Annotated in this window: 54 protein-coding genes, 2 tRNA genes and 3 pseudogenes (1 of these 59 only partly in view); 33 read left to right on the top strand and 26 right to left on the bottom strand. The window is 55.1% G+C overall.

The window, feature by feature from the left end; genetic code table 11:
- Positions 1-2,216, top strand: partial view of a molybdopterin cofactor-binding domain-containing protein gene (locus ACI7MX_RS14430; protein WP_314488368.1) — the 3' portion only. The gene continues 1,348 nt to the left of window position 1, outside the view; only the last 2,216 of its 3,564 coding nucleotides appear in the window; the start codon falls outside the window, past its left edge; it ends in the stop codon at positions 2,214-2,216.
- Here ACI7MX_RS14430 and ACI7MX_RS14425 read toward each other — a convergent pair.
- Positions 2,210-2,869 carry a TetR/AcrR family transcriptional regulator gene (locus ACI7MX_RS14425; protein WP_314488300.1) on the bottom strand — a complete coding sequence of 220 codons (660 nt, stop codon included), beginning with the start codon at positions 2,867-2,869 and terminating at the stop codon, positions 2,210-2,212. The genes ACI7MX_RS14430 and ACI7MX_RS14425 overlap by 7 nt on opposite strands.
- 156 nt (positions 2,870-3,025) lie before the next feature.
- On the opposite strand from ACI7MX_RS14425, the gene ACI7MX_RS14420 reads away from it, so the two are divergent.
- Positions 3,026-3,244 (top strand): XdhC family protein, encoded by a 219-nt coding sequence (locus tag ACI7MX_RS14420; protein WP_405589403.1) that lies wholly within the window; start codon positions 3,026-3,028, stop codon positions 3,242-3,244.
- Positions 3,241-3,750 (top strand): DUF1993 domain-containing protein, encoded by a 510-nt coding sequence (locus ACI7MX_RS14415; protein ID WP_314488297.1) that lies wholly within the window; start codon positions 3,241-3,243, stop codon positions 3,748-3,750. Before ACI7MX_RS14420 ends, ACI7MX_RS14415 begins: the two co-directional genes overlap by 4 nt.
- Before the next feature lie 53 nt (positions 3,751-3,803).
- Here the strand turns inward: ACI7MX_RS14415 and sstT are convergent, their stop codons facing one another.
- On the bottom strand, positions 3,804-5,024 hold the full coding sequence (gene sstT, locus ACI7MX_RS14410) for a serine/threonine transporter SstT (protein WP_314488293.1): 1,221 nt from the start codon (positions 5,022-5,024) through the stop codon (positions 3,804-3,806).
- A gap of 360 nt (positions 5,025-5,384) precedes the next feature.
- On the opposite strand from sstT, the gene ACI7MX_RS14405 reads away from it, so the two are divergent.
- On the top strand, positions 5,385-6,542 hold the full coding sequence (locus tag ACI7MX_RS14405; protein WP_405589406.1) for an MFS transporter: 1,158 nt from the start codon (positions 5,385-5,387) through the stop codon (positions 6,540-6,542).
- Here the strand turns inward: ACI7MX_RS14405 and nhaR are convergent.
- Entirely contained in the window at positions 6,539-7,435 is an 897-nt protein-coding gene (gene nhaR / locus ACI7MX_RS14400; protein ID WP_314488287.1) for a transcriptional activator NhaR, read from the bottom strand. The genes ACI7MX_RS14405 and nhaR overlap by 4 nt on opposite strands.
- Positions 7,436-7,569: 134 nt before the next feature.
- Here nhaR and ACI7MX_RS14395 point away from each other — a divergent pair, with 134 nt between their 5' ends.
- Together ACI7MX_RS14395 and ACI7MX_RS14390 are read left to right on the top strand one after the other, a co-directional pair.
- Positions 7,570-7,809 carry a hypothetical protein gene (locus ACI7MX_RS14395; RefSeq protein ID WP_314488284.1) on the top strand — a complete coding sequence of 80 codons (240 nt, stop codon included), beginning with the start codon at positions 7,570-7,572 and terminating at the stop codon, positions 7,807-7,809.
- 30 nt (positions 7,810-7,839) lie between these two features.
- Positions 7,840-8,601 carry a TerC family protein gene (locus ACI7MX_RS14390; RefSeq protein ID WP_314488282.1) on the top strand — a complete coding sequence of 254 codons (762 nt, stop codon included), beginning with the start codon at positions 7,840-7,842 and terminating at the stop codon, positions 8,599-8,601.
- A gap of 231 nt (positions 8,602-8,832) precedes the next feature.
- On the opposite strand, the gene ACI7MX_RS14385 is transcribed toward ACI7MX_RS14390, so the two are convergent.
- Entirely contained in the window at positions 8,833-9,000 is a 168-nt protein-coding gene (locus tag ACI7MX_RS14385) for a hypothetical protein (RefSeq protein WP_167654283.1), read from the bottom strand.
- Between the two features lie 221 nt (positions 9,001-9,221).
- On the opposite strand from ACI7MX_RS14385, the gene ACI7MX_RS14380 reads away from it, so the two are divergent.
- A complete protein-coding gene (locus tag ACI7MX_RS14380) occupies positions 9,222-9,902 on the top strand; it encodes a peptidase C39 family protein (RefSeq protein WP_314488278.1) in 681 nt (226 codons plus the stop codon).
- A gap of 39 nt (positions 9,903-9,941) precedes the next feature.
- On the opposite strand, the gene ACI7MX_RS14375 is transcribed toward ACI7MX_RS14380, so the two are convergent.
- Positions 9,942-11,225 (bottom strand): NAD(P)/FAD-dependent oxidoreductase, encoded by a 1,284-nt coding sequence (locus ACI7MX_RS14375; RefSeq protein ID WP_405589413.1) that lies wholly within the window; start codon positions 11,223-11,225, stop codon positions 9,942-9,944.
- A 184-nt stretch (positions 11,226-11,409) separates the two neighbouring features.
- On the opposite strand from ACI7MX_RS14375, the gene ACI7MX_RS14370 reads away from it, so the two are divergent.
- Positions 11,410-11,486: transfer RNA gene (locus ACI7MX_RS14370), tRNA-Val, on the top strand.
- A 350-nt stretch (positions 11,487-11,836) separates the two neighbouring features.
- Here the strand turns inward: ACI7MX_RS14370 and ACI7MX_RS14365 are convergent.
- Together ACI7MX_RS14365 and ACI7MX_RS14360 are read right to left on the bottom strand one after the other, a co-directional pair.
- A complete protein-coding gene (locus ACI7MX_RS14365; protein WP_405589416.1) occupies positions 11,837-12,673 on the bottom strand; it encodes a hypothetical protein in 837 nt (278 codons plus the stop codon).
- Positions 12,674-12,806: 133 nt separating this feature from the next.
- Positions 12,807-13,268 carry a hypothetical protein gene (locus tag ACI7MX_RS14360; RefSeq protein WP_405589419.1) on the bottom strand — a complete coding sequence of 154 codons (462 nt, stop codon included), beginning with the start codon at positions 13,266-13,268 and terminating at the stop codon, positions 12,807-12,809.
- Positions 13,269-13,540: 272 nt separating this feature from the next.
- Here ACI7MX_RS14360 and ACI7MX_RS14355 point away from each other — a divergent pair.
- The 6 genes and pseudogenes from ACI7MX_RS14355 to ACI7MX_RS14330 form a co-directional block, all read left to right on the top strand.
- A pseudogene (locus ACI7MX_RS14355) lies at positions 13,541-14,475 on the top strand (IS3 family transposase); the annotation flags it as partial.
- A gap of 148 nt (positions 14,476-14,623) precedes the next feature.
- A complete protein-coding gene (locus ACI7MX_RS14350) occupies positions 14,624-15,910 on the top strand; it encodes an S-type pyocin domain-containing protein (RefSeq protein ID WP_405589422.1) in 1,287 nt (428 codons plus the stop codon).
- A 2-nt stretch (positions 15,911-15,912) separates the two neighbouring features.
- The gene (locus ACI7MX_RS14345; protein WP_314488265.1) at positions 15,913-16,173 is read left to right on the top strand and encodes a bacteriocin immunity protein; all 261 of its coding nucleotides are present in this window, start codon (positions 15,913-15,915) and stop codon (positions 16,171-16,173) included.
- A gap of 41 nt (positions 16,174-16,214) precedes the next feature.
- A complete protein-coding gene (locus ACI7MX_RS14340; RefSeq protein ID WP_405589425.1) occupies positions 16,215-16,475 on the top strand; it encodes a bacteriocin immunity protein in 261 nt (86 codons plus the stop codon).
- Positions 16,476-16,625: 150 nt separating this feature from the next.
- Positions 16,626-16,769, top strand: a complete 144-nt coding sequence (locus tag ACI7MX_RS14335) for a hypothetical protein (RefSeq protein WP_405589428.1) — start codon at positions 16,626-16,628, stop codon at positions 16,767-16,769.
- 249 nt (positions 16,770-17,018) lie between these two features.
- Entirely contained in the window at positions 17,019-17,447 is a 429-nt protein-coding gene (locus ACI7MX_RS14330) for a LexA family protein (RefSeq protein WP_405589431.1), read from the top strand.
- Between the two features lie 286 nt (positions 17,448-17,733).
- Here the strand turns inward: ACI7MX_RS14330 and ACI7MX_RS14325 are convergent, their stop codons facing one another.
- Positions 17,734-18,429, bottom strand: coding sequence for an alpha/beta fold hydrolase (locus tag ACI7MX_RS14325; RefSeq protein ID WP_314488254.1), 696 nt, complete (start codon positions 18,427-18,429; stop codon positions 17,734-17,736).
- A gap of 102 nt (positions 18,430-18,531) precedes the next feature.
- Here ACI7MX_RS14325 and ACI7MX_RS14320 point away from each other — a divergent pair, with 102 nt between their 5' ends.
- The 5 genes and pseudogenes from ACI7MX_RS14320 to ACI7MX_RS14300 all read left to right on the top strand — a co-directional run bounded on the left by ACI7MX_RS14320 (position 18,532) and on the right by ACI7MX_RS14300 (position 21,576).
- A complete protein-coding gene (locus tag ACI7MX_RS14320; RefSeq protein ID WP_405589434.1) occupies positions 18,532-19,239 on the top strand; it encodes a DsbA family oxidoreductase in 708 nt (235 codons plus the stop codon).
- An 871-nt stretch (positions 19,240-20,110) separates the two neighbouring features.
- Positions 20,111-20,317, top strand: a complete 207-nt coding sequence (locus ACI7MX_RS14315) for a hypothetical protein (RefSeq protein ID WP_405589508.1) — start codon at positions 20,111-20,113, stop codon at positions 20,315-20,317.
- Between the two features lie 98 nt (positions 20,318-20,415).
- A pseudogene (locus ACI7MX_RS14310) lies at positions 20,416-20,508 on the top strand (glycoside hydrolase family 19 protein); the annotation flags it as partial.
- Between the two features lie 337 nt (positions 20,509-20,845).
- Positions 20,846-21,169: a hypothetical protein gene (locus ACI7MX_RS14305; RefSeq protein WP_405589437.1), complete on the top strand. Its 324-nt coding sequence runs from the start codon at positions 20,846-20,848 to the stop codon at positions 21,167-21,169.
- A 35-nt stretch (positions 21,170-21,204) separates the two neighbouring features.
- Complete coding sequence (locus ACI7MX_RS14300; protein ID WP_405589440.1) at positions 21,205-21,576, top strand: hypothetical protein; 372 nt, start codon at positions 21,205-21,207, stop codon at positions 21,574-21,576.
- A gap of 405 nt (positions 21,577-21,981) precedes the next feature.
- On the opposite strand, the gene ACI7MX_RS14295 is transcribed toward ACI7MX_RS14300, so the two are convergent.
- Entirely contained in the window at positions 21,982-22,674 is a 693-nt protein-coding gene (locus ACI7MX_RS14295; RefSeq protein ID WP_405589503.1) for an SOS response-associated peptidase family protein, read from the bottom strand.
- A 416-nt stretch (positions 22,675-23,090) separates the two neighbouring features.
- Here ACI7MX_RS14295 and ACI7MX_RS14290 point away from each other — a divergent pair.
- Positions 23,091-23,253 (top strand): annotated as a pseudogene (locus ACI7MX_RS14290) (peptidase S24); the annotation flags it as partial.
- A gap of 153 nt (positions 23,254-23,406) precedes the next feature.
- Positions 23,407-24,294 (top strand): serine hydrolase domain-containing protein, encoded by an 888-nt coding sequence (locus ACI7MX_RS14285; RefSeq protein WP_405589442.1) that lies wholly within the window; start codon positions 23,407-23,409, stop codon positions 24,292-24,294.
- A gap of 333 nt (positions 24,295-24,627) precedes the next feature.
- On the opposite strand, the gene ACI7MX_RS14280 is transcribed toward ACI7MX_RS14285, so the two are convergent.
- Together ACI7MX_RS14280 and ACI7MX_RS14275 are read right to left on the bottom strand one after the other, a co-directional pair.
- Positions 24,628-26,268 (bottom strand): GMC family oxidoreductase, encoded by a 1,641-nt coding sequence (locus ACI7MX_RS14280; RefSeq protein WP_405589445.1) that lies wholly within the window; start codon positions 26,266-26,268, stop codon positions 24,628-24,630.
- 226 nt (positions 26,269-26,494) lie between these two features.
- Positions 26,495-26,569 (bottom strand) — tRNA-Gln (locus ACI7MX_RS14275).
- A gap of 304 nt (positions 26,570-26,873) precedes the next feature.
- Between ACI7MX_RS14275 and ACI7MX_RS14270 the strand changes: the two genes are divergently transcribed.
- From ACI7MX_RS14270 to ACI7MX_RS14260, 3 genes are all read left to right on the top strand, one after another.
- On the top strand, positions 26,874-27,428 hold the full coding sequence (locus ACI7MX_RS14270) for a cupin domain-containing protein (RefSeq protein WP_314483785.1): 555 nt from the start codon (positions 26,874-26,876) through the stop codon (positions 27,426-27,428).
- 19 nt (positions 27,429-27,447) lie between these two features.
- The gene (locus ACI7MX_RS14265; protein ID WP_405589506.1) at positions 27,448-28,794 is read left to right on the top strand and encodes a glutamine synthetase family protein; all 1,347 of its coding nucleotides are present in this window, start codon (positions 27,448-27,450) and stop codon (positions 28,792-28,794) included.
- 119 nt (positions 28,795-28,913) lie between these two features.
- Positions 28,914-29,924 carry a DUF4434 domain-containing protein gene (locus tag ACI7MX_RS14260; RefSeq protein ID WP_314483787.1) on the top strand — a complete coding sequence of 337 codons (1,011 nt, stop codon included), beginning with the start codon at positions 28,914-28,916 and terminating at the stop codon, positions 29,922-29,924.
- 42 nt (positions 29,925-29,966) lie between these two features.
- Here ACI7MX_RS14260 and ACI7MX_RS14255 read toward each other — a convergent pair whose 3' ends face one another.
- Genes ACI7MX_RS14255 through ACI7MX_RS14230 form a run of 6 tightly spaced genes read right to left on the bottom strand, consistent with a single transcriptional unit; the run spans position 29,967 to position 35,559 of the window.
- Positions 29,967-31,094 carry an acyl-CoA dehydrogenase family protein gene (locus tag ACI7MX_RS14255; RefSeq protein WP_314483789.1) on the bottom strand — a complete coding sequence of 376 codons (1,128 nt, stop codon included), beginning with the start codon at positions 31,092-31,094 and terminating at the stop codon, positions 29,967-29,969.
- 8 nt (positions 31,095-31,102) lie between these two features.
- On the bottom strand, positions 31,103-31,762 hold the full coding sequence (locus ACI7MX_RS14250; RefSeq protein WP_405589449.1) for an alginate O-acetyltransferase AlgF: 660 nt from the start codon (positions 31,760-31,762) through the stop codon (positions 31,103-31,105).
- Positions 31,759-33,231, bottom strand: a complete 1,473-nt coding sequence (locus ACI7MX_RS14245; RefSeq protein ID WP_405589452.1) for an AMP-binding protein — start codon at positions 33,229-33,231, stop codon at positions 31,759-31,761. Before ACI7MX_RS14245 ends, ACI7MX_RS14250 begins: the two co-directional genes overlap by 4 nt.
- Before the next feature lie 37 nt (positions 33,232-33,268).
- The gene (locus ACI7MX_RS14240) at positions 33,269-33,517 is read right to left on the bottom strand and encodes an acyl carrier protein (RefSeq protein WP_314483796.1); all 249 of its coding nucleotides are present in this window, start codon (positions 33,515-33,517) and stop codon (positions 33,269-33,271) included.
- 25 nt (positions 33,518-33,542) lie between these two features.
- Positions 33,543-35,123: an MBOAT family O-acyltransferase gene (locus tag ACI7MX_RS14235; RefSeq protein ID WP_405589456.1), complete on the bottom strand. Its 1,581-nt coding sequence runs from the start codon at positions 35,121-35,123 to the stop codon at positions 33,543-33,545.
- A complete protein-coding gene (locus ACI7MX_RS14230; RefSeq protein ID WP_405589459.1) occupies positions 35,113-35,559 on the bottom strand; it encodes a hypothetical protein in 447 nt (148 codons plus the stop codon). Before ACI7MX_RS14230 ends, ACI7MX_RS14235 begins: the two co-directional genes overlap by 11 nt.
- Before the next feature lie 24 nt (positions 35,560-35,583).
- On the opposite strand from ACI7MX_RS14230, the gene ACI7MX_RS14225 reads away from it, so the two are divergent.
- Positions 35,584-36,312: a hypothetical protein gene (locus ACI7MX_RS14225; RefSeq protein WP_405589462.1), complete on the top strand. Its 729-nt coding sequence runs from the start codon at positions 35,584-35,586 to the stop codon at positions 36,310-36,312.
- Between the two features lie 267 nt (positions 36,313-36,579).
- The gene (locus ACI7MX_RS14220) at positions 36,580-38,682 is read left to right on the top strand and encodes a TonB-dependent receptor family protein (protein WP_405589465.1); all 2,103 of its coding nucleotides are present in this window, start codon (positions 36,580-36,582) and stop codon (positions 38,680-38,682) included.
- Positions 38,683-38,708: 26 nt separating this feature from the next.
- Here the strand turns inward: ACI7MX_RS14220 and ACI7MX_RS14215 are convergent, their stop codons facing one another.
- Positions 38,709-39,659 (bottom strand): DUF979 domain-containing protein, encoded by a 951-nt coding sequence (locus ACI7MX_RS14215; RefSeq protein WP_405589468.1) that lies wholly within the window; start codon positions 39,657-39,659, stop codon positions 38,709-38,711.
- The gene (locus tag ACI7MX_RS14210; protein WP_314483891.1) at positions 39,656-40,381 is read right to left on the bottom strand and encodes a DUF969 domain-containing protein; all 726 of its coding nucleotides are present in this window, start codon (positions 40,379-40,381) and stop codon (positions 39,656-39,658) included. Before ACI7MX_RS14210 ends, ACI7MX_RS14215 begins: the two co-directional genes overlap by 4 nt.
- A 304-nt stretch (positions 40,382-40,685) precedes the next feature.
- Between ACI7MX_RS14210 and ACI7MX_RS14205 the strand changes: the two genes are divergently transcribed.
- Together ACI7MX_RS14205 and ACI7MX_RS14200 are read left to right on the top strand one after the other, a co-directional pair.
- Positions 40,686-41,606, top strand: coding sequence for a LysR family transcriptional regulator (locus tag ACI7MX_RS14205; protein ID WP_405589472.1), 921 nt, complete (start codon positions 40,686-40,688; stop codon positions 41,604-41,606).
- Between the two features lie 390 nt (positions 41,607-41,996).
- A complete protein-coding gene (locus tag ACI7MX_RS14200; RefSeq protein WP_405589475.1) occupies positions 41,997-42,692 on the top strand; it encodes a glycoside hydrolase family 19 protein in 696 nt (231 codons plus the stop codon).
- 65 nt (positions 42,693-42,757) lie between these two features.
- Here ACI7MX_RS14200 and ppnN read toward each other — a convergent pair whose 3' ends face one another.
- Positions 42,758-44,131 (bottom strand): nucleotide 5'-monophosphate nucleosidase PpnN, encoded by a 1,374-nt coding sequence (gene ppnN / locus ACI7MX_RS14195; RefSeq protein ID WP_314483898.1) that lies wholly within the window; start codon positions 44,129-44,131, stop codon positions 42,758-42,760.
- A gap of 283 nt (positions 44,132-44,414) precedes the next feature.
- Between ppnN and ACI7MX_RS14190 the strand changes: the two genes are divergently transcribed.
- Positions 44,415-44,735: a YbjQ family protein gene (locus ACI7MX_RS14190; protein WP_314483900.1), complete on the top strand. Its 321-nt coding sequence runs from the start codon at positions 44,415-44,417 to the stop codon at positions 44,733-44,735.
- On the opposite strand, the gene ACI7MX_RS14185 is transcribed toward ACI7MX_RS14190, so the two are convergent.
- The 3 genes from ACI7MX_RS14185 to csrA all read right to left on the bottom strand — a co-directional run bounded on the left by ACI7MX_RS14185 (position 44,736) and on the right by csrA (position 46,537).
- On the bottom strand, positions 44,736-45,287 hold the full coding sequence (locus ACI7MX_RS14185) for a hypothetical protein (RefSeq protein WP_405589483.1): 552 nt from the start codon (positions 45,285-45,287) through the stop codon (positions 44,736-44,738).
- 247 nt (positions 45,288-45,534) lie between these two features.
- The gene (locus ACI7MX_RS14180; RefSeq protein WP_314483904.1) at positions 45,535-46,089 is read right to left on the bottom strand and encodes a DUF1269 domain-containing protein; all 555 of its coding nucleotides are present in this window, start codon (positions 46,087-46,089) and stop codon (positions 45,535-45,537) included.
- A 253-nt stretch (positions 46,090-46,342) separates the two neighbouring features.
- Complete coding sequence (csrA, locus tag ACI7MX_RS14175) at positions 46,343-46,537, bottom strand: carbon storage regulator CsrA (RefSeq protein ID WP_122782212.1); 195 nt, start codon at positions 46,535-46,537, stop codon at positions 46,343-46,345.
- Positions 46,538-46,787: 250 nt separating this feature from the next.
- Between csrA and ACI7MX_RS14170 the strand changes: the two genes are divergently transcribed.
- Positions 46,788-47,147 carry a hypothetical protein gene (locus tag ACI7MX_RS14170; RefSeq protein ID WP_405589487.1) on the top strand — a complete coding sequence of 120 codons (360 nt, stop codon included), beginning with the start codon at positions 46,788-46,790 and terminating at the stop codon, positions 47,145-47,147.
- Between the two features lie 118 nt (positions 47,148-47,265).
- Complete coding sequence (locus ACI7MX_RS14165; protein WP_314492459.1) at positions 47,266-47,886, top strand: TetR family transcriptional regulator C-terminal domain-containing protein; 621 nt, start codon at positions 47,266-47,268, stop codon at positions 47,884-47,886.
- Positions 47,887-48,051: 165 nt separating this feature from the next.
- Here the strand turns inward: ACI7MX_RS14165 and preA are convergent, their stop codons facing one another.
- Genes preA through hydA form a run of 3 tightly spaced genes read right to left on the bottom strand, consistent with a single transcriptional unit; the run spans position 48,052 to position 52,194 of the window.
- Positions 48,052-49,326, bottom strand: a complete 1,275-nt coding sequence (preA, locus tag ACI7MX_RS14160) for an NAD-dependent dihydropyrimidine dehydrogenase subunit PreA (RefSeq protein WP_314492462.1) — start codon at positions 49,324-49,326, stop codon at positions 48,052-48,054.
- Entirely contained in the window at positions 49,327-50,694 is a 1,368-nt protein-coding gene (locus ACI7MX_RS14155) for an NAD(P)-dependent oxidoreductase (protein ID WP_405589491.1), read from the bottom strand.
- 60 nt (positions 50,695-50,754) lie between these two features.
- Positions 50,755-52,194 carry a dihydropyrimidinase gene (hydA, locus tag ACI7MX_RS14150; RefSeq protein WP_314492468.1) on the bottom strand — a complete coding sequence of 480 codons (1,440 nt, stop codon included), beginning with the start codon at positions 52,192-52,194 and terminating at the stop codon, positions 50,755-50,757.
- A gap of 594 nt (positions 52,195-52,788) precedes the next feature.
- Here hydA and ACI7MX_RS14145 point away from each other — a divergent pair.
- The gene (locus ACI7MX_RS14145) at positions 52,789-54,276 is read left to right on the top strand and encodes an NCS1 family nucleobase:cation symporter-1 (protein ID WP_405589494.1); all 1,488 of its coding nucleotides are present in this window, start codon (positions 52,789-52,791) and stop codon (positions 54,274-54,276) included.
- A 40-nt stretch (positions 54,277-54,316) separates the two neighbouring features.
- Positions 54,317-55,594, top strand: coding sequence for a Zn-dependent hydrolase (locus ACI7MX_RS14140; RefSeq protein WP_314492474.1), 1,278 nt, complete (start codon positions 54,317-54,319; stop codon positions 55,592-55,594).
- Positions 55,595-55,734: the final 140 nt, after the last annotated feature.

The following is a 55,734-nucleotide window of genomic DNA, read 5'->3' as shown; positions in this document are numbered from 1 at the left end:
TTGCGGGCTATGACTTCCAGACCAGTTATCCCTCCAATGGCGCGCCGACCCTGGCCTTGCTGCTGACCGGGCGGGTCGAGCCGGTGGCGGCGATGTTTGAAATGGGCGATCGGACGTCGATTCCGCCCTATGACTTTGAACACATGCGCGTCACCATCAACGACATGGCGCCCATGGTACGGGCGTCGTGGATGCGCGGTGTGTCGGCGTTGCCCAACACCTTTGCCCACGAATCCTATATCGATGAGCTGGCATTTGCCGCCAAGGTCGATCCGGTCGAATACCGCTTGCGCTATTTACACGATGAGCGCGCCTCGGAACTGGTCAAGGCCACGGCTGCGCGTGCCGGTTGGCAAGCACGCACTGAACCGAAGCAAACACCCGGCCAAGACACTATCTTGCGCGGTCGGGGCTTCGCGTATGCGCGCTATATCCACAGTAAATTCCCCGGCTTTGGCGCGGCGTGGGCAGCGTGGGTGGCGGATGTGGCGGTCGACCGGGTCAGCGGCGAAGTCTCGGTGACCCGGGTGGTGATCGGCCATGACGCCGGCATGATGGTGAATCCGGCGGGGGTGCAGCATCAGATCCATGGCAATGTCATTCAGGCCACCAGTCGTGTGTTGAAAGAGCGCGTGACGTTTGAAGAGTCGACGGTCAGCAGCAAGGAGTGGGGCGCTTATCCCATTTTGACCTTCAAGCAAGTGCCGAAGATCGATGTGATGATGATGCCGCGTCAGCAGGAGCCGCCGATGGGCGCCGGGGAATCAGCCGGTGTGCCCAGTGCGGCAGCCATTGCCAACGCCATTTTCGACGCAACCGGCATTCGTTTTCGCGAGTTGCCGATTACCCCCGAGCGGGTATTAGCGGCGCTTAAACAATCGGAAGGTGAAGCCGCTCCAGCGCCTGATGCGGTCAAGCCCAAGCGTTCAAAATGGTGGTTTGCACCTGTGGTGGCGGGGTTCGGTGCGTTGATCGGGATGGCGGCTACGGCGTTGCCGTGGCGGGCGGAAATCGCCCCCATTGCGCCACCGGCGCTCGGCACCTGGTCGGCCGCAACGCTGGAGCGCGGGCGTTTGCTGGCGGCGGTGGGGGACTGCGCGGTGTGCCACACCACGCCGGGCGGCGTCACCAATGCGGGCGGGCTGGCGATGCAAACGCCTTTCGGCACGCTGTACAGCACCAACATCACACCCGATCCGGAAACAGGCATTGGCAAGTGGTCATACACGGCGTTCGAGCGGGCCATGCGCGAGGGCATCAGTCGGGACGGAAAACATCTCTATCCGGCTTTTCCATACACGTCGTTCAGAAATATCGACGATGCCGACATGCAGGCCCTGTATGCCTACTTGATGTCACAAGACCCGGTGAGTCAGCCAGCCAAGGCTAACGACATGCAATTCCCGTTCAACCTGCGGCCGCTGATGGCGGGTTGGAATGCGATTTTTCTGCGCTCTGGGGAGGTCAAGGCGCAACCGCAGCGCAGCGCGCAATGGAATCGCGGATCGTATCTGGTCAACGGGTTGGGCCACTGCGCGGCCTGCCATTCGCCGCGCAATTTCATGGGCGCGGCAAAGGGCGGTCAGGCATTTTTGGCTGGCGGTACGGTGGATGGTTGGGAGGCGCCAGCGCTGAACGGGTTGTCCAAAGCGCCAACGCCCTGGACCGAGGATCAACTGTTTACCTACCTGAGCACAGGTTATTCCGATGCTCACGGTGTGGCCGCTGGACCGATGGGGCCGGTGGTCACTGAGCTGGCCAAGCTGCCCGATACCGATCGCCGGGCGATGGCGGTTTACCTGGCGTCGCTTACTGATCAGGCTCAGGCCGAGCCGGTCGAGACCCCGCAAGCAGCGCAGGCGAGTGCGCAAGCCGTGTCGCTAAGCAACGGCCAGCGAGTGTTCGAGGGGGCGTGTCAGGCCTGTCACGCCGACGGGGCCGGGCCAACGCTGTTTGGGGTCAGCCCGTCTCTGGCCAATAACAGCAATGTGCACAGCGCGCTGCCTGACAACCTGCTCAACGTCATCATGCAAGGCATCCCGGTTCCGGCAACGGCGGACCTGGGATATATGCCCGCCTTCAAGGACAGTCTGTCGAATCGCCAGCTCAGTGAGCTGGCAGCTTATCTGCGTCAGCGATTCGCCTCGACCGAACCCGCGTGGCAAGGGTTGGAACAACGGGTTGCGCACCTGCGGGCCAACCCCGGCACTCACTGATCTGCGGTGTCAATTGGCAGCGCCATGACCCCGCGTATCACCAGATCGCTGATAAAGGCCAGCCAGTCCTGCTGCTGGCCCGGCTCGGCGAGGTTCTGACCCAGAAATGAGGAGAGCGTGTGCTGGTTGGAGTTATAGAAGTAGCACAGCGAGGCGATCATCAAGTAGACGTGATTGATGTCGATGTCCTGACGAAAAAGGCCTTGCTGCTGACCTGCCTCGATAATGGGCTGGATCACCCCGACGGTGGTCGCCGACAACCGGCTCAGCTCGCGTGATTGCTTGGCGTGCTTGCCTTTGTGCAGGTTTTCGATGGTTAGAATGGCCACGAACTCGGGGTGAGTCACGTAGTAATCCCAAAAGAATCCCACCTGTTGGCGCAAGGCTTCCACCGGTTTGCTCAGGTCTGGGCGGCGCACGCTTTCGGCTTGATTGAAGGCTTCATAAGTGTGTTCCAGCACGTGAACAAACAGATTTTCCTTGCTGGCGAAATAGTAATAAATCATCCGGTCGTTGGACTCGGCTTCTTTGGAAATTTGCTCGATGCGCCCACCGGCGTAGCCGTCTCGGGCGAACACGGTGATGGCGGCTTTGAGAATGCGCGCCTTGGTCTGATCGGCCTGATGAGCCCGTACACCGGTTTTTTTGTTCACGCTGTTGTCCTTCACGATTACGCGTAGCGCGGTGGATGGCGGAAAAAACTGCCGTCGATGGTACGGCAATTCACTGTAAACGTTGGGAGCCGCGCGATGAGGGACCTATAGGGCGTACTCGATGCACTGGACGAGGCCGACAGTAACAAGGTCAAGATGGTACTGGCTACCGAGGTTAAAGTTGAAGGCTCAGCTTATCGCCGGCCCGGCGCACGGTGGGTGATACCGCGTTTGGGGCGAGGGCAGACGTCAGGCGAGCGGGGGATTAATGAAAGAAGAGAGGATGAGAGGAGGGCGGCGCCCCAGAAGTCCGAATGCATGTCTATAATCGCCGCACATTCCATTCCTGCCCACAGACTGTCGAGACCTTTATGACTATCTCTCTGTACGCTGCTTCTGTTCCTGTGTTCAAGCAAATGCTCAACGCCCTGAGCGGTGTGCTGACCAAGGCCGAAGCGCATGCGACGGCCAAAAACATCGAGCCGAGCGTGTTTCTGCAAGCGCGTTTGGCGCCGGACATGTTCCCGTTGGTGCGTCAGGTGCAAATCGCGGTTGATTTCGCCAAGGGTGTTTCGGGCCGTCTGGCTGAAATCGAACTGCCGAAGTACGACGACAGTGAAGTGACCTTTGCCGACCTGCAAGCGTTGATCAGCAAGGTGCTGACCTTTGTCGATGCAATCAAGCCCGAGCAAATCGACGGCAAGGAAGGCATCGAAATCATCACGCGTCAGGGCACACCAAAAGAAAAACGCTTCACGGGCCAGTCGTACTTGTTGACCTACGGCCTGCCGCAGTTCTTCTTCCACGTAACAACGGCCTACGCGATTCTGCGCCACAACGGCGTCGAAATCGGCAAGCGTGACTACATGGGTGCGTTCTGATTTAGTGCGCAATGGCGGGCGAAGTACGGCGTACCTCGCCCGCCGCTACACCCTTAGTTGCTTTCTTCTTTGGCCAGACAGGCCGCGGCCGTAAACAGAACGTCGGTGGACGAGTTGAGCGCAGTCTCGGCCGAGTCCTGCAAAATACCGATAATGAAACCCACCGCGACCACTTGCATGGCAATCTCGCTTGGGATGCCAAACAGGCTGCACGCCAGCGGGATCAACAGCAACGAACCTCCCGCTACACCCGATGCGCCACAGGCGCAAATAGCCGCCACCAGACTGAGCAAAATGGCGGTTGGAATATCGACTGGAATCCCTAATGTATGCACGGCCGCCAGGCTCAACACTGTAATGGTGATGGCTGCGCCGGCCATGTTGATGGTGGCACCCAACGGGATCGATACCGAGTAGGTGTCTTCATGCAGGCCCAAACGTTCGCTTAACGCCATGTTGACGGGAATGTTGGCGGCTGAACTGCGGGTAAAGAAGGCAGTAATCCCGCTTTCGCGCAGGCACAGAAACACCAGCGGGAAGGGGTTGCGACGCAACTTCCAGAACACGATGAGCGGGTTGACCACCAGCGCCACGAACAGCATGCAGCCAATCAGAACCATCAGCAGGTGCAGGTAACCGAGCAGGGCGCCGAAGCCTGAGCTGGCGAGGGTCGATGCGACCAGACCAAAAATGCCCACGGGTGCGAAGCGGATGATCACGCGCACGATCAAGGTGATGCCGTTGGACAGGTCATTGAGCACGGTGCGTGTGGTATCACCTGCATGACGAATGGCAATGCCGATACCGATCGCCCAGGCCAGAATGCCGATAAAGTTGGCGTTCATCAGTGCGCTGACCGGGTTGTCGACCACACTCAACAGCAGGCTCTGCAGCACTTCACCAATCCCGCCGGGGGCGGAAATAGTCACGTTTTCAGTGGCCAGCACCAGATGCGACGGGAACATCATGCTGGCGATCACTGCCACAACGGCAGCGGCAAAGGTGCCAAACAGGTAGAGCACCAGAATTGGCCTGATATGGGTTTCTTGGCCGTGTTTGTGGTTGGCAATTGAGGCCATGACCAGCACAAACACCAGAATGGGGGCCACGGCCTTCAGGGCGCTGACGAACAGTTTGCCGATAAAAGCCACCGACAGTGCTGCCGCCGGTGCCAGCCAGGCCAGAACAATGCCGGCGATCAAGCCGATCACGATCTGGGTAACCAGACTCATGCGTGTCAGCTTTTGCAGCAGGGTAGGGGCAACATCACTCATATGGGCATCTCTAGTTGTTTTGGATAGCGCATGGCAATACCTCAGGTGATCAGCAAAATGGGCAGGCTGATGCACGCAGATCCTAGGAAAAAACGTTTTGAGTAAAGCAGAGTCAGCGGCCGAGCATAGTCGTGTGCGCTGAGCGAGTCTGTGGGGCAACGTTCGTGTTTGGGTGCAGACTTTAACATAGTGGCGTAGGGGCATTCCTACGAGCGGTCAATCTGTCACACCTGCCTTAATCTTATCTGTAGCGCATGTTCTTGCGCTGAATCATTCTGTTACTATTGCACTTATCCATTCTTACATTCGTCAGCGAGCCCATTTTGGCACTCGCTGGCAGCGCCGTTTCTGGAGTTATTCATGCTGTTGCCCATCCTGCTGCTGTCTGCGGCCGGTTTTACCGTGCTCACCACAGAGTTCATCATCGTCGGCCTGCTGCCCGCGATTGCCCGCGACCTGGAGGTCAGCGTGCCCCAAGCGGGTTTGCTGGTTACATTGTTTGCCTTCACGGTGGCGGCATTGGGGCCGTTTCTGACGGCCTACTTCGCCCGCTTCCCGCGTAAGCGTCTGTTTATCGCGATTTTGCTGATGTTTGCGTTCGCCAATACGGTGGCCGCACTGGCCCCGAATATTTGGGTCATGGCCTTCGCGCGGTTGCTGCCGGCACTGGGTTTGCCGGTGTTCTGGGCTTTGGCCAGCGAAACGGCAGTCGACATCGTAGGCCCGGAGTATGCGGGACGGGCGATTGCCAAAATCGGTTTCGGTATTGTCTGCGCGACAGTCTTTGGTATTCCAGTGGGCACCTTGATTTCTGATGCGTGGGGCTGGCGCAGTGCGTTCGGTATTCTGGCCGTGGTCGCGCTGGCCAAGGCGCTGCTGTTGTGGGTGTATTTACCCGCCACTCAGGTGGTCAAAGAGCACGTGACCTTGCGCTCACAGTTCGGCCTGCTGCGCAGTCCGCTGATGATTGGCCATATCGTGCTGTCAGTGTTGGTGTTCAGTGGCATGTTTACGGCGTACACCTATCTGGCGGACATTCTTGAGCGGCTGGCGGGTTTCGACGGCAATGTGGTGGGGTGGTGCTTGATGGGCTTTGGTGCGGTTGGCCTGATCGGCAACTCGCTGGGCGGGCGCATGGTCGACCGTCACCCGCTCATCGCTTCGATGGTGTTTTGCGCTTTCCTGATTGGCGGGATGGTCGCGCTGGTGCCGAGCATTCATTCAACACTTGGGCTGGCGGCCGCGATGGCCGTATGGGGAATCACCCAGTCGGCCCTGTTTCTGGTTAGCCATGTTCGCCTGATGAAAGTCGCACCGCATGCGCCTGCTTTTGCGGCGTCGCTGAACATTGCCGGGGCCAACTTTGGCATTGGCCTGGGCGCGATGGTCGGCGGGCGCGTGATCGACAGCTACGGTTTGGGCAATCTGGGCTTCGCCGCTGCGGGCTTCATACTGGTGTCGATTGTGCTCGCGTTGTGGCTGATGGCGGCAAAACCTCACGCCGCCGCCTGCGCTTAATCCGTAAACAGCTCGCGTCGGGCACCTTCGGTAATCGCAATGATGCCGGGGTGCCTGATTTTACGCTCTACGGTGATGGCATAAAACGACTCGGTCACCGCTTCGGTCTGACCGATCAGTTCGACATTGAACTGGCGCATGACCTCTTCAGCAATCACGCTGGGGGCAATAAACACCCCGATCCCTGAATGCCCAAACGCCTGCATCAAGGCGCTGTCATCGAATTCGCCGACAATACGCGGCTGGATCTTTTGTTCAGCCAGCCAGCGCAGAAGGCGGCTGCGCAGTACGGTTTCCGGGCCAGGAATCAGCAGGGGAGCGCCTTGCAGGCTGAAAGGGAAATTCCGGGTATACAAGGCGGCCAACGCGCCTGTGGCAAAAAAGCTGATGCCGCATTCACCGAGCTTTTGGCTCAGGCCTTTTATATCGAGGTGAGAGGGCATCGGACTGTCGGAAATAACCAGGTCCAAACGTTGAATCGCCAAGTCTCCCAGTAGCCTGTCGAGCTTGTCTTCGCGGCAGGTGATACGAATGGGCTCATCCAGCGCCATCGTCGGCGCAATCAAGCGATAGACAATCGATTTGGGCACCACGTCAGCCACGCCGACCCGAAACAGGATCTGCTGCTCCTTGGGGGCCATGCGCAGCATGGTTTGCAGTTCGCTGCCGAGCTGGAAGATCTGCTCGGCGTATGGCAGCACCTGACGCCCGGTTTCCGTCAGTTCGAGCTGACGTCCAACACGACGAAACAGCGGCAGACCGTAGGTCTCTTCCAGCAAGCTGATTTGCCCGCTGATGGTTTGCGGCGTGAGGTTCAATTGTTCGCAGGCGCGGACAATGCTGCCGGTCTTGGCAACGACCCAAAAATAATGAAGTTGACGGTAATTGAGCATCGGGCGGACAACACTTCGTAAAAAACGAAGTATAGCCCCTGAAAATACGAATTTTCCTGAACTGTTTGCCTCTCTAGAATCGCGCGTTATTAGCGAGCCACCCTAAAGGCCGCCGTTTTGAAGAGGAAAGCCCCATGAACATTAAAAATACAGGTGTCGCGGCCCTGCTGGTCGCTGGTTTATTGCTGATCAGTGGTTGTGATCAGGCTGAAAAAGCGGCGCAACAGATGCTGAGCAAAACCGCAGAAACGGCCAAACAGGCCATTGATGATACCCACAAGGCTGCGGAACAGGCGTTGAGCGACGCAACGGGCGGGCTGATCGAAAAAAAACAGCCTGACCCAGAAAGCCAAGAAACCTCGAACGCTATTTAACCTGTTGTACGCCAGAGTCAGAACTTACCTATGGACTATCTTTTACAGCTGGCGGCGAACCCCGCCGCTTGGGTTGCGCTGGCCACGTTGATCGTGATGGAAATCGTGCTGGGCATCGATAACCTGATCTTTATCTCGATCCTGACCAACAAGTTGCCAGAGCAATACCGCACTAAAGCTCGCCGAATCGGTATTGGCATGGCGCTGATTCTGCGTTTGGGCCTGCTGGGCACCATTGCCTACATCGTGCAGCTTACTGCGCCGGTCTTTGAGGTATTGGGCAAAGCCTTCTCATGGAAGGATATGATTTTGATCGCCGGTGGTTTGTTCCTGGTATGGAAAGCCACCAGTGAAATTCATCACAGCATGACGCCGCCCTCAGAAGAAAAAACCGACAGTGTGTCGTCAAAAGTGACACTGGGTTTTGCGGCGGCGATTGGTCAGATTCTGATGCTGGATTTGGTGTTTTCCATTGACAGTATTATTACCGCAGTGGGTATGACCGAGCACTTGCCTATCATGGTGATTGCAGTGGTCGTGGCGGTGTTGGTGATGTTGCTGGCCTCCGAGCCCTTGGCCAAGTTCATCAATGACAACCCGACCGTGGTGATGCTGGCCCTGGCTTTCTTGATCATGATTGGCATGACGCTGATCGCTGAAGGTTTTGGTGCCCACGTCCCGAAAGGGTATGTTTACGCGGCGATGGCCTTCTCTGCGACGGTCGAGACGCTGAACATTCTGGCCCGCCGGGTGCGTGAAAAACGTCAGGCTGGTGCGACGAAACGCCTGTAGCCGCTGACGAGGTACGAAGGCTGCGATCGGTTTGGTGCCCTCCACAGGCCAGCGTGGTTTAAGGGGGGCTCCTGGATCAAAAGCCAGATCAAAATCAGGCGGTCGCGATAAAGATCCGTAGCCGTTGACGAGCTTCGCGAGGCTGCGTCCGGCTGCAGAGCAGTCGTTAATCCAGCTGTTGGATCTAGCGTAATGTAGTGACCTGTGCACTGCTCTGTGAAGACGGCATTTTTAATGCGCGTTGATCGGGCTGGCGGGCGCTTTTTCAAGGCTGACTTTCGGTTTTGGCTGCACCTGCGGGTGATGATGGCGGCTGATGCGCATTAAACCCCACAGCATCGCGCCGGCAACGCTTAACCAGCCGCAGATCAGCAAAAAAATGGTTAATGTCGGGCTCATAAGTGCCTCCTTTGCCCCCGATGGGCACACACACATTAAGCAAGAGACAGTCTAGCTTGAGCAGTGTTGCAGTCTATTGACCAAAGGTCGTGCTGCACCAACTGATTTGCTCTATCGCGTCATAATCTCTGCCCTATAAGGCTATACCTCACCCGTTGGCCGTCCTATGATCTGCAGCCATGCCGGATCGCAGGTCTGGCGCTTATTCAAAGCGAGGGAACATGCAGGCAGTGACGGGATTAAGATCGGTGCGACTTTGGCTGGCGTCATTGATTGCGTGGGTGATGGTGGGATGCGCCAGTGTTGAGCCGCCAGGCATCCGCCATTTGCCTGAAAGGGTAGAGCTCAACGGCGTGCCCTTTTACCGTGGCAATGCCCATCAGAGTGGCCCGCACGTGTTAGCCAGCATGCTCGGCGAGCAGCGGATCAGCGTCACCCCGGGCCTGCTGGTCAAGCCTTTGAAATTGCCGGGCGCAGAGGGTTCTTTGCAAGGCAACATGGAGCAACTTGCCGCCGGTTATGGGCTGGTGGTGTATCCCCTGGACACCTCACTCGAAGCGCTGTTAACCCAAGTGGCTGCCGGCTATCCGGTCATGCTGCGTTTTAGCGACGGTACTGTGTGGTCCGAGCCGCGTTACGCGATGCTGGTGGGCTACAACCGTGCCAAGCACACCGTGCTGCTGCGTGCAGGCATGGAGCGCCGGCGGTTGATGGACTTCAACACATTCGAGTCAGCGTGGAAGGATGCCGGGGGGTGGGCGGTGCTGATCCTGTCGCCGGATCAGTTACCGGCCCATGTAGACAAGGCGCGTTGGCTGAAAGCAGCCAACGATTTGTCGCGCTCGGGTCAGGAGCAGGCCGGTGCAAAAGCTATTAAAACGCTGTCCAGCACAACACAATAACTAACGAGGGCTGGCGCAACGTGCGCCAGCCCTTATTGCTTAGAATCCGTACTTGTCCCTCAGACTGTAATACCAAGCCCCCAGTGCCGTAAGCGGCGTGCGCAACAGTTGTCCGCCGGGGAAGGGGTAGTGCGGCAGGTCTGCAAAAGCATCAAAACGCTCAGCTTGACCGCGCAAGGCTTCAGCCAACACCTTGCCGGCCAAATGGGTGTAAGTCACCCCGTGGCCGCTGCACCCTTGCGAGTAATAGATGTTGTCACCGATGCGGCCGACCTGAGGTAGCCGTGACAACGTCAGCAGAAAATTACCTGTCCACGCGTAATCAATTTTCACATCCTTGAGCTGCGGGAAGGCCTTAAGCATTTTCGGCCGGATAATTGCCTCGATATTGGCCGGGTCTCGTGCGCCATAGACCACGCCGCCACCGAAAATCAGGCGCTTGTCACCCGAGAGGCGGTAGTAATCGAGCAAATAATTACAGTCCTCGACACAGTAATCTTGCGGTAACAAGCTGTTGGCCAGCGACTCGCTCAGTGGCTCGGTCGTGATCACTTGAGTACCGCACGGCATGGATTTGGCGGCCAACTCCGGTACTAGATTGCCCAGATAAGCATTGCCCGCAACGATAATAAACTTGGCGCGCACTTTGCCTTGTGGCGTATGCACCACCGGGCTGGCACCGCGATCAATACGCACTGCGGGCGACTGTTCATAGATCGTCCCGCCCAATGACTCGACGGCAGCGGCTTCACCCAGCGCCAGATTCAGCGGATGAATATGGCCGCCGCTCATGTCCAGCAGACCCCCTTGATACTGATCGCAGGCCACCACTTCACGGATACGGCGCTGATCCAGCAGTTCCAGCTGCGTATTGCCGTAACGCTCCCACAGTTTTTTCTGCGCTTCGAGATGGCCCATCTGCTTGCTGGTGATCGCCGCGAAGACCCCGCCGTCCTTCAGATCACACTGAATAGAGTAGGTGGCCACACGCTCGCGAATAATCCTGGCGCCTTCAAACGCCATCTGCCCAAGCAAGTGCGCCTGCTGAGCCCCTACCGTACGTTCAATCACATCAATATCGCGGCTGTAACTGTTAACGATCTGACCGCCATTGCGACCCGAAGCGCCAAAGCCCACCTTGGCGGCTTCCAGCACCGTGACCTTGAATCCGCTCTCTAGCAAGAACAGCGCACTAGAGAGGCCGGTATAGCCTGCACCGATAACACACACATCCGTTTCGATTTCGTCCTGCAAAGCAGGGCGTTCTGGAGCCACATTAGCCGAGGCCGCGTAGTAAGACTGAGGGTAGGGGGTGTTCGACATTCTGCAGCCTCTGTTTTATATTTTTTACGAGTGAAGTCGATGCTACCTGAGAAGAAAACCAGCGGCTAGCCACTGTCCATTGAGGTTTTTTGCGCTTCAAACAAATAATTCGACTATTCATAGAGTTAGCTGCAAAAAAGGTGTTGACACCCCTCCGCAAATCTATAGAATGCGACCCCACAGCAGGCACGTAGCTCAGTTGGTTAGAGCACCACCTTGACATGGTGGGGGTCGTTGGTTCGAGTCCAATCGCGCCTACCAAACAAAATCCGCTCTGCTGGGCGGTCTAGAAGGGCCCACCGAAAGGTGGGCCCTTTTTTGTTGTCTTGGATTTCCCCAGAACGCTCACAAAATATCGGGTTCGTTCACACTGAGCAATGTGAATGCCGATATGAGCTTGGTTTTATGAGGTTTTTCTGTATGCCGTTGAGGTGTAGGTGTAGGTGTTGGCGAGCGTATGTGGAGGTGCAGTTGACGAGGATTATGCGCCAGTGCGAATAGTGAGATAACTGGTATGGCTGCTTTATATTTTGATGGAATTGTTGAAAGTGATATTGAGGAAAGCCATCAAAAGCGAAGCGTTAATAGATGGCTTAACTATTGTTGAATACCTACTGACGTTTGCTAGCTGATGCTTTTCTATTGCCATCGACTAGATATATTTTAGAAAATTTCTGGCCAGCTTCAGATGCTTCTCGTTGCAGTTTTTGTATGTTGTTATATTTTTTCCCAATGCTGCCTACATCAATTACTAGGTAAATGCCTTCTTGAGTGTCCTCTGATTTTTTGTATATTTCTAGCTGTTTTGTATATCCGTGCACAAGATCGTTTGTTGATAGCTTTATCTCTACAACTATTCTTGTATTAAATCCAAAAGAAAATTTGAAATCTACGGGGCCGTTTCCAGTATCGGCTTCTGGGGTTACGTCAAGATTGTTTGACTTGCAATATGCATATGCAATTACAAAGAATAGTCGTTGAGCTGCTTTCTCTCGCCGAGGTTTTTTCTCATCAGACCAATGCTCTTTACAGATCCCTTTGTTTTCTACGAGATCCTGAAATTGTGTGATTATTGTATCAACTAATAATAGGGTGCCAGCGATGTCATCAATTTTTTGAGTTGTTTTAGATGTATTAAGTGGGTACTCAGATGCTATGTCCTTGAGTCTTGTCCAGAACGCCTCCCCGTTGCGGTCGGCATCAAAGTTGTAAGGAGCTTTAGGGACTTCCTTGAGTAGTTCTAGTATTTGTTCAAAAAATTCTTTGCTTTGAAGGGCAGCATCTCTAAGTATCTGCTTATGCCGTTTTGTCATTTTGGCCCAGACTTTTCCTACTCCTGAGCTGACTTTCTCACGGTACTCTTCGTTCTCTTTTGATATTTTCGCAATATCACTCCAGTCAGTGGCTATCGGAAGATCCCTTACAATATCTCTAGGTACAAGTATCAAAGGATCCTTGGTTTGAGGATTTTCGGGTAGCTCAAAAACTTCCCCATTTATTGTAAATTTTTTGTGGGTATCTGGAGTGTTTTGTTCTGTTTTAATGTGAATTCGATGAGATTCAGTAGGATTATATTGGTTGTCATGTCACTAATTCTATCCGGTCCGATGCCTTCCTCAAATAGGGATAGTCCCCTAAAAAGTCGATATCGGTAATGCCTAATGCAACTATTTGTGCCGCGGTTTCAAGTGTGCGTGATGTAAGTTCAGGGCCAAATCCTGCGCCCCTAACAGAAGAACTGTAGCCGAGGCAGGTCCAACTAACTTCGGAGAAGTTGAGTAGTTTCTCTGCCTTCCTCCAGGTTATGTCACCTTTGCATTTAGATGCTGATAATAGTTTTATAATGAATTCGAAACGTTGTTCGTAAGCGGTAGCTGCGCCGGTATTTATTTCCGGATGCTTGCTTTCTGGTAGGAGTAAAGGGTCGATAAATAAGTTTGTATCGACGGTTAATTGCGTATCAATGATGTCAAGTTTCTTAAGAACTTCAGGATCAATATTGAATTGGCTTGATATAGTTTCTAAGCTAGTAATTTTACCCACGTTACTCTCCAGTCTTTTACTAAATACCGATTTTGGCTTGATGCCATAATGATGGCAATTTTGGCTTCAGTGCAAGGCGTAAGTTTTAGGGCGGGGGGGATGTTAATTTGGAATATTTAGATACATAGATTATTTTTTGTGCTTGACAGTAGGTTTTTTATATTTTTTTTAATCTGGCTTGCGAACAATTCCAGCTTCGCATGCACTGATTGTTAAGAGTGTCCCGTTCTGAATAAGGTTTACACCTTCTGATCTATTTTCAGGAGGGCGTAATGGAGACAAGTAAAAGGCGTAGTCAGCGAGACTACACGCTGACCTTTAAATTGTCGGTCGTCGACCAAGTCGAAAAAGGTGAGCTGAGCTATAAAGAGGCTCAGGAGCGCTACGGGATTCAAAGCAAAACGATCGTTCTGACGTGGTTACGCAAGCATGGTCGGCAAGATTGGCGCCCCGGCACATACATTGGCTCGCCGAGGATGGGGTCTATGCCCGACAAAAACCGATCACTAACCCCAGAGCAACGCATTAAAGAGCTTGAACAACAGTTGGCGCTGTCCAATCAGAAAGCCCAGTTTTTCGAGGCGGTCGTGGATGTCTTGAAAAATGACTACGGTCTCTCTGTGGTAAAAAAGCGTCCCGGCAAGTCCTCGCGCAAAAACGAATCCAAAACCTGAGCATCAGCAGGGCTTGCCAGTTCATGGGGATAAGCCGACAGGCATACTACAAACGCAATCTCGCCGATGCAACTCGCCTGGTTCTGGATCAGAAAGTTGCCGACTTCGTTCAGCAAAAACGTCAGCGTCAGCCGCGTCTGGGTACCCGAAAGCTGCACCACTTGTTGCATTGCCAGCCTCAACTTGAGCTGCAAGTGGGGCGAGATCGGCTGTTTTCGATCCTGCGCGAAAGGCGTTTACTGGTGGCCCGCAAGCGGGCGTATCATAAAACCGACAGCCATCATCGCTTTCGTCGCCATCTGAACCTACTCAAACCGGGTCCGGTACAGGTTGTTCCAACCGGCCAGGAACAAGTCTGGGTTGCTGACATCTCCTATCTGCCCACTCGGGAGGGTTTGGCCTATCTGAACCTTGTGACGGATGCTTTTTCGCGAAAAATCGTGGGTTACCACGTCCATGAAAGTCTACACACCGAGTCGGTAGTGCAAGCGTTGCGTCGAGCCGTGAGTCAGCGTCAAACCACGCAGCCCCTATTTAGGACTAGACACCTCAGCGCCCGCATAGCAGAAAAGGCGTAATAGTTTTGGTTTAACTTCGCACAGTCGAATAGGAAAGCGCTGGCATCAATTCTCCAATCTCTCTCCATAGAATCGCCCGGTCATTCATCAGGTTGATAACCGTATGGCTAAAGAGCCTTGGAGCGATTACTGCTGTCCTGCCTGTTACGCCCGGGTATTGAAAGCCAGAGCCTGGGAGAAAGAGCTTAAAAGCAGAGAAGTGCCTTACACCACCGAGCCGCCACTACCACCACCCAAACCTGCGCCTCCTCCAAAACTTGAACCGCCGACCAATGGCTGTGTGTTTGCGAAGTCATGCACGCTGCCCAATGGGGTAATCGACCATAAAATTCCGAATGGTTTTGTACCCGTTGAAACGTTGGAAGAGTACGGGGCGTATGCGGTATTGGGCGCAGTGGGGGCGATCACCACTGAAGGCACCGCGCTGGACTGGATCGGCGGCTCTGGAACTGCTGTTTCACTGGCCAGGCGTTTTGGTGGCAGCCTGGCGCTAAGCACGACTGGTTCAGGAGTCGGTGTAGCCGCGCCGTTTTTGGTAGGCGGTGTAGCGCTATTGATGCCCAACACCACTTCGGCAGACAGCGCCTTTTACAAATCAGAGCAATACGCCCAGCTCACCAAAGGCAATACGCAGGTTCGTATCAACCTTAAATATCTGGACGATGGAGCGGTCAGTGTTTACGGGTTCTACACAGGCAATCAACCGGACTGGAGACAAGTCCCGGTTGTAGCTGCGACCCCCCGCGGTGAGCAACTGGTTGTCGATGTCGGCAACGGTCTGGAAATTATTTGGACTCCAGCCGTCTACACAAATGAAGTACTGGGTATTCCTGCGTTAGAGGCGGCGTCACTAAAGCCTGGTGCATGGGTATTTCCGGCGACCGAGCAAGCTGACAGGATTCTGGAGAATCCAGAGCATCCACCGGAGTACCAGGATTTCATCATCTGGTTTCCCTCTCAGCCGCAGACTGCGCCGATCTATCTGTCGCTCAGTGTGCGCTATGCGCCAGGCGTAGTATCGGGAGCAGGGGAGGATGTGGCGGGTATATGGCTTGATCATGCCAGCAGCGGCATGGGGGCGCCCATTCCGACAGCAGTGGTCGATGTGCTTCGGGGGAGGACGTACAACAGCTTTGACTCATTCAGGCGTGCGTTTTGGAGAGAGGTTTCGAGGGTGCCGGAGCTGGCTGATCAGTTAACAGTGATCAACCTCAAGAACTCACAGAAAGGCCGCTCCCCGCTGGTCAGTGATATCGAGGTGTCTGGGAAAAGAATACGGTTTGAGCTACATCACATAGTTCGAATAGTCGATGGTGGAGGAGTCTACGATGTAGATAATCTCCGGTTAAATACTCCAAAGAATCACATAAAATTGCACGATGGAGGTTAGTTATGAAATTTAAAAACACGCTATCTGAATATACAGAATATGAATTCAGGATATTGATAGAAGAAATACTGCAAGTTAATGGTACTGAAAAATATCAAGATGAGTTGATAATCCATTTCAGATTTTTAGTTAAAGATGTTGGGGGGGCGGATTTGATTTTCTATCCTGAGCCCGGCGCAGATATTTCAGCAGAAGGCATAATTAACACCGTTAAAGCAAGGTGCGAAGCCAAAGGCTTGCGTAGCTTTAAACCACGGTTATAAGATTTCTGAAATCACGTGGAACTTAATGATGGAGAGTGAAAGTGGAATTAAAAAAAGCATTGAGTGATTGCACTGAGCGTCAGTTTGAACGGTTCGTTAAGGAAATGATTGACGATATTGGTAGCGATAACTATCAAGATGAATTCATGTCTCACTTTGATTTTCTTGTAGGTGATATAGGTGGGACAGATTTGATTTTTTATTCTAAGCCCGGTGCGGATGACTCAGCACAAGGCATCACAAAAACTATAAAAAACTGGTGCGAAGCCAACGGTTTACCCGGTTTTAAACCACAATTTTAAGAATCTACCTACCCAATATTTCCCCCGCAAATCCTACAGTGCTGCTCGTTCAACTTGATTTTAGACTTGGACAAGTAACGCTGTGGCCAATAGAAAAGCTAATCATATGATCAATGCAATTAGTTTTCTGCCTGTACCTGAGGAGGGTTAATGCCAGTTCGAACAGTATTCATCGGCCGCCAGCCTTTAGTCGTTCAGATCATTCTGTACGGAGCCCTGGGCGCTCGTTTTGGCCGTGAAAACCGGCTGGCGGTGCATTCCTGCGCCGAGGCTATACTGAGCGCGACGTTGTAGCGGGCGATGGGTTGATTGTCATAACCGCTGACGACCAATCTGTCGGTGCCCAGCACCTTCAAATAATCCGCAACGCCCTGATAATGTACAAATCGTCCGCACATCGTGATGACCTCTTGGCGACAGAGCATTGCTCGAAGCTTAGCCCGTATCAGTATCCCTTCGTCGAAATCTCTGACAGAAGAATTGACCGAAAATCTCCGACGCAGTTAACAGTACGTTCATACATTTAAACGAAAGGCGTGCGTCATGAGCTTTACTTCTCTGGGTCCAATAGCCGAAGGCGGCGTGCGCCTGTCCCTGTGTACTTTCAAAGTGCCCGCAGGCTTCCCGTCCCCGGCAGCGGATCACATTGAGAAGCAAATTTCTCTGGATGAGCTTCTGAGTATTCGAGCGTCGAGCGTGTACCTGGTCAAGTTTGATGGCGACAGCATGCAGGGTGCCGGCATATTTGCAGGCGATCTGGCTGTGGTGGATCGTGCGATTGAACCCGTTCATGGCCATGTCGTTGTAGAAATATTGAATAACGACCCACTGTGCAAGCGGCTGGTTATCCGTAATAAGTCCATAATCCTGAGGTCAGAGAATTCCAAGTTTCCCGACAGGCACATTTTGGAAGGGGATGAATTCTCAGTTTGGGGTGTGATCACGTATACGGTGCGAAGCCATTTACGATAAAAGTTTGGGGATATGTTCGTTCGGCAGAACGCCGGAGGAGGTTGAAAAGCCACAGTGACTTTTCGAGTGACATCGTTACTCATTGTCCAGCAGGGTTGGGCATCGTTGCAGCGAGCGCCTGTTACTGAAGTCCCAGTATTTACTGGCGCTTAGTAAGTCCAGCTTGAATGGGGTGCAAGTCGGCTTTACGTATCATTCTTTTCAATAATTGGGGGGGGGCGATTTAGCGTTCCAGTTATATTTCGCTGATATAGCACAAAGTCCCGTCGAATTTTCCTGACGAATACTATGACGCCCTAACCAATCCAGGGTTCAGAATCTGTTTTAACCAATTACTCAAGTCGTCCAGTTCGGCAGCGCAAATCGTATGCCCCATAACATAGCTATGCCATGACACCTCATGACCTTGTTTTTGCAACAGGTTACCTGCGGCAATCGCCAGTCCTGGCAAAATAATAGTGTCTTCTTGGCCGTGAGCTAAAAAAATAGGGGTTTGTCGATTAGCCTCGCTCTGCTCACGTTTAGTAGTGGGCGCTAGCGGTAAGTACCCAGACAAAACGAAAACTCCCCCCAAGCGTTCCTTGAACCGTATACCTGTCATTAACGATAACGCGCCGCCCTGAGAAAAGCCTCCAATCACTATCCGATGCGGGCTGATTCCACGATCTATTTCTCTGCGTATCAGGCTTTCGTAGTAGCGCAGTCCAGCTCTCAGACCTGTTTCATCTTCCTGCTCAACAAAGTTTGCGCTGCGCAAGTCATACCAAGCCGGTAAACGTTCGCCGCCGGCCCAGAGTACGGGCTGTATTGGAGCACTGGGCAAAACCACTCGGACAGCACCCAAATTCTGCAGGTCGAGGTGACGGATGATTGGCTCAAATACACGTCCACTGCCGCCCATACCGTGCAACAGAATAATCGCAGCTTCAGGACGCAGCCCCGTCACAAATTCAAGCGGCGCACGAACATTCTCGTAATACATCCAGTCACCTCACTTGAAAAAGTACCCATTGACAAAATATCGATGCTAGGAGTAATTCTTGATAAGTCAAGGATGTCTGGCTACTCACATTTGGAGGCAATTATGAGAATCGAAATTTGGTCTGATTACGCCTGCCCTTACTGCTACATAGGCAAGCGTTACCTTGAGCAGGCCTTAAAAGAGTTCGAGCACGCTGATAGCCTGGAAGTCGTTTACAAAGCTTTCGAATTAGACCCCAGCGCCGCCAAAGAGGCTACAACGACTACGTTAGGTCGAATCGAGCATAAGTATGGAAAGAGCAGGGGCCAAGCGCAGGAAATGATCGACCATATCGTTGCAATGGCAGCGCGTGTCGATTTGGATATGCGTTATGACAGTGTTCGATATACCAATACGTTTGATGCTCACCGACTGACCAAATTCGCGTTCCGGCATGGTAAGGGTTTGGAGATGAGCGAAAGGCTGTTTAACGCCTACTTTACCCAGAATCTTCCCCTTGCGGACCATGATGTATTGATTGAGATTGCCGCTGAAATGGGACTGGATCGTGTCGAGACGCAAGCAATGCTGGCGTCGGATATGTTTGCAGAGGATGTCCGAGCAGATGAGCATCGCGCCCACGAGATGGGAATTAGATCTGTACCACACATGGTAATTGATGGTCAGCACAATTTTGTGGGTGCACAGCCAAAGAGCCATCTACTCACAGCTATTAGAGAGATCTGGGCTGAACAGCAAGCCCGCGAACAGGTGTCTTCAGTAGACGGGATCGCGTGCGACATTGACGGTTGCCGACTCCCCTCATCCTGATACTGCTGGGGTGGCCCGTCCACTGATCGTTTTTCTAAAAATAAAGGGCGAGTTGTTAGATCATCAGACCGGAAGAAGGGTAAGCCACGGCCTCCTTAGATTTCCCGGGGTGAGTGCAAATCTGCTTCTGGCTGGCAGCTGTGATACCTCAAAGTTAAGCCTGACTACTGTATGAAAATACAACGCCAAGTTATTGATTTATATAGGCTGATTCAGCGATTTTTGGCTGTGATCGAACTGAATAAAACCTATATAAATCATACGTTTAGTGCCCGTATCTGATCACCTTGACATGGTGGGGGTCGTTGTTTCGAGTCCAATCGCGCCTACCCAACAAAATCCGCTCTGCTGGGCGGTCTAGAAGGACTCACCGAAAGGTGGGCCCTTTTTTGTTGTCTGCGATTTGCAAAACCCCCACCTCAGAACGCCAAATCAGCTCCCACCTCTAGGTACTCGATACCTTTCTCTGAGTGCCCATCTTGATAGTGTTTGGTCATCTTCACGTCTGCATGGCCCATCAGCGCCTGGATGTATTCTTGCGGGAAATTCTGCTGCTCATATAGCCAAGGCCCAAAGCGCGGATCTCGTGAAAGGTGGGTCGTTTGGTGGCCGGAATATGGTCATACGCATGCGCCGCGTCCCGGGCCTTGCTGAAAGGGGCGAGTTGCTGGCGTACAGCGAAGGCAGAGGGCGTACAACGTTTCATGGAGTCCCAGCTGAATCGGGAAATGTGCTCGATGAAGTTCTGAGTTACTTATCGATGATGAGCAGACAACATCAGCCATGTAGAACATGTGCATCTTATAATGGTGATGATGGCATAAAGCCTGCTACAGTCCGCGCCGAAATTAATTAGGCAAGGAAATCTACTGTGAACCGCCTCCATTTTTTATCTTTAGTAGGCGCAGCATTGTTGATGAATGGGTGTGTCGTACAGAGCACTTACAGCAAAACCATTGCTGTAACCAAGGATGCTAATGGCAAGATCATCCAAACGGTTGAAAGTGAGACAGTGATTCAGCCAGCGAATGGCTATCCAATGCGTCTTGAGAAAATCAGAGGTATACAGCCTCAATAATTACCTGAGCTGATTCCATGAAGCCCGCCGAGCGCGGGTTTTTATTATCTAAAGAAAGCTATGCCCAACACCTTGCGGCAAATGCTGTAGATCCTCCCGAACACCGTGCCGATCTGGGCAACTCCAAACCGGGTGACGGCTCCAAATATCTCGGCCGCGGTCTGATCCAAACCGTAGGCCGGGCCACCTACTACTCGACGTCACCGCCGCAACTGGTTGTGACGGAGTGCAAGCCACCCCCGCGCCGGCGGCGTGGTTCATGCGTCCTGTAGAGCCCAACTTGACTCAGCGCATGCATAAGCACCCGCTATCACCCGATAAATACTAAAAAGTCTTCTGTGGCCAATGCGTTTCGTTGTCGATAAAGAGCTTTGGTGTGAGTGTATGGGTGATATTTGATAGTTGTAAATATTCTGCGCGATAAGGTGTGATGATATCACGGGTGATACTCGGTTTTTTTTGAAGCAGGCCTGGTGCCTTTTGGTTGAGGTGCGTCAGTAGGTGTGTCTTTATATGAGGGGGTTAGGAGTGAACTTTAAATTTTTATCTAGCAGAGTGCCACGTTCTATTGAAGCGATATGTTACGAATTTTGTTATCAAACAATGCTGGAAAGAAAAGTTGAGAGGGGCAATTTAAAAAAATTTGTCGTGAGTGTAAAGAATACGCCGGATAAAACAATAAGTGCTGGGGATTGCGACCATCTTAGAAAGTGTTTTGATAAGGTTGGCGAAATACTTGCGCAACAGGTTGGCGATCAAAAAACTTCTATAGTCAAGAAGCTCACAAAAACATTGTTGCTTATTCGAGAGCCAAGCAAAGAGCCTTTTCGGCTGAGAGTAAGTTTATGTTAAATCAGTGCATCAATTTTAAGGTGGCGTGAAAAATAATGCGGATTAAAGTATTAGTAGGCACTTCGCTTGTTACTGTCTTGTTGAGTGGCTGTTCATTTATAGACGCAGTCGGCTCATTAAGATCCTTTGGTGCTGACCCTCTCGTTGTTGCAGCCACTGAAGATCCTATGGCTACGAGAAATTCAGTTATGGCAGTTGGGAAAAAACCTAGGGCGATCCAACCGACAAAAAATATTCAAGGCACATGCTACGATTTTGAACTGAATAGCGGGAGTAAGAGCGCGCCGTTTTACGTAGCTTTTAATAAGAAAGATCAGGTCGTAGGTGCTTCCTTTCTCACGTGTGCTAATGCTGAATCACGAGGTTTGATCAACAATGAACTGCCTTTTATAGAGCGTAAAAAATAACCTCAAATAGGCCGGGTCATGCATAGCGCCGTGCTCCTGAAAATCTGAGTGAGACATGCATGACGTAAAACTGAATCGGGGAGCCCACGGCTCCCCGTTCCCTATTGCATCGAAACAGTTTACTTACTATTCGAGGATTTTGGATTTATCTGTTTTCTCAGAGGTTTATGAACTTTACGAGCGGGGATGGGGGCGGCTAGGTAATTCCTGAAACGCACTGAACCCTTCCCCTTTTTTTTCAGCTTTATACAACTCAATGTTCGTAAAAAGTATAAGTATTCCAAGGCGCCGAAAGGTGGGCCATTTTTGTTGTCTGCGCTTTACGAAACCCCCTAGAGTGCCGGATCACAGATGGATCTCAGGCGCCGCATTGGATCTGCGCAGTGCCACTGCAAATCTTCGTGTTTATGACTTCAGCGGCATGACCAGTTCGGGCCCTTGATTTTTTACATTCCCCACAGCGTTGCCAACCGGGTACCACTCAAAGTCTTTAGTTGGCTGGCAACAGTTCAACGCCAACTCTTCAGCTTTTGTTTGGTCGAGGTCGTTCTCCATCCACTCTCGCGCATGCTCGGGAGAGAACACCACGGGTCGTCGATCATGAATGTCGACCATCCCCTGATCACTGGCAGCAGTGATAATCACAAACCCATCCCTTTCATGAGGCTCCAGCCCAGTGTGAACCTCGGCCAACGCCGCGAAAAACATCGGCGCCTGAGTTTTCAGGCGAATGAAGTATGGCTGTTTCTTTTTCGGGTAGTCAGGGTCTTTGACCCACTCATACCATCCGTCAGCCATGACTAAAGCGCGGCTGTCTGGCCAAAGCTGTTTAAAAAACTTGCCGTTCGTTACGGTCTCGACTCGTGCATTGATCGGATCAGGTCTTTTGCCTTTGGCCCACAAGGGCGCCCAGCCCCAGCGAACAGAATCGATTCTCAGGTTGTTCTGTTGATTGTGGAGAATGTTTACCCGGGTGCTGGGTGCGATGTTGTAGCGGCCAATGGGATGATTGTCATAACCGCTGACGATCAATCTATCCGCTGCCAACACCTTCAAATAATCCGCAACGCCCTGGTACTGTACAAATCGCCCGCACATTTTAATGATCCCCAGAAAGTGAACGGATGCACAGATAGTAGTCTCTAACCGTCTACTCAATCGGAGGGCCGCATTATGGGAAGTTCTCACCCGGATCATTTTGGAATGTTGACGGACCAGATAGAGGCCTTGCGCAAAAGTATTGAAGCGCTTGAACAGGAAAGCGGTGCAGGTAGGCATCTGAGAGGCCAGCAGACTGTGGATGATCAGCAATCTATTCATCAGGCCTTTGATGAGTTGGACGAGGCTGTAACCCATGTGACAGACGTTTTACTGGCTTTGGCTGAAGCCCTGAATCAGGTTCCGAAGCTGTAAATGTAGATGTCCGCCTGTCCAAATATTTGTAGGAAAAATTGAACAGCAACCTACCGAACAGTTAATTGTGTGTTCTTACAGCTAAATAAATAGCGTGGGTCATGAGCCTCACTTCTCTGTGTCCATTAGCCGAAGGCGGTGTTCGCTTACCCCTGTGCTCTTTCAAGTTTTCCGTCTCCGGCGGCGGATCATATCGAGGAGCAGATCTCGCTTGACGAGCTCCTGACCCTTCGAGCGCCTGGCGTTTACCGGGTCAAGATTGATGAGTCGACGAATTAGAGGGATTTTTGCCTGGCAGTTATCCGCCAAGAGCAGCCATTCAGGACAGTACAAGCTGCTGACTTTTCACTCTTCCGAAGATGAGTGAATGAGATATCTTGTCGAACTGTCGATTCGCTCAACACTCCAAGGACGCCAATGCTCAGTTCGCTCGTATCCAATGGTCAGCAACGAACGCCTGACCGATTAGAACCGATGGTCCCCTGGTGGAGTTTTACGAAAACAGTCTTGGCTGCGACAACCCTAACCTTGGTACGTGATGGGCTGATCGAACTGGACGCTCCAATTTTTGATCAGCCTTTCACGTTACGCCAGCTACTGCAGCATGAGGCCGGTCTGGCTGATTACAGTGAACTCGCTGAGTATCATGCCGCCGTTACGAACAATGAGCCGGCCTGGTCGGTAAATGAAATGATGCAACGCCTTGACGCTACTCGACTTCGATACGGTCCCGGAACTGGTTGGCGTTACTCGAATGTAGGCTACTTGCTCATCGGCAAACTCATTGAACGGCTAACCGATCTGACTCTTGATGAAGCTTTGATACAACGGGTACTTGCCCCTCTGGGTCTGTCGAACATTCGCTTTGCTAAAACGCGAGCAGACTTACAGGCGACCCATCTTGGAAGCACCTCAAATTATGACCCCGCCTGGGTTTATCACGGCCTTTTGATCGGCCCAATCTCACAAGCAGCGTTATTTCTGGATCGACTCCTCTGCGCTGATCTGCTCTCCTCGGGCTTGCTCCAGGACATGCAGACAGCACGAATATTGGGCGGCCCGATTCCCGGGCGCCCATGGATCACGCCGGGCTATGGCTTGGGCGTGATGCGCGGGGCGATTGACGGCGGATTTTCCCTATGCGGTCACACAGGCTGCGGGCCAGGTAGTGTGATTGCTGTCTACCGTATCAGCGACGATAACGCATCGGCGTGTTGCGCTGCATTTGAGGCGGGCGCCAGTGAAGGTGTCGTCGAAGCCATTGTTGTAGAACAGTTGATGCAAGTTCTGCGGCAGGGGGGCTGAGAGCGTCGAAGTCCTTTTGGCGTTGGCCTCATGATTTACCAAATGACCGTTTTGGGTCGCAAGTGTCGTTCGTCTGCGACTGCAAGTGGACGATTGCCCCCCCCATTCAGGGCAACTAATTTGATTTTTTATTCTCAGCCTGGTGAAGATGATTCGGCACAAGGCATCACAAAGTCGATCAAATAAGGGTGCTAAGTCAAAGGCTTGCCCGGTTTCAAATCACAGAATTAAATATTTCCAAGGCCAGCGTTTTCCCACCAACCACACTTCGTTGCGAGCTCACGTGGTTTTCATGCTTGAGCAAGCAACGCCGTGGGCGCAACTAAATGGTTTTCAGAGCTGTAACGCTGCCAACGGGCTGCGGCCCAATACAAGGTCGGCGCCTTTGTCGCCGATGACCACGGTGGTGGCATTGGTGTTGCCACAGATCAGGTTGGGCATGACGGACGCGTCAATCACGCGCAAACCTTCTATCCCACGTACACGCAGGTCTGGCGTGCAGACGGCCATAGGGTCGTCGGCGCGGCCCATGCGGCAGGTGCCCACCGGGTGGTAAGCGGTTGTGAGTAACGGTTCCATCCAGGTCAGCCATTGCTCGTCGCTTTGCACCTGAGGGCCGGGCCTTACTTCGGCGTCGATGATGCCCGCCATTGCTGGTTGTTGCGCCATGTCTCGTAACCAGCGAAACGACCAGAGCAGTGCGCTGCGATCCCGAGCGTCGTGGAGGTAATTCATGGTGATTGCTGGGTGCTGGTTCATGTCACGGCTCTTGAGCCGGACATGACCGCGCGAAAAGGGGCGGCCTTGCAAGGGGCCCAGGGTCATGCCGTCGAAGGTGTCAGGCTGTGGGGGTTTCTTGCTGTCAGCGTCGGGCTCTCCGGTCATGGGCAGTCCGAACACTTGAATATCGTTATAGGTCAGGTCGGGGGTGCTTTTGAGGTAGCAGCCAAATTGCGCGGGCGCACTCATCATGGGGCCCGTTCGGCGAGTCAGGTACTTAAATACCGACGCGGCCAGGTGAAGGCCGCGAAAGGTATGATTCATGCCGCGCACGCCCGCTTTGAGCTTCCAGCACAGGGGGGCGCTGACGTGGTCTTGAAGGTTTTCACCCACGCCCGGCAAATCCGCGATGACTTCAATGCCCAGTGCCTCCAGCTGCGAGGCGGGGCCAATGCCTGACACCATCAACAATTGGGGGGACTGTAATGCCCCGGCGCACAGCAGCACTTCGCGGCTCGCCTTGACCCGTTGCAGGCTGCCGTCGGGCAGGGTGTATTCCACGCCAGTGGCGCGGCGCCCCTCAAGCACAATGCGTTGCACCATTGCCCGAGTCACCAGCGTTAAATTGGCGCGGCGCAAGGCAGGTTCGATAGCGTTGCTGGCAATGGAGGAGCGTCGACCCTCGCGTAAGTTGACCTGAAAAAAGCCCGCGCCCTGGGCCTTGCCGTCGTTGAAGTCGTTTACCGGTACCAAGCCTGCTTGTACCGCCGCTTCAAGCATGGCGTGCGATACCGGGTGCACGTGCGGCGGGTCGCTGGCCACCAGCGGGCCGCCTTGTCCGTGCCAAGCGTTGCGAATGTGCTGTTGGTCTTCGGTGCGCACAAAGTGGGGCAGCAGTTCGGGCCAGCTCCAGCCAGTGGCCCCTGCGGTCACCCAGTCTTGGTAATCCTGGGCGTGCCCGCGGATATAGATCATGCCATTGATGGACGAAGAGCCGCCGACCACTTTGCCTCTGGGCATCATCATGCGGCGCCCGCCCGCGTATTTTTCCGGTTCGGTGGTGTGCATCCAGGAAAACGTTGGGCTGTAGGTCATCGCTCCCCATCCCGCAGGCATATTGACCAGAAAGCGCTTGTGACTGCCGCCGGCTTCCAGCACCAGTATGCGGTAGCGACCGTCTTCGCTCAGGCGTGCGGCCAAAGTGCCTCCCGCCGAGCCGGAGCCCACCACGATGTAGTCAAAGGTCTCGGTCAACGATCATTCCCTTGCGTGAATTCAAAGGCGGGCCTATGTGAGCGAGGCGCGAATCATTTGATCCTTTCACAGGTGCCGGCTCGCGACTTACCTCGTACGGACTATTTGGGCTTGAGCAAGGGGGCGAAGGAGGGGGGGCAAAGAAGCAGGCGCACGAAAGCCCGCATGCAGAATCAGTACAGATTCGAGTGCGGGTCTTGGGGGATGCGAGGATGTTTCTGGAAAATGGCAGGGGCGGCTGGATTTGAACCAACGCATGGCAGGATCAAAACCTGCTGCCTTACCGCTTGGCGACGCCCCTGTATCTGTTGCAGTGAGTGCTGGCACTCAAGTGACATGTTGCGCTCTTGAGAAGGCCTGTTTGGCTCTCTCTAAGAGTGGGCGGCAATTTACCAACGTTTTACGATTCTGCAAAGCTTTTTTTGAAAAAAATCTCATAAAAACAGCTGCTTAGTCCAAATGTCTGTTTGTGGAAGTCCATTTTCCCAAATGGACGCTTGCTGGCGTGAAAATTACGCTGTAGATTTTCATGAAATTTAACGATGGTAATTTCATGTGGTTGCTCAAGCGTTTTTCATTTGCCCTGAAATCCCCCGGAAGCCGTCATGAGCAAGCATGAAGAAATCGCTGCGCTGGCGATCCTTATCCACGATTTGCGCAAACACAAGAAATTCACGCTAAAGCAGCTGGCGGACAAAATGGACCGGTCGGTGGGGTTCTTGTCGCAAGTTGAGCGCGGTTTGTCACAGCCGACCGTGGCTGACCTGACGGCTATTAGTGAAACCCTGGGTGTGCCGACGACGTATTTTTATCGCCAGCCAAAACCCAAACAGGTGCCTTGGGTGACTCGCCCCGATGAGCGCCGCACGCTGTTTTTCGCCAACGGCATTACTGACATTTTGGTGTCGCCGACAATGGGCGCCGCGTTCTCCATGCTCGAAAGCATTCTGCAAGCTGGAGCCACTAGCGGTGAGCGGCCGATGACCGACAGTTCGGAGCAGGGCGGTTATGTCATCGAGGGCCAATTAACGCTGTGGTTGGACGAGGGTGAGCCGGTCACGTTGAACACCGGGGACAGTTTTCAATTCGACAGTCATACCCGCTGCCGTTACGCCAATCTGACCGAGCATGTGACACGTGTGCTTTGGGTTTATACCTGAACAGGAAGAAATAACCATGATGGATGCTGCGTGTTCTGATCTGCTGGCCGAGGTGCGTACTTTTCGCCAGCACTACCCTGATGTTCGTTATGTCGACCTTATTTGCCTGGACATACCGGGGCATTTTTACGGCAAACGTTATCCGGTGGACATGCTCGAAAAAGTGGCCGCGGGCAGTGTCCTCAAACTGCCGCAGAATTGTGTGCTGCTGGGCACGCAGGGCGGGTTGTTCAATATTGGCGATTACTGTTTTAACGATGGCGATCCCGATGCGGTTCGGCGTCTGGTGCCCGGCACGCTCAAGCCGGTGACGTGGGAGGCGCAGCCGCTGGGGCAGATGCTGATCAGCTCCGACGGCACCGAAAAACCCATTGAGTTTGAGCCGCGCGAGGTGTTGGCCCGAGTGCTTGATCGGTTGGCGGGTAAAGGCATTCATCCGGTGGTGGCGTTCGAACTGGAGTTCTATCTGTTCGATAAACAGTTGTGTGATGGCTTGCCACAGTTCCCGCGAGACGCGCTGACCGGAGACGCCGACGATCAGCCGAACATGCACATTGAACGTTTGTCGCGTTTTTCACCGGTGCTCGATGCCATGGTGTGCGCGACGCGGGCTCAAGGTGTTGATGCTACGGTGATCACAGCCGAGTTGGGGCCGGGTCAGTTTGAAATCAATTTCGGTCATCTCGACGATGGTTTACGGGCTGCAGATTGGGCAGCGCTGTTTTGCCGCAGCACGCGGGGCGTTGCCCTCAAGCACGGTTTGCGCGCCAGTTTCATGGCCAAGCCTTACGTGCAGTATCCGGGTAGCGGCATGCATGTTCATGTCAGTCTGTACGACAAGGCGGGCAATAACCTGTTAGCAATCGATCAACACCGTCCTCTGCGCCATGCGGTGGCGGGTTGTTTGCAACTGTTACCTGCGTGCATGCCGATTTTCGCGCCGAATCTGAATGCCTTACGCCGTTTTGGCGGCAACACCAATGTCGCCAATCAGGCCAGTTGGGGCTACGAAGATCGCGATGCCTGCCTGCGGATTCCAGAGTCGGATGACAAAAACCTGCGCATCGAACACCGGCTGGCGGGCGCCGATGCCAATCCTTATCTGGTACTGGCTGCGATTCTGGTGGGGCTAGAACAGGGGCTGGCGGCAGGCCAGGAGCCGATTGCCTCACTCAATGAGGATCGCAGCAGCGGCATTGCTTTTCCCCTGGAAATGCTGGAAGGGGTGCGCGCCATGCAAGGTCAGCCGGCGTTGCGCGAAGGTTTGGGAGCGGAGTTTGTCGAGGTGTACTGCGAGAACAAGCGACAGGATCATCTGGCGTTTATGCAGGACATTAGCGTCAGGGAATATCGCTGGTTTATGTGAGACGGTTCTGAATATTTATATACATTTTTCAGGCGGTCTTGCATTTCTGCGCTACGCTTCGAAAATTGGACCCCTTATACATTTCGAGAGGTCGCACTGTCTTTAGTGATGAGCGTGCAATGCGAAATTCACCGCAAGCCCCCTGTAGTCAAAGACGTCTGCTTCTGAAGCTGGCCATCTCAGCGCCGGTTCTGGCGCTTTTGGGGCCTTTGGCCGGCTGCTCGCCCAAGCCCGAATTTCGCTCGACATTCCTCCAGCTCTGGAAAAGCCATCTAGATCTGCCCCCCGAAGAGTGGCGCCAGCGCATGGCCTTCCTCAAGGAGGTCGGATGCTCCGAATTGGTCTTGCAATGGGTTGGCCAGACCGGCTCAGGGGTTGAAGGTGGCGACTGGATGCTCCCTGACGCGAGCATGCGGGCCTTGCTCGATGCGTGCGCAGAATATGGCTTGCACGTGCGCATAGGCCTGCCCTATGACAATGGCTGGTGGGCGGCCATGGCCTCAGGCGATGAGCAGGCGCTACCGACCTGGTTCAATCGTTCGCTCCAGGCCGCCAGTGCTTATATGCGCGACTCGCCGTGGCCCATGCATCCGCAGTTCAGCGGTTGGTATATTCCCTATGAGATCGAGCAATACAGCTGGGTCAGCCCGGCGCGCCAAGAATTGCTGGGCAACTGGCTGACGGCGCTGTCGCAGGTTTCACAAAAGGCCAGTCAGGGCGTGCCGTCCATATCTACGTACTTCAGCGTGTTGGAAACCGAGGGCTCCTTGTTGCAGCTGTGGCATTCCCTGCTCAAGCGCACCCAATTGCGCGTCATGGTGCAGGACGGGGTAGGCGTGGCAGGCTGGGACAACCTCGATGGGGTGAATCCGCTGATCGCGTATTTGCGTGAGCAGCACGTGCCCTTTGATGTGATCATCGAATTGTTCGAACAATTACCTTCCGAGCGCACCAAGTTCACCGAATTTACAGCGCGTACGGCCGATTATTCGAGGGTCAAGCGTCAGTTTGCGTGGGCCAAGGATACCGGGGCACAGAGCATCGTGGCCTTTGCCATCGAGCCTTGGGTGACGGGAGATGATGAATACGCTAAAGCCCTGAAGGACAAGCTGCTCAACGGCTGGTTCTGAGCCTAACGTGCGGCCCGGATTGACGGGCCACACGCCTGCTATTTACAACGAGCGGCCAATGATTTCGCGCATGATTTCGCTGCTTCCTCCCAGAATTCGCAACGCCCGTGCATCTGCCCAGGCACGGCCAATGCCGTACTCGGCGCTGTAGCCATAGCCGCCATGCAGCTGCAACAGGTCATCGAGAATCTGACCCTGGATCTCGGTCGCGTTGAGTTTGGCCATTGCGGCGGTCACCGGATCGAGGGTGCCTTGCATCAGTTGCAGTGCACAGTCATCGAGAAACACCCGCAGCATGGTCAGGCGCGATTTGGCGTCGGACAATACAAAGCGATTATTCTGGTAGTCGATCACCCGTTTACCGAACACTTTGCGCTCACGGGTGTAGCGCTTGGTCTCTTCGAGCATGCCTTCAGCCGAGGCCGCAGCGCGCAAAGCGATGGCCAGGCGTTCGCGGGCCAGCTCCTGGCCCATGTATTCGAAACCGGCGTTAAGTTCGCCCAGCAGACAGTCTGCCGGAACGCGCACTTGGTCGAAAAACAGTTCACAGGTGTCTTGCGCGTGCTGGCCAATTTTGAGCATGGCCGGGCCTTTACTGAAGCCGGGCAGGCCTTCTTCTACGCAAAATATCGACAACCCGCGGGCACCCATGTCGGGATCAGTGCTGGCGAGTAAAACTACCAGCCCGGCATTGACGCCATTGGTGATCCAGGTTTTTTGCCCGCTGATGACGAATTCATCGCCGTCGCGAACGGCCCGCGTGCGGATGGCCTTGACGTCACTGCCTGCGCCGGGCTCGGTCATGGCGATAGCGCCGATCACCTCACCTCGGGCCATTGCCGGGAGCCAGCGGTCTTTTTGGGTTTGAGTGCCGAGCCGGTCCAGATAAGGGGCGACCATGTCCGAATGGATCGAGAAACCGATGCCCAAACAATTGGCACGCGCCAGCTCTTCTATCACCACGACAGCATGGCCAAAGTCACCCCCTGCACCGTAGGGCTCGGGCATTGAGCAGTTGAGCAAACCGTGTTCGCCCGCTTCGCGCCAGAGCGAGCGCGGAGTGATCCCGTCTTTTTCCCATTGTTGATAGCGCGGCAGAATACGCTCGCTGATAAAGCGTTGAACCTGCTCGCGAAACATTAAATGGTCGTCGCGAAAAATCGTGCGCATCAGTTTCCCTACTTTCCGTAACCTTCGGTAATGGCGAGTTGGCCACGCAGTACAGGAGCGGCTGCGCTGCCGGTCAGAAATAAACTGTAGTGATCGCCGGGCTTGAGGGCGGGCAACGGTAGTTTTTTGGAGGTGGCTTTACCGCAACCTGCAGTCAATGATGCGCTCACCGGGTTGATACCGCGAGCCACCGTGGTCTGGGGAGCAACATCGGCAAACAAGACGGGGCCGCTCTCTGCCACAATCAGGCTGCCCTTGGGGCAATTACTGGCCAGATTGTAAAAGCGCAGTTCGGCTTTAAGGGCGTCCTCGTTGCCTTTGCTGTCGTCCAGAATCTGGAACTCGCCGTTGCGTCGCACCAACGTGTTGAAGCTGTCAGGTGCGACTTTCAATTGCCCGGCCGGCTTGCCGTTGAGGCTGACGGTAAAGCTTTGATCGCCCTTGACCACGGTGTAGTGGCTGGCCATTTGTGCTGGCCCGATGGCTTGTTCCGTGCCATTGCTGACTTGCACTTTGACGGTTTTGGGTGATGGATTGACCACACGTACAAAGGCCGAGCCTTCAGGCGGGCGGGGCGCATAGAGCTGTGCCAATACGCCTTCGGCCATTGCCGGGCCAGCGAGGCAGGCGCCCAACAACAGGGTGACGCGCAGGGCGAGGGGTTTCATGATTTCTCCTTGATGGGGCGCATATTGGCTTCTCGATACAGGGCTTCAAGCCGTTTGCGATCAACTTTGTCGGACACGCTGGTGGGGAATTGTCCGCATGCCACCAGTTCGGACGGGATCATATAAGGCGGTAGCCGTGCGCCCAGTTGCTGTTTCCAGTCGCTCAGTGATTGCGGCAAGGGCCCAATGACACCGGGTTCGAGCGTCTTGGGCGTGGACACGAAACCAATCATGCGTATCAGCGTGCCATCGGGACGGCGCAGGGCGATGGTGGCGGCCGCATGAACGCCATTCAGCCCTGTCAGCGCAGCATCCACTTCACCCAGTTCAATCCGGTAACCATTGAGTTTGATCTGATCATCCCGGCGGCCATGAAAGTAGACCAGCCCGTGGTCATCGATTTCACCCATGTCACCTGTGCGGTAGGCACGTTTGCCGTTGTGCAGGAACAGACTTTGCGCGGTCAGGTCAGGGCGACCAAAGTAGCCACGCATGACGTGGTCGCCCGCGACACAGACCTCACCGTCTTTGAGAAACACCTCGGCATAGGGTTTGGCGCGGCCAATGGGCAAAGGGTTGCGCGCGCCCGTGAGAGGTCTTTCAATCTCCACCCACGTGGTGGAGCAGGTGGCTTCAGTGGGGCCGTATGAGTTGATGATTCGCGCGCTCGGGAAGCGTTCCCACAGTTGCTCGGCCATCGCCGGGGATAATGACTCGGCACCGAAAACAAACGCCTTTAACTGAGGCAAATGGGCCTCATTGAAGTCGTCGTTGAGGAATTGTTGACGAACAAAGGCCGGTGTAGACGCCCACACTTGCACGCCGTTATCGGCCAGGTAGCGCACGAAGGCTTCAGGGTTGGCAATGGTTTGCCGCGGGCAAAGGACGCATGACCCGCCCAACGCCAGCGCGCCGCACAGGTCGAACAATGAAAAGTCGAAGCTGAACAGCATCTGGTTCATAAACACCGGACGCGGGCCCAGTGCCAGGCACTCGCGGATCCAGCCGGCAAATAGCGCGACGCTGTCACGGCCGATTTGCACGCCCTTGGGCTCGCCGGTGCTGCCCGATGTGAACATGATGTAAGCCAGCCCCGGCTCTGCCAGTGGCAAGGGTTCAGCAGCACCGTCCTCGAAGCGGTCGAGGGCTGCGTTGTAGCATTTGACGGCCGCCACACGGTCGATGATGCGCTTGAGGCGCTCCGGCGGGTTGATACTGTCGACGGGCACGTACGTCACACCCATTCGCAAGCAGCCGAGCATGGCGACAACGAAATCGATCTGTTTATGCCCCGAAATCACCAGCGCATGTTCAGGCTTTAAGCCTGCTGCTGTTGCACGGGCCTGCCAGGCCTGGGTAGCCGCTTGCAGCTGCGCCCAGTTGATGGCGCGTTCGGCATCACGTAACGCCGGGGCGTCGGTGAACTGATCCAGCTCAGCGAATTCACAACGATCAAAATCAAAGTACATACCTAGCCCCCCGAACGTGGTCGAACATCTGTGTGTGTCAGGCTTTGGCGCTGGCGTTTTGATGTTCTTCGACAAATGCAGCCAGGGTGTCAATGGACTCCAGGTACTCGTCGATTTCGGTCGCTGGAATCCTGCAGCCAAACGCTTTGCCTACGGCCAGCGCAAGATCGACCTTGGTCATTGAGTCCAGTCCGCTGTCTGACAGGGCCGCATCTTGCGCAACATGGGCGCCGATTACGTTGTAGACAATGTCGTCCAGCTTGGTGAGGATTTCTTGACGATTCATGGTTCAGTGCTCCGTTGATTAAGGGTTAAAACTGGAAGTAGAGGAAGCGCGCTTCCTTGTGCAGGTTCATCAGGCAAAGCAGTAACAAGCCAGCCAGAATCACCAGCCATTTAGCGGTGGGTTCCCAGCGCAGAAACGCGATGCTGGTCGGTTGCGGTTTGGCCAGCGCCGGTGAATGGGTGCCCATGATTTGATGCGAATTGGGCAGGCACCAAACGATGGCGAGCAGCGCCAGTACATGCAGGGTTTCCAGATGACGGCCTGCAAACAGGCGCCAGCTGTCCGCCCAGTTGATGTTAGCCGGATACAGCACAGTGGGCAGGCTGTCGAAACCGCGAAGCCCCAGCATGCCTTCCACCAAATGCACGGCTTCCATCGTGCTGGAGGCTCTGAAGAAGGCTTGAGCGAAGATGACGGCGGCAAATGTCAGTAGCACAAAGCCTGCGGTCTTAAGCCGGTTGCTGGTGCGTTCGGCTATCGGCGTGCGGCTCACCACAAAGACCCGCCAGGCATGGTTGATCGACAGGTACGCCGCGTGCATCAGTCCGAAAATCAGGTATTGAAGACCAGCGCCGTGCCAGATACCCGCCAGCGCCATGGTAAAGGTGGTGGGCAAAATAACCGCGGCAGCGAACCCGCCGAGGGTTGAGACGCCTTGTGTACCCACCGGCAAGTTGTGCTTGCTGCGATACCGCGACACGGCCATCGCCACCGGGTAATACAGGTAGGCGGTCAGGTAACGGGTGAGGGTCATGTGCCACCGTGACCAGAATTCAATGATGCCGCTGGCTTTATAGGGCGAAAAGAAGTTCAGCGGGAAGCGGATGCCGAACATCTTGGCCAGCCCCAACGCCATATCCGAGTAGCCGGAAAAGTCGAAGTACAGTTGCAGCGCATAGGCCAGCCCGGTGCCCCAGGCTGACCAGAACTGCAATTCGCCTGGTTGCGCGAAGCCTGCGTCGGCGTAGCCCGCAATGGGGTCGGCCAGCAGCACTTTTTTAGCCAGGCCAATCACAAACAGCATGCCGCCAATGCTGAGGTTCTCGAAGCGGAAGCGGTAGGTTTCAGCTTTGGCGAACTGCGGCATCATTTCTTTGTGATGGAGGATGGGGCCGGCAATCAAGTGCGGGAAAAACGTCACGAACAGCACATAGCTGAGCAGGCTGCGTTCCTTGACGATGCCGCCCCGGCAGTCCAGCAAAAAGCCGATCTGGGTAAAGGTGAAGAATGAAATGCCCAGCGGCAGGATGATGTCGTCCATGCGGCCGCTGCCAAAGCCCAGCTCACCCGCGAAGTTCACCAGGGAAACGAAGTATTTGTAGTGGAAGAGCAGGGCGATGTTGGTGGCCACACCCAGGGTGGTCACCGCCAGTTGCAGTCGAGGCCTATTGGCGCTGCTGAGGATGCACTGGCTGATGATGTAGTTGAAGGCGATCGAGCCCATCAGCAGCATCACGAATTGCGGGTTCCACCAGCCATAAAACACCAACGAGGTGATGCACAGCCACACGGCAGCCAAGCGTGGGCTGATGGCGCTGAACAGGTAGTGGGCGGTCAGCGTAATGGGCAGAAAGAGGAATAAAAACAGATAAGAGTTAAAGAGCATGGTTGTCCCGTGGTGCTGGCAGAGTGGCCAGCACGGCGCGTTCTTCGGCGCTTAGCGGCAGGGAAAGGGCCATTTCGGAAAACTCCCAAATGACCAGCTTAAGGCTGGCAGGCCAGGCCTCTCGTTTTTTCAGGGAGGCAAGCAGCGCGCCGCTGAACTGGCCGCCGTCCATGCTTTGGTTCCAGATTTGTTGGCCCAGCTGCTGGCTCAGGCGTTCGCCGAACTCACTGCGCCGACCGTTTGAACTGCCCACCAGCAGCACTTGCACCGCCGGTGTTTCGTCCAGAAGGCCGCCGCTGCGAACTGGGTCGATGCTGACCGGGCTGGCGCTGTCCAGCGGCGGACGCCATTCTGGCCCAGCGTGCTCAAGGCCCCGGCCGACGTACTCGAACCCGTGATGCAGCACGCTCAAAGCGACAGGGCGAGCGCTACGCATGGCAGCCTTGCGCTGGAATCGGCGGTGGCCTTCCAGACGTTCACCTTGCGCAATGTGGTGCGCGGGCTGGTGTCCACCGCGTTGCATGCCACCCACAACCCCAACGCGGCAGCGGCTGTCGATACCGCCTTGTCGTCCGCTGGCGGGATGGCGGCGGGCGCGGGGTATGCCACGCATATGCGCAAGAACGACCTCAATGCCCATCGCGCTGGCCCGGAGTATTTGTTCGGGCGTCAAGACTGGAAGCAGCAGTATGAAACCCTGAGGGACTGTAGCCCTTCGCGAGACCCATTGATCAATGGGGGCAAGCGTTTGGCTAAATTGCCCCTGGACATCATGACCGACACCGCCAAGTCACTGGGCAAAGCCCTGTCGGCCAGCAGCTTTGCCGCCAACGGTTTGGCCTTGGGCGGTGGTGGGGCGCTGACCACCACAGCCCGCAGCGCAATCAACGCGGCGGCTGCGCAGGCTGGGCTTTCCGCTGGTGCCATTGCAGCGGCAGACGGTGCCGCCAACGTCGGATTGTCGGCCTTGTCCTTCGGGGCTTACGGGGCCGTGGCTGCGTTGAGCGACCCGGCCAGTGAGGCCGCCGTAAAAGTCCTTCAGGAAGACGTGCCGCCCAAAGCGGCGAGCCTGGCACAGGCCGCGGGTGAAACGTTGATGGCGGGAGCGGAGCGGGGCGCCGATGCGGTCGCTGGTCTGGTCAACCAGTTCCGCCAACGGCCAGTGCGAGAGTCAGAGCCGGACGTGTAAGGCATGATTAGCTCCCCCGTAGCAATGGCCGAGGTGCCTTCGATTGCTACGGGGTTGTGATCCTATGCCAGTCTTTGTCCTTCGCCAGTCAACTGTTGTCATACACACAGTTGTTTAACAAAGTGTCGGGTTGTAGCTGTTCACACACGCTTTCTAGACCCCTGTTTCGGGTTTTTTGCGCTGGCATGAACCCTGCAAAGTGCCTGTCAGAGCCAGACTATGCCCATAGATGCTCCCCTTATTGAGTCGGTGCGGAGTATTGAATTGATGTGGAAAAAGTCCGGAAAAAATGTTCAGCGTCTCCACCCGTTTGCCACGGCGTCGAGCCTGGGGGCGCTGTTGATGCTGGTACAGGGCATGAGTGTGGCTGCGCAAGATCCGACACTGGCCACGGTGGTGGTTCAGGGCGCTGGCGCCAGTGAAGCGCAGAAGGCCGAGAAACAATTGAAGAAAATCGCCGGTAATACCGCGGTGGTGGATAACCACGTCATAGAGCAGGGCAGGGCCGCCAACGCCGAAGATGTGCTGGCCTTGCAACCCGGTGTGTTTGCCCAGGCTACCAGCGGCTCGGGCGCCAATAAAATTTCGATACGCGGCTCGGGCCTCAACACGTTTTATCAAGGCTATGTGTTGGGCATTAAGTTCCTGTTTGACGGCTTGCCCCTCACCGGGCCGGGCGGCACTCAGGAAGATATGCTCGACATGGCGTCGGTTGATCACACCGAAGTGCTTTATGGCGCCAATGCCTATTTGTATTCGGCGTTGTCGCTGGGAGGTGCGATCAATATGGTCAGCAAGACCGGGCGCACCGATCCGGGTAACTCCGTGCGCCTGGAAGCGGGCAGTTTTGGTTATCGCAAACAGCAGCTCAGCACGGGTGGGGTGGTGGGCGACAGTGATTACTACGTCAGTGTGCTGCACAACGAACGCGACGGTTATCAGCACGACACTTCCAACAAAGGTCAGGGGCTGGTGGCCAACTTCGGGCATGTGTTCAGCCCCAAGCTGCAAACCCGTTTCTTCTTGCGTTATCGCGAAGAAACCCTGACCCAAGGTAACGCGCTGACCAAGTACCAACTCAAGCATGATCCCAAGAGTAACGAGGTGCCGTTCGGGCGCAAAAAAGACGGCTCGACCTTGCTCGGCAGCAAAACCACCTACACCTTTGATGACGATGCCAAGCTGGAAGTCGGCCTTGGCTATAACGATTACCCGTTGCTCAACGGCTGGCGCTATGCCGCCCAGCCGCAGGACTGGCGCTCCAAAGACCTCAACCTGACCCTGCGTTACCTGCGCACCGGCGATACCTTCCTGGGTTTGCCCAGCGACAGCAACGTCACGTTCAGCACCACCCGGGCCTGGTTGGCCGACGTCAAATCCCACAGCCGCGCCACCGGCCAGACGCTGCAAAAAACCGATTACACCGGCTCGCGCGATACGGTGTTCTCGGTGGGTAACGAGTTGCAGTTGGGCGAGCGTACCTGGCTGTCGAGCGGCGTGTCGTGGATCGATATCAAACGCAAGGCCGACATTCAGTACACCACCAGCGTCAACACCAGCGAGTTTCCCAGTGGCGTTGAATACAGTGAGTATGACTGGGCGCCGCGCGTGGGGCTGCGCTATCAGCTGACCCCGGAATTCGAGCTGTTCGGCAACGTCAGCCGCTCCATTGACCCGCCTGTGACCTGGCAGTTGGGCAGCACCGGCACCCCGTATATCCGTGATGTGCGTCCGCAAAAGGCCAACACTGTGGAGTTCGGTATTCGGGGTGGGCGCGGTATCTTCGACGGCAGCCTGACGGTCTATCGCTCATGGGTGCAAAAGGAATTGCTCTCTGTGGTGGTACGCCCGGCCAGTGCAACCGAAGATCAGCTGATCGCGACCTCCAATGGCAGCGCTACGATTCACCAAGGCATCGAGGCAGGGTTGAACGCCTTGCTCTGGGAGAATCAGAACGGCGACAGCCTGGCGTTACGTCAGGCCTATACCTATAACGATTTCCACTACCGTAACGACCCGGTATTCGGCGCCAATGAGTTGCCGGGCCTGCCGCGTCAGGTGTACCAGGCCGAGCTGCAATACCGTCAGGCCTCGGGCTTCTACGCGCAACTCAATGCGCGCGCCGCGTCCAGCTATTACGTGGACTTCGCCAACACCCTGAGCGCCCCGTCCTATGTGCTGTGGGGGGCCAAAATCGGCTATGAAGCGCCGAGCAAAAAGTGGGAGGTGTTTGTCGATGCCCGCAATCTGACCAATCAACGCTACGCCACGGCCGCTAACACCACCTATGACGCCAAAGGGCAGGACTCGGCGAATTTCTTTGTGGGCGATCCCTTTAACGTCACCACCGGTGTGGCTTACCACTTCTGACCCGGCGGGCCTGGCGTAGACAGGCCTTACATCAGCAGATAGAGCAGTACGATGTTGACCACCAGCATCACCAGCGCCGTGGGTATTTGCGCTTTGATCACGGCGTACTTGTCCGGCAGTTCCAGCAGCGCGACGGGCACCATGTTGTAGTTGGCCGCCATCGGCGTCATCAGCGTGCCGCAATAGCCGGAGAACATGCCAATCGCGGCCATCACGGCGGGGTTGGCACCATAAATCCCCACCAGCACCGGTACGCCGACACCACCGGTCATGACCGGGAAGGCGGCAAAGCCGTTGCCCATGATCATGGTGAACAGCGCCATGCCGAGCACGTAAACCATCACCGCGATCAAGCGATAGTCCATGTTGATGTACGCCGTGGTGACGTGAGCAACCGCGGTGCCGACACCGGCGTCATTGAACAGCAGGCCGAGCATGGCCAGCATTTGCGGGAGCACCATGGTCCAGCCCAGGGCTTCGGTGAGGCGGCGGGATTCACGCAAACCTTGCAGTGGCGTATCGCGGGTCAAGATACAGGCCAGTATCAAGGCGACCAGACAGCCCAGCCCTAACGACACAAAGGTGGTGTTCTTCGGATCGAGCAGGGGGACGCCGCCGATCTGCACATGTTTGAGCAGCACCGTGCCGATAACCGTCATCAGCGGGATCGACAATGCCGGGATAAACAACTGGTGGCCCAGACGCCCGGCGCTGGCGCGGGCCGCTTTGACCGGCAGCTCGGCATGCGCGCCACGGCCGACACCGCCAATGCCGGCAATACCCGCCATCACCAGTACGCCCACCCCAACCACAAAGGGCGACAAGCGATCTCCGATCAGAAACACCATTGAGAACAACGCCCAAAACAGTGCGCTGGTCCAGCGCTTTGGATGGTTGCGATCGGACACAATCATGCCGGCGGTGATCAGCAACAGCGCCCCGGCCAGCCAATAGAAATACTGGATAGAAACAATCATCGGGCCAGCTCCCTGGAGTCGTCAGCCTGGGCAACGTCGGTCAGGCTGCGCGCCAGCATCAGGTCAAAGCGATAGAGCCGCAGTGCGTGCACGATAAAGGCACAAATGGCCGTGGGAATACCCCAAAACGCGATGTGCAGCGGTTCGACATCGAGGCCCGACCCCAGCAAAAAAGTGTGCATCAGGGCAATCGCCCCAAAGGCCACAAACACATCTTCGCCAAAGAACAAACCGATATTGTCCGTGGCTGCGCACATGGCCAGTACCTTTTGCCGAACGGCGGGCGGCAGTTTGCCGTACTTGTTTTCGGCGGCGCCTTCGGCCATGGGGGCCAATAGCGGGCGCACCATTTGCGGGTGTCCGCCCAGGCTGGTCAGGCCTACCGCAGCGGTTGTTTCCCGCAAAAACAGGTACATGATCAACAACCGCCCCACGGTGGCCCGTTGAAAGCCTGCGATCCAGTTTTGTGCGTGCAGGCGCAGACCGTGGCGTTCCAATAAGCCGATAACCGCCAGAGGCAATAACAGAATGAGTTGCAAAGCCCGGGTTTGCAGAAACCCTTCCCCCATTTCGCTGATGATTTTTTCCAGCGGGAAGTTGGCCGCAAGCCCGGTGACAATGGCTGCCGCACTCACCACCAGCAGGGGATTGAAACGCAGCAAAAAGCCCATGATGATGACGAGCACGCCGATCAAGGGCCAAAGATTTACGACGGTTTGCATGAGGGTAAGGTCCCTTAGCTGATTGCGACTCACCAGGGCAGGCTGGTGTGAGCAAGGCGAAAGCGGTCAGGCACACTTTCACAAAATCGGTACGCTGCCGGACTCAGCGTGTTTTTTTATTGTGGACGCTCATGGAATGGCGACTGACCCACATGGTTGGGGGCTTTGGGCGATGCGTCCAGTCAAAAAAAGTTGTCGCCGCCGAACAAAAAAGTTTTATCAATCACCGACTTAAGCGGTCTGGCTTGAAGGCACAGTGAGCGTTTACAGTGGCACACTGTTTTAACTGGGTGGGATGTCCTACATGAATATGCGATTTCTACTGACATTCGTCTGGGTGGCCCGCCTTGGCAGTTTCCGACTCACTGCAGAAAAGCTTTCAAGCACCCAGGCGGCTATTTCGAGCCGCATTTCAGTGCTTGAAACCGAGCTGGGCGTGCAATTGTTCTTGCGTGATTCCCGAGGCGTGAACCTGACGCGCGAAGGCCATAAAGTACTGGGTTACGCCGAAGAAATGCTCGCCACCCAACAGCGCTTGCTCCAGTCATTGGGGCAGGCGGACAGCTTTACCGGACGGTTGCGCATCGGGGTGATGGACACCGTGATTCACAGCTGGCTGAGTGAGCTGATCAGCGCCTTGAGTCGTGACTATCCTCAGGTCGAAGTCGAACTGACGGCTGACACGGCGCTGAACCTCAGTGAACAGTTGCTCAAAGGCCAGCTGGACTTGATCTTCCAGACGGACCTGTTAAGGGCTGACGGGGTGCGTAATGTGCAATTGGCCCGCTACCCGCTGAGTTGGGTGGTGGCACGAAATGGCGCGTTGGACAGGCCCTATGACAGCCTTGCGGACTTGTGTCAGGAACGTTTGTTGACGTTTTCAAGGCACTCGCGACCGCATCAGGACATGCTCAACTTCTTGCATCAGCACGGCATCGCCACACCGCGCATCAGTTGTATCAATTCAGTGGCGGCGATGATCAAGCTGGTCGCCGATGGCTTTGGTATTGGCGCTTTGCCGCCGGTACTGGTCAGTCGTGAACTGCACAGTGGCGCGTTGCGTGCCTTGGCCATTGAAACTGCACCGGGTTTTTCGGTGTACGCCAGTTGGCGGGTGGGCGCCGGGCTGGAGCTGAACGAAGCGGTGGTCAACTTGAGCCAGACAGTGGTGGCTGATTATCAGCGCAGTGTCCTGCCTGAACATCTCATCTTGCCGATCAACTGATCCGTATTTTTTCGTGTTATCTGCGACTGTTATGTGTGCAGATAGCGGAGCAGAATGATTCACAACCTTTCGAGACAGACCAGAACGTCGAGTACACAGCAACGCTCACATGGGATCAGTTGATGTTCTGCGCCTGTTTTCTTACGAACGTGTAACAGGGGAAATGACATGGGCAAGATGGGATGGTTTCTGGGCGGCTTTTTAGTGTTAACCATTGGCATTGGTTTGTTGGCGACGATTCCGCCGGGTTGAAACCGGCCTCTAGCCGCTGAGCGAACGTAAGACAGCTCTCTTAATTGCGTAGGTTTGTTCTCCGGCTTAATTCCTGCCTTGGGTCAAAAAGCATGAGTGCTTAACTTTTAATTTTTCATTGATTAAGAGTTGGTCCTTATGTTGAACCGTGAAGTGTTCATACAGTTATTCCCCAAAAGTGCAGCGTCTGTAGATGTTTATTTACCCATCATGCAAGCTGTCACGCGCGCCAATACGATTGATACCCCCCGGCGCCTGGCGGCTTTTATAGCGCAGGTGGGTCATGAAAGTGCCGGTTTTACAGCGCTGGTTGAAAACCTCAACTACAGCGCTGATGGCCTTGCCGCCACGTGGGGCACACGGTTCGCGCAACGCAACAGTGCCGGGCAATACATCACGGTCATGGACGGCGGGCGTGTGCGCAGGCTGCCCAACAGCGATGCGCAAAAACTGCACCGTCAACCAGAGGCCATTGCCAATCGGGTCTATAGCAATCGTTTGGGCAATGGTTCAGAAACCTCAGGAGAGGGCTGGCTATATCGCGGCAGGGGTTTGATTCAAATCACCGGTAAAAGTAACTATCAACTATGCAGCCTCGGCCTGTTTGGCGACGAACGATTGTTAACGACCCCACAACTCTTGGAACAATGGCCTGGCGCGGTAGCGTCTGCAGGGTGGTACTGGTCATCACGCCAGCTTAATGCCTGCGCCGACGGTCAAGATTTCGAAGCGCTGACGCGAGCGATCAATGGTGGGCTTAATGGCCATGCACAGCGTTTGGCGGTGTTTGAGAAGGCCTTGGATGTTTTGTCTTGTAACGTCGGGTTTGATTGAAAGGCCCGCCAGGCCAGGTGCAAAGAGAATCTCTGCTTTTGCTCAGCGAGCCTCGTCACCGCGTGTTAACTGACGACGCGATAACACGGCACATAGGCCGCGCCACCGGGCAGTTTCATACGGTGTTGTTCAACGAATGCATGCAGTAATTTATCCAGTGGCTTCATGATGGCCGTGTCGCCGTGGATGTTATAAGGCCCATATTGCTCGATCAGGTGAATACCCTTTTCTTTCACGTTACCGGCCACAATTCCTGAGAATGCACGGCGCAAATTAGCTGCCAGTTCGTGGGGCGGCAGGTCACTGCGCAATTGCAGGTCCGCCATATTGGCGTGAGTCGGGTCGAAAGGGCGCTGGAACCCTTCATCGATTTTCAATAACCAGTTGAAGTGAAACGCATCATTGCGTTCGCGGCGAAATTGTTTAACCGCTTTGAGGCCTGCGGTCATTTGCCGGGCAACTTCTGCCGGGTTGTCAATGATGATCTGGTAGTGCTGCTGGGCTGTCTCGCCCAACGTGGCGCCGACAAACTCATGCAACTGTTGCAAGTACGGTGCGGCTTCTCGGGGGCCTGTCAGGATCACCGGGAATGGCACGTCTCGGTTGTCCGGATGCATCAAAATCCCTAGCAGGTAAAGGAACTCTTCAGCGGTTCCGGCGCCGCCCGGGAAGATGATGACGCCGTGGCCAACACGTACAAACGCTTCCAGGCGTTTTTCGATGTCCGGCAGGATCACCAGTTCGTTGACGATGGGGTTGGGCGCCTCGGCTGCGATGATGCCCGGCTCGGTCAGTCCCAGATAACGCCCGCCTGTGAGGCGTTGCTTGGCGTGGGAAATGGTTGCGCCCTTCATCGGCCCTTTCATCACGCCTGGCCCACAACCCGTGCAGATATCCAGACTGCGCAGGCCCAGTTCGTGGCCCACTTTTTTGGTGTACTTGTATTCTTCGGTATTGATCGAGTGGCCGCCCCAGCACACCACAATTTTGGGCTCGACGCCGGGGCGCAACGTACGGGCATTGCGCAGCAGGTGAAACACATAGTCAGTGATGCCCGCCGAACTGCTCAGGTCGATGCGCGGGCTGTCGAGACCGCTTTGTGTGTACACGATGTCTCGCAGGGCGCTGAACAACATTTCGCGGGTGCTGGCGATCATTTCGCCATCGACAAAGGCATCGGCCGGGGCATTTAGCAGCTCAAGGCGTACCCCCCGGTCTTGCTGGTGAATCCGCACTTCGAAATCCTGATACGCCTCAAGAATGGTTTTAGCGTTATCGACGTGGGCGCCGGTGTTGAGAATGGCCAGTACACATTGACGAAAAAGCGTGTAGCTACTGCCCGAGCCAACCTCACTCAGTTGCTGAACTTCACGTTGGGATAAAGTTTCCAGGCTGCCCTTAGGGCTTACCGAAGCATTGATGACGTGTCTTTGAACCATTGTGGGCTTCCTGTGAGCGGGATCGAAAAATGGCGTGGCGTAGCTGTTTAATCCCTATCAGCGATTCGCTAGTGCCGGGCGAGAGGTCCCAACTCTTACGGCTTTGGTTGTTGTCACTTTCAGCATAGTCGCCGCAGATGAGGCTGGTTGCGGTTTTTCCCTACAGTAACACTGCCGGCGTATAAGGCCAGTATCGACCTGTTCGGTTGCCGGATCGCGACAAAGCTGTGAGTGTCTGAGATAAGCTTCGGTTCAAAATGAGCATTCGCCAAGGGGCACCCCATTGATTATTACCACGACAAACAGGATTGAAGGCCGCCAGATCACCGAGTATCTGGGGGTCGTCAGTGCAGAGTCCGTTCACGGCATTAATGTCGTGCGCGATTTTTTTACTGGAGTGCGGGACTTTTTTGGTGGGCGCTCTCAGACCCTGGAGCGGGCATTGAAAGAGGCGCGTGCTGAGGTGACGGATGAAATCCGCGAAAGGGCGCAGCATCTTCAAGCTGACGCCATTGTGGGGCTGAACTTTGAAATCAGCATGCCTTCCGGCAGAGGCGGCATGCTGGTGGTGTTCGCTACGGGGACGGCGGTGCGGTTGAACTGATCAGGGTGCGACAGGTTGCATAAGGTCAGTGCGCACAACCACGACTGAGGATGGGTTGTGTGTGATCAGCTTGCCGGGATAAGCGTTGAAGGGAAGGTAGGTGAGCTGAGGCTTTTTCCCGGAAATGACTGAAGTAATCAGCCCTGCGCCTCCGTTCTTCCAAACAGTGCAGCTCGCCTCATCATCGACCCACATGACGATGCCGCCGCCTAAAAGATCTGCCAGGCATTGCTGGGGGGCGTCTTTGCGGGTGATCAAACCGCTTTGGTTAACGTCAGGCATCACAACCTCTTGAAGATTGGTTTGAGCCATGAGTTCGGCTTCATTGTTCCAACGGTGAGGGTTGTTCGGATTCTCGGCGTGTGGATTCAGTAACATCTCGGCCAAATAACTTTCGCCCTGAATCACGCCATAGAGCTCAAGGGCGCCTTCGGATTTATTTTCGAGAATGAAAGGGCCTGAAATTCGCGTTTCAGCAACCGCCGTGAAAGGGATTGCCAGGCATACTAAAAGTGAGGCCAAGTGTTTCGCATATTTTTGTGAGTTAAGCATTATCGGTGCTCTTTTCTGTGTGCGCTTGCTGGGGATGGGGAATGCTCTGACCTGCTCAACGTCATCTGCATACAGATGAGGGGCAGGATTCTGGCGGGTGCAAAAGCAAGCGGCCACAGTAAGCAGTAAAAATGCTTTTCGACCAAGAAGTTAACTATTTGAATTTATTACATAAATAGTTGAATGAATTCGACTGCCCTGGGGGCAGCCGAATCAAGCGCGCAGGGCGCGAAGGGGGGGGCAATATTTAGATCGTAGTGGTAACAGGTGCCGCAGCAGCATGTTTTGAAAGGGCTTGCTGAAGCTTTTCTTCTTGCTCAGGCGACAGGGACGTGCGCAGCACCTTGCCTTTGAAGTCTGACTGTTCAAGTTCCTGAAGGACTTTTTCGGGTTGGAACTTGCGCAACAGAACGAACAGGGCGGACGAGTCTTTTGGAATGGTTTCGCTGAGATTTTTGATGAAGTCGTCGTCAATGCCGTAATCGGCCATCGAACCGGATAGGGCGCCCATTCCGGCCCCTGCCGCGCCGCCGATCACGAAGCCGGCTAAAGGATTGAGAAACAACAGACCGACCAGCGCGCCCCAAAGGCCCCCTGTAACCAGGCCCGAGGTTGCTCCCAAGGCTTTCAGATTAACGCTTTGCTTGATATGAACCTTGCCTTCTGCGTTGCGTACAACAATGACGGCATCCTCAAGTTCTACCAAATGTTCTTTGCCCAACGAGGCGAGTTTGGTAAGGGCGCGGTCGGCTGTTTCAGTATCTGGAAATCCCACAACGATTAAATCTGACATGTCTTTCATTCCTTGACTGTACAGGTCCAGCCCAAGGTCGGGCTGACGCTTACGAAGGTAAGTCACACGCTGGACTGTTTGACCTTCTGCGAGGAAAGAGCGTGGTCGCTAACCTTAAAACGGTCAAGTCGAGAGGAGGATTCTGCGAGTGCTTTGGTAACAATGGCGAGTGAATGTCATTGCAGGGAGGGAAGGGGCGTGAATAGAGGAGGGCTGGCTGAGCAGCCCTGACACTCGGTTCGAGGGCTGATACCTCGAACGCTTAGGACGGATCTACCTTGTCTGTAGCAGTCAAGCCAGCCTGGATGCGTTGATAAATCTCTTCACGGTGGACAGCCACATCTTTCGGCGCATTGATGCCGATTCTGACTTGTTGCCCGCTGACACCTAAAATAGTGATCGTAATATCGTCACCGATGTTTATGCTTTCACCAACTTTACGGGTGAGTATCAGCATTTTTTTCTCCTTGATGGCTTTGTAAGGTACGTCTCTGAGACGGTGCGGCTTCGTTCATGGCTACAGAATACTGCTAAGTGGATATAAATGCGCCGCTCATTACAGACGTCCTCGCCAAGGGTTAAATTCCCTGAGTGCGGGAATATCTTGGTACAGACCTTTAATAAGGGCGTATTGGATTTGTTCAAGGAGAGCAAATGCACTGTCCCGGTGATAAAATCGCCCCACTCAAACAGATAGGGGAAATGCAGTGCGCAAAGTCATCGTGATGACAGCAATATTGGCCTTGACGGCTTGCGGTCAGGAGTCTAACGATAAAATCCAGCCGGCTAAAGCAGCTTCGGAGTCAACGGTAGCACAGGCGCCTGTTGCTCACTGGGCATTGGAGATTACTGAGGGCCAGCGCGCAACCATCACCGATACCACGGGCAGGCTCATGGAACATGGTTTCACCCCCTATATTTACGAACATGACGGTGTTAAGCATTTCCTGATCGGGCCGTTCGCGACCCAGGCTCAAGCCCTGGAGACGCAGGAAAAGATGAAGCTAAAGCCTAAGCTGGACGGCATTGAAACCAACATTATTGAATTGCCCGCCAGCAACCAATAAACCAAAAGCGCCACATGCAGAGTGAGCGTAGCTGCAAGCTGGCGCTTTTACGTTTTATTTATTCGCGGATCTGTCCGGGTGTTCGCCGACGATGCACGACGTTAAGGGCATTAAGGGAATGAGCAATCACAAGATCCAGATTCGTCGAAGCAATGTTGAAAAAATCCTGATCGGCGCAGAGAAGGTGTTTGCTGAAAAGGGGTTCGCGGGTGCGGCAATGGCGGACATTGCCGCTGAAGTGCAACTGCCGCGTTCCAATCTGCATTACTACTTCAGCACCAAGACCGAGCTGTACAGCGCGGTGTTATTAGGTTTGCTCGACGTGTGGAAGCAGGACGCACTGTGTTTTGAAACCTACGATGACCCACGTCTGGTGCTCAGCAGCTACATCCGGGCCAAAATGAACCATTCGCGCACACGGCCCTATGGCTCGAAGGTATGGGCCAACGAAATCATTCATGGTGCGCCGTCTTTGGGCCAGACGCTGGATGCCAGCCTGTATGACTGGGCCAAGATGAAAGAAGCGAAAATCCGCCAGTGGGTAGCCGATAAACGAATTCTGGCGGTAGAGCCGGCCAGTTTGTTGTACATGATCTGGGCTTCAACCCAGCATTACGCCGACTTTGATCATCAAGTGAATATCCTCAATGACCATCAGCCCTTGTCGGACATTCAGTACGAGCGCGCTGTGCACACAGTGACCAGCGTGATTTTGCGAGGTATCGGGCTGGAGCCCTAAGGGTGGAGAGAGAGCGCGAATTTTCGTCGTTGCTGACGAGGAACGAAGGCTGCGATCGACGGCGAAGACGTCGCAAAACCAGAGACACCGAGGGGCCCCCACTTTGCGAACGCTTCGCGCTCGATCGCAGCCTTCGTCAGCGACTACAGTGCGTTACACCCTCCCTCAGGATGCCACGCGGTAGGGGTTGCGCGGGTCGTGGTTCCAGTCCAGAAACGGCAAGCCATTGTTGTGAGGCACCATCTCAATGCAATCAGCGACGGGGCAGGTGATCTGGCACAAGTTGCAACCGACGCACTCATCGTCGATCACTTCATAGCGATGGGTTCCGTTCGCCAGCTTCACACTGGAAATGGCCTGGTGCGAGGTGTCTTCGCAGGCAATATGGCAGCGTCCGCAGCCGATACAGGCGTCCTGATCAATCTTGGCGATCACCTGATAATTGATATCAAGGTATTTCCAGTCAGTGGTATTGCCCACGGCTCGCCCGGAAAAATCATCCAGGCTGGTATAGCCTTGGCTGTCCATCCAGCGTGATAAACCGTCTTTCATCTCTTCGACAATGCGAAATCCGTGAAGCATCGCGGCCGTACACACCTGCACTGACCCACAGCCCAATGCGATGAATTCTGCCGCATCACGCCAGCTGCCAATGCCACCAATCCCGCAAATCGGTAAGCCTTTGGTCAAAGGATCACGGGCGATTTCTGCCACCATGTTCAGTGCAATCGGCTTGACTGCCGAACCGCAATACCCGCCGTGAGTGCTTTGAGTGCCCACCACCGGCAGCGCCACCATGCGCTCAAGGTCAACACTGGTGATTGAGTTGATGGTGTTGATCAGCGACACCGCATCGGCACCGCCACGGTGTGCCGCGCGCGCACTGAGGCGCACATCGGTGATATTGGGCGTCAGCTTGACGATGACCGGCAGCGAGCAGTAGGTTTTGCACCAGCGCGTGACCATCTCGACGTACTCGGGTACCTGGCCCACGGCTGCGCCCATGCCGCGCTCGGGCATGCCGTGAGGGCAACCGAAGTTCAGTTCGATACCATCAGCGCCCGTGGCTTCAACCAGCGGCAAAATGTGTTTCCACGCCGCTTCTTCGCACGGCACCATCAGCGACACAATCAGTGCGCGGTCGGGCCAGTCCTTTTTGACCTGGGTTATTTCGCGCAAGTTGATTTCAAGCGAGCGGTCGGTAATCAGCTCAATGTTGTTGATGCCCATGACTTCGCGGTTAGGCCCGAAGTGTGCTGAATAACGTGAGGATACGTTGACGGCTGCCGGGTCTTCACCCAGGGTTTTCCAGACCACGCCGCCCCAGCCCGCCTCATAGGCACGCACCACGTTGTAGGCTTTGTCGGTCGGCGGGGCAGAAGCCAGCCAGAAAGGGTTGGGCGCTTTGATACCGGCGAAGTTAATCGATAGATCGGCCATTTACGCAGCCTCCTGATTGAGCATGAGTTGGGCATGAATGGCTTCAGCGGCAAGCTTGCCGTGTTGTACAGCCTGCACGGTCAGGTCTTGACCCAGCGATGTGCAATCACCACCGGCGTACACACCGGCCACGCTGGTGCGCAATTGCTCGTCGACCTCGATGCGGTCGCCGATCCGATTGAGTGAGCTTGCCAGTGGATCACTCAGCGCCGTTTCGTCAAATGCCTGGCCGATGGCCTTGAACACCGCGTCGGCAGCCAGTTCGAAGGTTTCGCCGGTTGGCTGTAGCCGCCCGTTTTCAAGTCGGGTACGGGCAAAGCGCATGCCACGGACTTGCCCGTGCTCATCCAGTAACACCTCGTCGGGCTGCGCCCAGGTCATCAATCGCACCTGATTATCTTTGGCGATGTCTTGTTCATGACCGGTAGCCCCCATGTCCGCCAGCCCGCGGCGATACACCAAATTCACTTCCCGCGCACCCAGGCGGGCCATTTGAACGGCCATGTCGATGGCCGTGTTACCGGCACCCAGCACGATGCAGCGCTCGGCCAGTGGTAATTGGGTCAAGTCATCACTCTGACGTAATTCGCGGATGTAATCGGTCGCGGCCAACAGGCCGGGTGCGTCTTCGTGGGGCAGGCCCAACTGACGGCTGGCTGCCAAGCCAATGCCCAAAAAGACCGAGTCGAAGCGTTGATGCAGCTCGCTGAGGCTGAGGTTGTCACCCAAGCGCTGACCGTGGCGCACTTCGATTCCGCCAACTTCCAGAACAAAGTCCACTTCCTGCTGGGCAAAGTCGTCCACCAATTTGTATTTGGCGATCCCGTATTCATTGAGCCCGCCCGCTTTCTCCCGAGCTTCGAAAATCACCACTTCATGACCATGCAGCGCCAGTCGATGAGCGCAGGCCAGCCCGGCAGGCCCTGCACCCACCACGGCGATACGCTTGCCAGTCGGCTGCGCCCGTTTAAAGGGATGTTCGCTGAACTGGGCGTGGTCGACGGCATAACGCTGCAACAAACCGATCAATACCGGTGCGCACTCTTGCTCGTTATTGCGTACGCAGGCTTGCTGGCACAGGACTTCAGTGGGGCACACGCGGGCACAACTGCCGCCCAGAATATTGGCCGAAAGAATTTTATGCGCTGCGCCTTGCACGTTTTCTTGCTGGATATTGCGAATAAACGATGGAATATCAATGTCGCTGGGGCATGCGTTGACGCAGGGCGCGTCGTAGCAATACAAGCAGCGCGAGCTTTCCAGTACGGCCTGTCGGGCGGTCAACGGCGGCGCCAGATCAGTGAACTGACTGGCCAATACCAACGCATCTTGATGGGGATGCGGCAAATGATTCAGGGATTTGATCACGGTGAGTGCCTCACGGTTGTGGGAAGCTTCTGCCTCTTTCGGACAGTGGTTTTTATTGACTTAGCGTTTAACCGCCACGGGAGGGTGCTGCTCTGCGCGTTTTTTCAGTTGGTCGAACACCGCCGGGTAGGCCGGACGTTCGATATAACGACCCGCACCACGTTCTGCTCGTAAATCGCCATCGGCCCATACCACTCGACCCTGGCTGATGGTGTGGCTCGGAACACCGCGCACGGTTTTGCCTTCAAAAATGTTGAAATCGACTTTTTGATGGTGGGTTTTCGCTGAAATGGTGCGAGTACCCGCTGGGTCCCACAGCACCAAATCGGCATCGGCGCCGACCCGGATCGAACCTTTACGCGGGTACATATTGAAAATCTTGGCGGTGTTAGTGGATGTCAGTGCGACAAACTCCTGCATCGACAGGCGGCCCGTGTTCACCCCCTCATCCCACAGCACTGCCATGCGGTCTTCAATCCCCGCTGTGCCGTTGGGGATCAGGCTGAAATTATCGCGCCCGGCTGCCTTTTGCTCGGCGCAAAAGCAGCAATGATCGGTGGCCGTGGTATGCAGGTTGCCCGATTGCAAACCCTGCCAAAGCGCCTCTTGATGGCCGCGCGGGCGGAAGGGCGGGCTCATCACGTAGCCGGCTGCGGTCTGCCAGTCTGGGTGCTGGTACACGCTTTCATCTAAGAGCAAATGCCCCGCAAGCACTTCGCCATACACAGGTTGGCCCTGACGGCGGGCGTAGGTGATTTCGTCCAGCGCTTCACGGGTCGATACATGCACCAGATACAAGGGAGTGCCGATGGTCTGTGCAATGCGGATCGCCCGGCTGGCGGCTTCACCTTCCACCTGCGAAGGGCGCGACAGCGGATGCGCTTCAGGGCCGGTCATGCCTTGAGCCAGCAACTTGCGTTGCAAGTGATACACCAGCTCGCCATTTTCAGCATGCACCGTGGGCACCGCGCCCAGTTCCAAACAGCGTTCGAAGCTGGCCACTAACGTATCATCGGCGGCCATGATGGCGTTTTTATACGCCATGAAATGTTTGAAACTGTTGATGCCGTGATGGCTGACCAACTCGGCCATTTCTTCGCGAACCTGTTCACTCCACCAGGTGATTGCGACGTGAAAACCGTAGTCCGAGGCTGACTTCTCAGCCCAGCCCCGCCACTGATGAAAAGCCTCCAGCAAAGATTGCTGCGGATTGGGAATCACAAAATCAATAATGGAGGTGGTGCCGCCTGCCAGACCGGCCGCCGTGCCCGTGAAAAAGTCCTCGCTGGCCACCGTGCCCATAAACGGAAGTTGCATGTGAGTGTGTGGATCAATACCGCCGGGAAGTAAATATTGACCACTGCCATCAAGAACTTCACACCCGGCCGGAACATCAAGATCGGTTCCAATGGCGCGGACTAGACCGTCGGCGCAATAAACATCAGCGCAATAACTTTCATCATGGGTCACAAGCGTAGCGCCACGGATTAACAGTGACATACGGAGTTCCTCGCAGGCAGACCGACTAAGTGCCGGTTCTAAGTGTTGTTATTACCAGCACGGTGCAGTCGTGATTCCTGTCACTGGTGTCAGGAATGAAATCTAGTGGGTTATTAAGAAATGATCAAACTTTATTTTTAATGTTTTATAAATGACCTAACTCATTGTTTTATAAGTATTTATTTTATAAATAACCAAAATGGTGCATGCGCTCACCATTTTGACGCACTTGACAGGATTCAAATATAAGCGAAGTTTCTTACGTGAAATCAGGCGTTTGAGGTGCCTAAAGTCGAACCTGATAAGCACTTAAAATAATTAAGCGTGCACCGACTTGTTTCGTTTTGTTATATGGATTTTTTCCACGGGGGTAACACCCTGCGCTTAACAAGAATGAGTGCTATTTCGGCAAATGCTTATTAGCTGTTAAACCAGGCAGTTGCACCGTTGAGCCGTGGAATATCGCAAGGACTAGGTAAGTCGGCACAGTTCTTGATTGTGGTTGGCACTACCGGATCAACCGTGTCAGCCAAGTGAGCCGCATTGCGTTAAAGCGCAGGGCTTGAAGAACATAAAAAAAGAGAGTGAACGAGCATGCAATCGAGCAGATCACACGTCACCGAACGGGACGGTTTGTACGAGTTGGACGCTGGCCCTGAAGTTCTTGAAAGTCCTCGCTATAACCACGACATGGCGCCCACTAAAGTTCATGAGCGCACCTGGAACAAATGGCATATCACCGCGTTATGGGTGGGCATGTCGATTTGTGTGCCCACCTATACATTGGGCGGCGTATTGACGGCTTACTTCGGGTTAAGTGTGGGCGAGGCACTGCTGGCCATCTTGTTTGCCAATATCGTTGTTCTGATTCCCCTGACACTTAATGCTTTTCCCGGTACTAAATACGGCATTCCCTTTCCCGTATTACTCCGTTCTTCGTTCGGCATTATCGGCTCCAATGTGCCCTGCCTGATTCGGGCGTTGGTGGCGTGTGGCTGGTTCGGCATTCAGACGTTATTTGGCGGATTGGCCATTCATCTGTTTCTGGGATCGGTATTCGAGGGCTGGAAAAGTCTGGGCGGTACGGGTGAGGTGATCGGCTTCATGATTTTTTGGGCGCTCAATCTTTGGGTCGTGTTGCGCGGTGCCGAGTCGATCAAATGGCTCGAAACCCTGTCGGCACCTTTGCTGGTCCTGGTGGGTATCGGTTTGCTGGTCTGGGCATTGCCTAACGTGTCGATGACCGAATTGCTGGCTCAACCACCCAAGCGCCCTGAAGGAGCCAGTGTGTATGGCTATTTCTTTGCAGGCCTGACCGCCATGGTCGGCTTTTGGGCGACCTTGTCGCTGAACATTCCGGATTTCAGTCGTTACGCCAAAAGCCAGAAAGACCAGATTCTGGGGCAGATCTTGGGCTTGCCCCTGACCATGTTCCTGTTTGCGGCGTTGGGTGTGGTGTTGACCGCCGCCTCCGAAAAATTGGTGGGCGTGACGGTGTCAGACCCGGTGAGTCTGATCGGCCACATCCAGAGTCCGGGCTGGGTAGCCCTGGCGATGGCCTTGATCATCATCGCGACGTTGTCGACCAATACCGCGGCCATTATTGTTTCACCGACCAATGACTTCCAGAACATTGCACCCAAGCTGATCAACCGCACCAAAGCCGTGATATTGACCGGTCTGGTCGGGCTGGCCCTGATGGCCCACGAATTATTGAAAAAACTGGGCCTGCTGGTTTCGGATGTCAGCCTCGAAACCGTGTATTCCAACTGGTTGCTGGGCTACTCCAGCCTGCTGGGGCCCATCGCCGGGATCATGGTCGTGGACTACTTTATCGTCCGCCAGCAACGGCTTGACCTGGCCGGGCTTTATGTCGATGGCGTGTACCCCGCCTGGAACTGGAACGGTTTTATTGCCTTCGGTGTGCCCGTTGCCCTGACGCTGATGTCGCTGGGTAGCAGTTCATTCAGTTGGTTCTACGATTTCGGCTGGTTTACCGGCTCACTGCTGGGTGCTGCCATTTATTACGCTTTGTTCCGCCTGAGCAGCCCACAGACGGCGGCCGTCAAAGGCGCTATTTAAAGCTTGAAACACTCAATAAAAACTGCCTGAGGAAACCACCATGAACGCAGCACACGACCTTCAGCAGCATCGCAAAGCAACCATCAACGGCGAGCGCCTGTGGGCCTCATTGATGGAATTGGCGCAACTGGGTGCCACGGTCAAAGGCGGCGTCTGTCGCCTGGCCCTTACCGACCTCGACCGCCAGGCCCGAGACCTGTTTGTGCGCTGGTGCGAAGAGGCGGGGTGTACCGTCAGCGTCGATGCGGTGGGTAATATTTTTGCCCGGCGGCCGGGTACCAATCCCGACTTGCCGCCCGTGATGACCGGCAGCCACATCGACACCCAACCCACGGGCGGCAAGTTTGACGGCTGCTATGGGGTGCTGGCGGGGGTTGAAGTGCTGCGCAGCCTTAATGACTTGAATATTCAGACTGAAGCACCGCTGGAAGTCGTGGTGTGGACCAACGAAGAAGGCTCGCGATTTGCCCCCTGCATGATGGGCTCCGGGGTGTTTGCCGATAAATTTACGCTGGAAGAAACACTGGCCAAAACCGATGCCGACGGCGTGACCGTCGGTGAGGCACTGAATGCCATCGGTTACGCAGGCAGTCGAACCGTCAACGGGCACCCGGTCGGTGCCTATTTTGAGGCGCATATCGAGCAAGGTCCGATCCTCGAAGATGAACGCAAAACCATCGGCGTGGTGCTCGGTGCCTTGGGCCAGAAATGGTTCGACCTCAACCTGCGCGGTGTGGAAGCACACGCAGGGCCAACGCCTATGCACCTGCGCAAAGATGCGCTGGTCGGCGCGGCGGCAGTGGTCGCGGCCGTCAACCAGGCTGCGCTAGGCCATCAACCGCATGCGTGCGGGACGGTCGGCTGCCTGCAGGCTTATCCCGGCTCGCGCAACGTCATTCCCGGCGAAGTGCGCATGACCCTCGACTTTCGTCATCTGATCCCCGAGCGCCTTGACGCGATGATTGCTCAAGTGCGTCAGGTCATCGAAGCCACCTGCGAGCAACATGGCCTGAGCTTTGACCTGACCCCGACGGCTGATTTTCCACCGCTGTACTTCAACGACGATTGCGTCAATGCCGTGCGCGATGCGGCCAATGAACTGGGTTTGTCTAACATGGACATCGTCAGCGGCGCAGGGCATGACGCCATCTTTTTGGCCGAGCTGGGCCCGGCGGGGATGATATTTGTGCCGTGTGAAGGTGGCATCAGCCACAACGAAATCGAAAATGCCGACCCCAAGGATCTGGCGGCGGGGTGTGCGGTCTTGCTCAAGGCGATGCTGGCAGCCTCGAAGACAGGTTTTGCGCGGGCCCTGTAGCCGCTGACGAGGAACGAAGGCTGCGATCGGCGGCAGAGCCGTCGTAAAACCTGGCGCTGCGAGGTGGCATCGTTTGCGACCGCTTCGCGCTCGATCGCAGCCTTCGTGCCTTGGCAGCGGCTACATTGACACCGCGCTGT

This window comes from Pseudomonas sp. 2024-210 (assembly GCF_045062345.1).
Taxonomy (GTDB): domain Bacteria; phylum Pseudomonadota; class Gammaproteobacteria; order Pseudomonadales; family Pseudomonadaceae; genus Aquipseudomonas.
Note: the sequence above shows the minus strand (reverse complement) of the source record. Positions and strands in the feature narration are given on the sequence as shown.

What these genes read in the sequence shown, in the direction of transcription:
- ACI7MX_RS14145 (WP_405589494.1), top strand. Translation starts at nt 52,789, where the DNA reads ATGCAATCGAGCAGATCACACGTCACCGAACGGGACGGTTTGTACGAG.
- ACI7MX_RS14380 (WP_314488278.1), top strand. Translation starts at nt 9,222, where the DNA reads ATGCAGGCAGTGACGGGATTAAGATCGGTGCGACTTTGGCTGGCGTCA.
- ACI7MX_RS14350 (WP_405589422.1), top strand. Translation starts at nt 14,624, where the DNA reads ATGGCTAAAGAGCCTTGGAGCGATTACTGCTGTCCTGCCTGTTACGCC.
- ACI7MX_RS14375 (WP_405589413.1), bottom strand. Translation starts at nt 11,225, where the DNA reads ATGTCGAACACCCCCTACCCTCAGTCTTACTACGCGGCCTCGGCTAAT.
- ACI7MX_RS14140 (WP_314492474.1), top strand. Translation starts at nt 54,317, where the DNA reads ATGAACGCAGCACACGACCTTCAGCAGCATCGCAAAGCAACCATCAAC.
- ACI7MX_RS14405 (WP_405589406.1), top strand. Translation starts at nt 5,385, where the DNA reads ATGCTGTTGCCCATCCTGCTGCTGTCTGCGGCCGGTTTTACCGTGCTC.
- ACI7MX_RS14255 (WP_314483789.1), bottom strand. Translation starts at nt 31,094, where the DNA reads ATGCGCACGATTTTTCGCGACGACCATTTAATGTTTCGCGAGCAGGTT.
- ACI7MX_RS14265 (WP_405589506.1), top strand. Translation starts at nt 27,448, where the DNA reads ATGGATGCTGCGTGTTCTGATCTGCTGGCCGAGGTGCGTACTTTTCGC.
- ACI7MX_RS14215 (WP_405589468.1), bottom strand. Translation starts at nt 39,659, where the DNA reads ATGATTGTTTCTATCCAGTATTTCTATTGGCTGGCCGGGGCGCTGTTG.
- ACI7MX_RS14330 (WP_405589431.1), top strand. Translation starts at nt 17,019, where the DNA reads ATGAGCTTTACTTCTCTGGGTCCAATAGCCGAAGGCGGCGTGCGCCTG.
- ACI7MX_RS14235 (WP_405589456.1), bottom strand. Translation starts at nt 35,123, where the DNA reads ATGCTCTTTAACTCTTATCTGTTTTTATTCCTCTTTCTGCCCATTACG.
- ACI7MX_RS14320 (WP_405589434.1), top strand. Translation starts at nt 18,532, where the DNA reads ATGAGAATCGAAATTTGGTCTGATTACGCCTGCCCTTACTGCTACATA.
- ACI7MX_RS14210 (WP_314483891.1), bottom strand. Translation starts at nt 40,381, where the DNA reads ATGCAAACCGTCGTAAATCTTTGGCCCTTGATCGGCGTGCTCGTCATC.
- nhaR (WP_314488287.1), bottom strand. Translation starts at nt 7,435, where the DNA reads ATGCTCAATTACCGTCAACTTCATTATTTTTGGGTCGTTGCCAAGACC.
- hydA (WP_314492468.1), bottom strand. Translation starts at nt 52,194, where the DNA reads ATGTCACTGTTAATCCGTGGCGCTACGCTTGTGACCCATGATGAAAGT.
- ACI7MX_RS14230 (WP_405589459.1), bottom strand. Translation starts at nt 35,559, where the DNA reads ATGCGTAGCGCTCGCCCTGTCGCTTTGAGCGTGCTGCATCACGGGTTC.
- ppnN (WP_314483898.1), bottom strand. Translation starts at nt 44,131, where the DNA reads ATGGTTCAAAGACACGTCATCAATGCTTCGGTAAGCCCTAAGGGCAGC.
- ACI7MX_RS14180 (WP_314483904.1), bottom strand. Translation starts at nt 46,089, where the DNA reads ATGAAAGACATGTCAGATTTAATCGTTGTGGGATTTCCAGATACTGAA.
- ACI7MX_RS14335 (WP_405589428.1), top strand. Translation starts at nt 16,626, where the DNA reads ATGCCAGTTCGAACAGTATTCATCGGCCGCCAGCCTTTAGTCGTTCAG.
- ACI7MX_RS14260 (WP_314483787.1), top strand. Translation starts at nt 28,914, where the DNA reads ATGCGAAATTCACCGCAAGCCCCCTGTAGTCAAAGACGTCTGCTTCTG.
- sstT (WP_314488293.1), bottom strand. Translation starts at nt 5,024, where the DNA reads ATGAGTGATGTTGCCCCTACCCTGCTGCAAAAGCTGACACGCATGAGT.
- ACI7MX_RS14295 (WP_405589503.1), bottom strand. Translation starts at nt 22,674, where the DNA reads ATGTGCGGGCGATTTGTACAGTACCAGGGCGTTGCGGATTATTTGAAG.
- ACI7MX_RS14300 (WP_405589440.1), top strand. Translation starts at nt 21,205, where the DNA reads ATGCGGATTAAAGTATTAGTAGGCACTTCGCTTGTTACTGTCTTGTTG.
- csrA (WP_122782212.1), bottom strand. Translation starts at nt 46,537, where the DNA reads ATGCTGATACTCACCCGTAAAGTTGGTGAAAGCATAAACATCGGTGAC.
- ACI7MX_RS14270 (WP_314483785.1), top strand. Translation starts at nt 26,874, where the DNA reads ATGAGCAAGCATGAAGAAATCGCTGCGCTGGCGATCCTTATCCACGAT.
- ACI7MX_RS14240 (WP_314483796.1), bottom strand. Translation starts at nt 33,517, where the DNA reads ATGAATCGTCAAGAAATCCTCACCAAGCTGGACGACATTGTCTACAAC.
- ACI7MX_RS14200 (WP_405589475.1), top strand. Translation starts at nt 41,997, where the DNA reads ATGTTGAACCGTGAAGTGTTCATACAGTTATTCCCCAAAAGTGCAGCG.
- ACI7MX_RS14325 (WP_314488254.1), bottom strand. Translation starts at nt 18,429, where the DNA reads ATGTATTACGAGAATGTTCGTGCGCCGCTTGAATTTGTGACGGGGCTG.
- preA (WP_314492462.1), bottom strand. Translation starts at nt 49,326, where the DNA reads ATGGCCGATCTATCGATTAACTTCGCCGGTATCAAAGCGCCCAACCCT.
- ACI7MX_RS14415 (WP_314488297.1), top strand. Translation starts at nt 3,241, where the DNA reads ATGACTATCTCTCTGTACGCTGCTTCTGTTCCTGTGTTCAAGCAAATG.
- ACI7MX_RS14285 (WP_405589442.1), top strand. Translation starts at nt 23,407, where the DNA reads ATGCTCAGTTCGCTCGTATCCAATGGTCAGCAACGAACGCCTGACCGA.
- ACI7MX_RS14385 (WP_167654283.1), bottom strand. Translation starts at nt 9,000, where the DNA reads ATGAGCCCGACATTAACCATTTTTTTGCTGATCTGCGGCTGGTTAAGC.
- ACI7MX_RS14205 (WP_405589472.1), top strand. Translation starts at nt 40,686, where the DNA reads ATGAATATGCGATTTCTACTGACATTCGTCTGGGTGGCCCGCCTTGGC.
- ACI7MX_RS14345 (WP_314488265.1), top strand. Translation starts at nt 15,913, where the DNA reads ATGAAATTTAAAAACACGCTATCTGAATATACAGAATATGAATTCAGG.
- ACI7MX_RS14395 (WP_314488284.1), top strand. Translation starts at nt 7,570, where the DNA reads ATGAACATTAAAAATACAGGTGTCGCGGCCCTGCTGGTCGCTGGTTTA.
- ACI7MX_RS14245 (WP_405589452.1), bottom strand. Translation starts at nt 33,231, where the DNA reads ATGTACTTTGATTTTGATCGTTGTGAATTCGCTGAGCTGGATCAGTTC.
- ACI7MX_RS14250 (WP_405589449.1), bottom strand. Translation starts at nt 31,762, where the DNA reads ATGAAACCCCTCGCCCTGCGCGTCACCCTGTTGTTGGGCGCCTGCCTC.
- ACI7MX_RS14185 (WP_405589483.1), bottom strand. Translation starts at nt 45,287, where the DNA reads ATGCTTAACTCACAAAAATATGCGAAACACTTGGCCTCACTTTTAGTA.
- ACI7MX_RS14165 (WP_314492459.1), top strand. Translation starts at nt 47,266, where the DNA reads ATGAGCAATCACAAGATCCAGATTCGTCGAAGCAATGTTGAAAAAATC.
- ACI7MX_RS14420 (WP_405589403.1), top strand. Translation starts at nt 3,026, where the DNA reads ATGGTACTGGCTACCGAGGTTAAAGTTGAAGGCTCAGCTTATCGCCGG.
- ACI7MX_RS14390 (WP_314488282.1), top strand. Translation starts at nt 7,840, where the DNA reads ATGGACTATCTTTTACAGCTGGCGGCGAACCCCGCCGCTTGGGTTGCG.
- ACI7MX_RS14220 (WP_405589465.1), top strand. Translation starts at nt 36,580, where the DNA reads ATGTGGAAAAAGTCCGGAAAAAATGTTCAGCGTCTCCACCCGTTTGCC.